Source organism: Faecalibacterium hominis (ex Afrizal et al. 2022), from assembly GCF_049545105.1.
Classification (GTDB): domain Bacteria; phylum Bacillota; class Clostridia; order Oscillospirales; family Ruminococcaceae; genus Faecalibacterium; species Faecalibacterium duncaniae.
Genome location: NZ_CP186860.1, coordinates 1998625 through 2056295 on the forward strand (window position 1 = coordinate 1998625; position 57671 = coordinate 2056295).

Consider the following 57671-nt stretch of genomic DNA (forward strand, 5'->3'; position numbering starts at 1 on the left):
AATGCGACAGAATATGCAGTCTGCATCTGCGGGAGAATATACGCAATGTATATCCATCTGGGCCGGGACTATGTCCTGAATGACCGTGATATCATCGGCATCTTCAATCTGGAGACCACCACCGTCTCCCCCCGGGGGCGGGAATTTCTCAACTATGCCCAGAAGAATGGGGCCGTGGTCAGCCTTTCGGATGACCTGCCCCAGTGTTATGTTCTGGCCGATGCCCCTGTGGACACCGTTTATCTTTCGGAGCTGTCCAGCGCGGCCATGAAGCGGCGCACCGAAATGTCGTTCTGAAAAAATCAACAACGATCCAATCGATTGAAAAAATATCAAGTAAAGGGAGAAAGGATATGGCAGAGGAAATCATCACCAGCACCAATGTGGAAACCGCGACCGACCATGAGTATAATGCCAGCGAGATCCAGGTCCTGAAGGGTCTGGAGGCCGTGCGCAAGCGTCCCGGCATGTATATCGGCTCCACCGGTGAGCGGGGCCTGCATCATCTGGTCTACGAGATCGTGGACAACGCCATTGATGAAGCGCTGGCCGGCTACTGCAACCACATTGAGGTCAAGATCTTAAAGGATAACATCATTCAGGTCACCGACAACGGCCGCGGTATCCCCGTGGATATCCAGGCCGATACCGGTCTGCCCGCCGTCACCGTCGTTTATACCATCCTCCACGCAGGCGGTAAGTTCGGCGGCGAGAACTCCGGCTACAAGGTGGCCGGCGGTCTGCACGGTGTCGGCGCATCCGTGGTCAACGCCTGCTCTGAGTGGCTGAGGGTCAATGTCCGCCGCGATGGCCATGAATACGAGCAGACCTTCCGCCGCGGCGACCCGGACGGCCCCCTGAAGTGTCTGGGCACAGTGGCCGAGGGGGTCACCGGCACCCGCGTTACCTTCAAGCCCGACCCTGAGATGTTCAAGGACACCACCGTCTATAACTTCGAGACGCTGGAAAAGCGCCTGCGCGAGGAGAGCTTCCTGAACGCCGGTGTCAAGATCACCCTGACCGATGAGCGGGAGCTCTACACCCCCGTTCTGGAGGATGGCCAGGAGGGCGACCCCTGCTACCGCACCGAGGTCATGTGCTATGAGGGCGGCATCAAGAGCTTTGTCACCTATCTGGGCGAAAAGCGCAATCTGGAGGTGCTCCACCCCAATGTCATCTACCTCAAGGGCCAGACCGAGCGGGGCATGGCCGAGATCGCGCTGCAGTATAATTCCAGCTACAACGAGCTGCTGCTGAGCTTTGCCAACAACGTCAACACCCCGGACGGCGGCACCCATGAAGAGGGCTTCCGCACCAGCCTGACCCGTGTGTTCAACGATTACGGCCGCAGTCACGGCCTGCTGAAGGATAAGGACGAGAACCTTTCCGGCTCCGATGTCCGCGAGGGCCTCATCTGTGTCATTTCCGTCAAGCTGCAGGAGGCAGAGTTCGAGGGCCAGACCAAGGCAAAGCTGGGCAATACCGAGATCCGCACCCTTGTTTCCAACATGGTGTACACCAAGCTGATGGAGTTCTTTGAGGAGAACCCCGGCGTGGCAAAGGCCATTTTTGAAAAGGCCACCCAGGCAGCCCGCGCCCGCGCCGCCGCCAAAAAGGCCCGGGAGCTGGTGCGCCGCAAGAGCGCGCTGGAGACCAGCCGGATGCCCGGCAAGCTGGCCGACTGCCGTGAAAAAGACCCCACCCGCACCGAGATCTTCATCGTCGAGGGTGACTCTGCAGGCGGCTCCGCCAAGATGGGCCGTGACTCCGCCATTCAGGCCATCCTCCCCCTGTGGGGCAAGATGCTGAACGTGGAAAAGGCCCGCGCGGACCGCATCTACGGCAACGATAAGCTGATGCCCGTGGTGCTGGCTCTGGGCTGCGGCATCGGCGAGGAATTCGATATCTCCAAGCTGCGGTATGATAAAGTGTTCATCATGGCCGATGCCGATGTTGATGGTTCTCACATCTGCACCCTGATGCTGACCTTCTTCTTCCGCTATATGCGCCCCCTCATCGAGCAGGGCCATGTCTATGTCGCCCAGCCGCCCCTGTTCAAGGTGCAGAAGGGCAACACCATCAAGTACGCCTACAACGATGCTGAAATGGCCATCCTCTCGCAGGAGATGCCCGGCGCAAAGGTCAACCGCTATAAGGGCCTTGGTGAGATGAACCCCGAACAGCTGTGGGAGACCACCATGAACCCCGATAACCGCGTCATCGTTCAGATCACCATTGAGGATGCCGAGAAGGCCGATGAAGCCTTTACCATCCTGATGGGCGACCAGGTGGAGCCCCGCCGCCGCTTTATCGAGACCAACGCCCAGTACGCGAAGCTGGATGTGTAATTGGAGGAAACAATGGAAGAAGATTATGTGATGATACCGGGCAGCGGTACCAAAAAGATCATCCGCGATGTCAAGAAGGAGATCGAGACCGCGTTCCTGGACTACTCCATGTCAGTCATCGTGTCACGCGCCCTGCCCGATGTGCGGGACGGCCTGAAGCCTGTCCACCGCCGTATCCTGTACACTATGCATGAGCGCGGCAACGACCCCAGCCATGCATACCGCAAATCCGCCGACACCGTTGGTGCGGTGCTGGGCTCCTACCACCCCCACGGCGACGCATCCGTTTACGATGCCATGGTCCGTCTGGCACAGGATTTCTCCCTGCGCTACCCGCTGGTGGATGGTCAGGGTAACTTTGGTTCTGTGGACGGCGACCCCCCGGCTGCTTACCGTTACACCGAGGCCCGCATGAGCCGTATGGCCGTGGAGATGCTGACCGATATCGACAAGGATACCATCGACTGGGACCCCAACTTTGATGAGACCAAGAAGGAGCCCAGCGTTCTGCCCTGCCGTTTCCCGAACCTGCTGGTCAACGGCAGTCAGGGCATTGCCGTTGGTATGGCCACCAACATTCCGCCCCACAACCTGAGTGAGGTCATTGACGGCTGTGTGGCCTATATCGAGGACCCGGACATCGACCTGCCCGGCCTGATGGAGCACATCAAGGGCCCCGATTTCCCCACCGCCGGCATCATCATGGGCCGCAGCGGCATCCGTGCTGCCTATGCCACCGGCCGCGGCAAGATCACCCTGCGCGGCCGCGCCACCATTGAGGAAAAGAAGAATGGCCGCGCCCAGATCATCGTGACCGAGATCCCCTACATGGTCAACAAGGCACGCCTCATTGAGAACATTGCCGATCTGGTCAAGGAAAAGCGGATCGAGGGCATCAGTGACCTGAACGATGAGACCAACCGCAAGGGAATGCGCATCGTCATTGACGTGCGCAAGGATGCCAACCCCCAGGTCGTCCTGAATCAGCTGTACCAGTACACCCAGCTGCAGGATACCGTGGGTGTCATCATGCTGGCCATCGACCACAAGGTGCCCAAGGTGATGACCCTGAAGCAGATGATCCAGAAGTATGTGGAGTTCCAGGACGAGGTGGTGCGCCGCCGCACCCAGTATGACCTGAAAAAGGCCCGGGAACGCGCCCACATTCTGGAAGGCCTGAAGAAGGCCACCGACATTGTGGATGAGCTGATCGCCACCATCCGTGCCTGCAAGGGAGGCATGAGCGAGGCCAAGGCTGCCATCATGGAGCAGTTCGGCTTTGATGACCCGCAGGCAGATGCCATCGTCAAACTGCAGCTGGGCCGTCTGGCTGGTCTGGAGATCCTGAAGATCGAGGAAGAGCTGGGCTCCCTGAACGCCAAGATCCGGGATTGGGAAGAGATCCTGGCCGATGATGCCCGCGTGCTCGAAATCGTCAAGAGCGAGCTGCTGGAAATGAAGCGCCGCTTCGGCGATGACCGCCGCACCGAGATCGAGACCGTGACCGGCGAGGTGGATATCGAGGATCTGATCGCTGAAGAGCAGTGCGTTTATACCCTGACCGAGGCCGGTTATATCAAGCGCCAGCTCAAGGCCACTTATCAGGCCCAGAAGCGCGGCGGCCGCGGCATTTCCGGCATGACCCGCAAGGAAGAGGACATCGTGCAGGAGATGTTCGTGGGCTCCACCCATGATTATGTCCTGTTCGTTACCGATAAGGGCCGCCTGTTCCGCATCAAGGGCTACACCATCGCCGAGGGCAGCCGCACCAGCAAGGGTACCAACATCGTGAACCTGCTGCAGCTGGCCGAGGGCGAAAAAGTCACCAATATGCTCTGCCAGAGCAAGGATACGGCCAATGAGGGCGGTTTTGTAACCATGGTCACAAAGCAGGGCCTCATCAAGCGTACTCCGCTGGAGCAGTACGCCAACATCCGCAAGAGCGGTCTGATCGGCATTGCCCTGAACGAGGGGGATGCGCTGGCCTGGACAAGACTGACCTCCGGCCACGATATGCTCATCGTTGCCACCCGCAACGGCCAGGCCATCCGCTTCAATGAGGAGGATGCCCGTCCCATGGGCCGCAGCGGCCACGGCGTGCGCGCCATCAAGCTGGCCGAGGGCGACGAGGTCGTGGGTGTCTGCATCTGCCGTGAGAACGCCACCATCCTGACCGTGACTGAGAACGGCAAGGGCCGCCGGTCCGACATCGACACCTACCGCATCACCGCCCGCGGCGGCAAGGGCATCCGCAACTACGATGCCTCCAAGGACAAGGTCGCCGCGGTCAAGATCGTGGACGATGTGGATGACGTGCTGCTGAGCAGCCAGGAGGGCATCATCATCCGCCTGCACGCCAATGAGATCCCGGTACAGAGCCGCTACGGCTCCGGTGTCCGCGTCATGCGTCTGGGCGAGAATGATAAGGTCATGGTCCTGGCCCGTACCGACCACGACGATGAAGCCCAGACCGAGACGGTAGAGGCTGAGGAGGGCGATGAGCCCACCGCAGAGCAGCTGGCCGCCATGGAAGCAGCCGATGAGGCATCTGCCTCCGAGGCACCGTCTGAGGATTGAGCCTCTCCTGCCAAAGAAAATGGAAAAGTTAGCCTAGACTTCTATCGGAAAATATGATAGACTAGCGAAACGATCACAAAATCCCATGGGGGAGTAGCAGGCGCTGTTTGCAGACGGCGCAGCAAGTCAACACAATGACAGCACTGCTGTCTGGCTTGCTTTCATTTGCGAGACTCATGTGTTATGGTGCGGAGTACCACGCCCAACACATGGAGTTCATTTGTAAAAAATGACCCGAGACCGGACGTGCACGCGCGCCGATCTCGGGTTTTGTTTTTGCCGCACCGTAATTTTGGTCAGATTCAGGAGGCATTCAGTTATGGAATGGAGTTTTTTGTTTTTTCTCAACAGTGCACTGCTGGGCGTGGGCCTTGCCATGGACGCGTTTTCGGTCTCGATGGCAAATGGTCTGCATGATCCCGGCATGTCCCGAAAGAGGATGTGCATCATTGCAGGCACCTTTGGCGTGTTTCAGGCCGTGATGCCCATGACAGGCTGGGTCTGCGTCCATACCATCGTGGAGATGTTCTCCTCCTTTGAAACATTCATCCCCTGGATCGCCCTTGCCCTGCTGGGCTATATCGGCGGCAAGATGCTGATCGAGGGCATCCGGGGCGAGGAAACCGAGGAAGCCGCCGCGCTGAGTGCCGGTGCCCTCTTCATGCAGGGCGTGGCCACCAGCATCGATGCCCTCTCGGTCGGCTTTACCATTGCGGAGTATGGCTGGCTGATGGCGCTGGCAGCTTCCGGCATCATTGCCGTCGTCACCTTCTTCCTCTGCATGGCGGGCCTGCGCATCGGCAAAAAGTTCGGCACCAGGCTCTCCGGCAAGGCCTCTGTTCTGGGCGGTATCATCCTCATCGGCATTGGGCTGGAGATCTTCATCTCCGGCGTGTTCTTCTGAAAAAGGGGCAAAGAAAACCGGCACAGCGTCAGGCAGGCGCTGTGCCGGTTTTGTTCCCCGTGGAACATTTTTTAAGGGTGAATTATTTTTCCGGCTCGAAGTAGTCGGCATATTCCCCGGTGAGCTTAGAGCCCAGCCGCCGGATGCCGCCGTAGAGGTGGCGCTCCACCAGCGGCTCAAAGGCGGCAAGATCACACCGCTCAATGGCGGCAATGATGTTCTGGTGGTCGGCGATCACCTCGTCCAGCCCGCCGCTGGTCATGGTGTCCAGCATCCGGAAGCGGCTGTAATCGGCGTGGGCGTTCTGTAAGGTGCGCCAGAGATACATTTTTCCCATGGAGGCAAACCATGTCTCGTGGAGCAGGCGGTCTGCCTCATAGAGCTTGTTGTAGTCGATCTCTTCGGCACGGGCCAGCGCGGCGTAGGCATCGGCCTGCCGCCGGATGAGTGCCCGCTGCTCCGGTGTGCACTTGGGCGAGAAGTCCCGCAGGACGCGGGCTTCCACAGCGGTGCGCTCGTAGATGAGCTCATCCACGATCTCCCGGTTCAGCCGGGTCACAGTGGTACCCTTGTAGGGCACGATCTTCACCAGCCCATTTTCCTGCAGCCGCTGCAGCACCACCCGGATCATGGAACGCGGTGCCCCAAAGCGGGCACAGAGCGGGTTCTCGCTCAGCGAACTGCCCGGCCGCAGGGTCAGGTCGATGATCTCCCGCTCCAGTACCGCGTAAATTTCAGCGTCGGTCTTGTATTGCTGTTCCATATCACTCACCTAGTTGAAATGATTATTCCTTTAGCGGGCTCGCCCTCTCAGTCATCGCTACGCGATGCCAGCTCCCCCAAAGTGGGAGCCCTTGGCAGTCCACGCAAACTTCATCTTTTTGCCAAGGCCTCTCCCTTTGGGAGAGGTGTCACCGCAGGTGACGGAGAGGGCGAGGATGTTGACCATGTGCAACAGCCTTATTCCAAAAACTCCTTCCACGGTGCGACGGCGGGCAGGGGCAGAGAAAAGGCCATGGGCTTGCCGGTCTCCGGGTGGACGAACTGCAGCCCTGCGCTCTGCAAGGCAATGTCCCCCTTGAACCGGCTGCCATATTTGCCGTCTCCGTAAAGCGGGTGCTTCCGGGAGGCAAACTGCACCCGGATCTGATGTGTCCGCCCGGTGTGGAGCGTGATCTCCGCAAGGCTCAGGGAACCGTCCGGTGCCGTCTCTACGATGCAGTATTCCAGCACGGCTTCCCGCACCCCCTTGCGGGGGCGCTTTACCGGAAAGACCCGGCCTTTCCGGCTGTCCTTGAACAGGTAGTCCCGCAGGATGCCCTCGGGCGGCAGCGCTTCGTCCGGCCCGCCTGCGATCACGGCCCGGTACGTTTTGCGAAAGCAGGGCTGTGCCGGTGCACCGGGGCCTGCCTCTGCCCTGCCATCCAGAATGGCATAAGCCTGCTGGCTCTCCGTCACCTGCTTTGTCAGAGCCGCTGCGGCTCCGGGTGTTCTGGCATAGACCATCAGCCCCGAAACACCGGTGTCCAGCCGGTGGATGACCCCAACGTATGCATCCGGCCTGCCCCACCGCTGGCGCAGGGCAGCGGGCACGCCCTCCTCGCTGGTCAGCCCAGCGGACTTGTCCAGCACCACAAGGGCAGTATCTTCGTAGAGAATGTTCACAGCTTGCCCTCGTCCAACAGGGCCTTGAGCTTGAGCACGCCTGCAATGGTCTTGCCGTCCTTGATCTCGCCGCGCATCACCATCTCATAGGCCTGGGTCAGCGGTACCCGGTCAGGGGTCAGGAACTCGTCCGCATCCAGATGCATCCGGGTCTCGTGCAGACCGGTGGCCACCCAGGTGTAGATGATCTCGGTATCATAGCCCACAGTGGGGTAGAACTCGCCCAGGGAGGTGTACTTGTCGGCGGTCAGGCCGCACTCCTCCTCCAGCTCCCGCTTGGCGGCTTCAAAGGGGTCCTCCCCTTTTTCCAGCTTGCCGGCGGGCAGCTCCCACAGCTCCTGCTGCATGGCGTAGCGGAACTGGCGCACCATGCAGATGGTGCCGTCCTCAAAGTAGGGCACGATGCAGGCCCCGCCGTGGTGGTGGACCACCTCGCGGGTGGCGGTCTTTCCATTTTCCAAAAGGGCGGTATCTTTGGTCAGGGTGACCACCCGGCCCTCGAACAGCACCTCACTTGTGAGCATCTTTTCAAAATGTGCAGCGTCCATCGTATTTGCGTCCTTTCCAGATGATAATGATGCTGGTTCAAGTTTACGGCAACAAAGCGCCGGTTGTCAATTCAAAATTGGGGATAAATTAAGAAAAATACAGCAAAAAAGCCGGATTCTTAATAATCTGTCAAGTTAGATGCAACAAAAAACACAAGCGTAAAAAAGCACCAAAAAATTTCTTGAAATTTTGTTGCGTTTTGCCAGTGGGTTTGCATTTACTTTGAAGGCGGAATTTGCTAATATAATATATGAGCAATAGTGCCTTTTGGGGTTCTCCGGCCCCAGCGGGGCGCGATTGCCCCGCGCAAAAGGTACCAAATTCTGAACAATGGAGGAAGAAAAATGCCTAGAGCAAAGCAAACCATGGATGGCAATACCGCTGCCGCTCATGTAGCATACGCCTACACGGACGTGGCTGCTATCTACCCCATTACCCCGTCTTCTCCGATGGCTGACTCTGTGGACCAGTGGTCCGCAGCTGGTCAGAAGAACATCTTCGGCAACCAGGTCAAGGTCGTCGAGATGGAGTCTGAGGCCGGCGCTGCCGGCGCTGTGCACGGCTCTCTGGGTGCAGGTGCTGTTACCACCACCTTCACCGCTTCTCAGGGCCTGCTGCTGATGATCCCCAACATGTACAAGATCGCTGCTGAGCAGCTGCCCTGCGTGTTCGATGTTTCTGCACGTACCGTTGCTACCCAGTCCCTGAACATCTTCGGTGATCACAGCGACGTTATGGCATGCCGCCAGACCGGCTTCGCAATGCTGGTCGAGAGCAGCGTGCAGGAAGTTATGGATCTGTCCCCTGTTGCCCATCTGGCAGCAATCGAGGGCCGGGTTCCCTTCCTGAACTTCTTCGATGGCTTCCGTACTTCTCACGAGTACCAGAAAATCGAGAAGTGGGACTACGCTGATCTGAAGGAAATGTGCAACATGAAGGCTGTTGAGGAGTTCCGTGCCAAGGCTCTGAACCCCGAGCACCCCAAGATGCGCGGTTCCCACGAGAACGGCGACGTGTTCTTCCAGCACCGTGAGGCCTGCAACTCCGCTTACGACGCACTGCCCGCAGTGGTCGAGAAGTACATGGCCAAGATCAACGAGAAGCTGGGCACCAACTACGATCTGTTCAACTACTACGGCGCACCCGATGCTGACCGTGTCATGATCGCTATGGGCTCTGTCTGCGACGTTGCTGACGAAGTCATCGACTACCTGAACGCCAAGGGCGAGAAGGTCGGTATCGTCAAGGTCCGCCTGTACCGTCCCTGGGTGTCCTCCGCTCTGCTGAAGGTCCTGCCCAAGACTGCCAAGAAGGTTGCAGTTCTGGATCGTACCAAGGAGCCCGGCTCCCTGGGCGAGCCCCTGTACCTGGATGTTGCTGCTACCCTGCGTGAGGCTGGCCTGAACGATGTCGTTCTGACCGGCGGCCGTTACGGCCTGGGCAGCAAGGACACTCCCCCGTCCTCCATCTTCGCTCTGTTCAAGGAGCTGGAGAAGGATCAGCCCAAGGAGCGCTTCACTCTGGGCATCACCGATGATGTCACCGGTCTGTCCCTGCCCGAGGTCAAGCCCGCTCCCATCACCGCAGCTGCTGGCACCAAGGAGTGCAAGTTCTGGGGTCTGGGCGGCGACGGTACTGTCGGCGCAAACAAGAACTCCGTCAAGATCATCGGCGACCACACTGATAAGTATGTTCAGGCATACTTCCAGTATGACTCCAAGAAGACCGGCGGCGTGACCATCAGCCACCTGCGTTTCGGCGACAAGCCCATCCGCAGCCCCTACTACATCAACCAGGCTGACTTCGTGGCCTGCCACAACCCCGCTTACATCCACATGGGCATGAAGATGGTCCAGGATGTCAAGCCCGGCGGCGTGTTCATGATCAACTGCCAGTGGACCGATGAGGAGCTGGGCCAGCACCTGAACGCTGAGGCCAAGAAGTACATTGCTGACAACAACATTCAGCTGTACACCATCAACGCCATCGATAAGGCTATCGAGATCGGTATGGGCAAGCGCACCAATACCATCCTGCAGTCCGCTTTCTTCAAGCTGGCTGACGTTATGCCCATCGAGGACGCTGTCAACTTCATGAAGCAGGCAGCTCAGAAGAGCTACGGCAAGAAGGGCCAGGACGTTGTTGAGATGAACTGGAAGGCCATCGATGCTGGTGTTGACGCGATCCACAAGGTCGACGTTCCCGCTTCCTGGTCCAACCCCGAGGCTGATCCCGCTCCCAAGGCTCTCACCGGCCGTCCGGAGCTGGTCAAGCAGATCCGTGATGTCATGGAGCCCATCGCTCGTATGGACGGCGACAGCCTGCCCGTTTCCGCTTTCGTTGCAAATGCAAACGGCGAGTGGGAGCAGGGCGCATCTGCATACGAGAAGCGCGGCACCGCTGTGAACGTTCCCGAGTGGGATGCTTCCAAGTGTGTCGGCTGCAACCAGTGTGCATTCGTCTGCTCTCATGCTACCATCCGTCCCTTCCAGCTGACCGCTGACGAGCTGGCAGCTGCTCCTGCTCAGACCAAGAGCCGTGACAACCGCCCCGCAAACGAGTACAAGTTTGTGATGGCTGTTTCTCCTCTGGACTGCATGGGCTGCGGCGAGTGCGTCACCGTCTGCCCCACCAAGGCAATTGCTATGGTTCCTCAGGAGAGCCAGGCCGATCAGCAGGCAGTCTTCGACTACTGCGTGGCCAACATCTCCAAGAAGCCCAGCAAGTTTGCTGATGACACCGTCATTGGTTCTCAGTTCAACCAGCCCCTGCTGGAGTTCTCTGGCTCCTGCGCAGGCTGTGCCGAGACCTCTTACGCTCGCCTGATCACTCAGCTGTTCGGCGAGAAGATGTACATCTCCAACGCTACCGGCTGCTCCTCTATCTGGGGCGGTACCGCTTCCATCTCTCCGTACACCGTCAACAAGGACAGCGGCCATGGTCCTGCATGGTGCAACTCCCTGTTCGAGGATAACGCTGAGCATGGTCTGGGCCTGTACCTCGGCCAGAAGACCGTCCGTGAGAACCTGATCAAGCGCATTGCTGAGGTTGCTGGTTCTGACAAGGCTTCCGCTGAGCTGAAGGCTGCCTTCGACAAGTTCATGGAGACCAAGAACAACACCAAGGCAAACGACGAACCCGCCAAGGCTCTGATCGCTGAGCTGGAGAAGGCTGCTGCCGCTGGCTGCACCGAGTCCGCTGAGATCCTGAAGAGCAAGGAGTTCATCGCCAAGAAGTCCGTCTGGATCTTCGGTGGTGACGGCTGGGCATACGACATCGGCTTCGGCGGCCTGGATCACGTCCTGGCTTCCGGCGAGGATGTCAACGTCATGGTCTTCGATACTGAGATGTACTCCAACACCGGTGGACAGGCATCCAAGGCTTCCAACATTGGTGAGGTCTGCCAGTTCGCTGCTGCTGGTAAGGAGATCAGCAAGAAGAGCCTGTCCGAGATTGCAATGACCTACGGTTATATCTATGTTGCTCAGATCGCTCTGGGCGCTAACATGAACCAGGCTGTCAAGGCAATCGCTGAGGCTGAGGCTTATCCCGGCCCCTCTCTGATCATCGGCTACGCTCCCTGCGAGCTGCACGGTGTGAAGGGCGGCATGACCAACTGCCAGAACGAGATGAAGAAGGCAGTTGAGGCTGGTTACTGGAACCTGTTCACCTTCAACCCCGCCAACAAGGCTCAGGGCAAGAACCCCTTCACCCTGACCTCCAAGGCTGTGGATGCCGAGAAGTATCAGGCACTGCTGGCAAACGAGACCCGTTACAGCCGCCTGACCCGTGCATTCCCCGAGCGTGCAAAGGCTCTGTTCGCACGCAACGAGCAGGTTGCAAACGATCGTTACGAGCACCTGACCCGTCTGGTCGAGCTGTACAAGTAATCCTGTTTTCTGAACAATGGCTGGCAATGGCCGCAGCGGCACCCTAGTCCGCAAGGCGGCTGCTCCGCACTGGCGATTACTGCGCAACGCAGCAGTGCGAAACTGCGGCCCCGCCGCCCTGAGCAGAGCATGATGAACGTGCAAACGAGCATTTGCGCAAACTTCTGATTTCATTCCCTCGCCCGCCGCAGCCCGCGAACCGCGCCGGGCAGGGTGTTTGAAATACCAAAGCGCCCGCGAGGGTCCTTGAAAGCACACCCCGCGTGTGTCAGGAGCATAAGGTCTGGCAACAGATACCTTGTTCCGCCTGCTGCATAAGACCTGCCCTGCAGGGATCTTGCCGCAGTCAAAAACGAATCCGTTTTTAGCGCCCCGCTCACTTTATAGTGAACGGGGCGTATTTTTGTGTAAGGAAACAGAAACCGCTGTACGGAATGTTCCATACAGCGGTTCTCTCATCCATATACTATTTTGCGGGAGCAGGAATGAATTCAATTTTGACCTGCATTCCCATACCGGCGGCAAGGCGTTGCAGCGTCCGCAGAGAAGGATTTGCGTTGCCGTTTTCCAGCTTGCTGATGTCTGCCTGAGCAATGCCGGTACGCTCCGAGAGCTCCTTCTGGGTCAGGCCGCTTACCTTCCGGGCATCGATCATTGCCTGTACCAGTGAAAGCTCTGGCTGAAGTGCCTCCCACTCCGCTTTGAATTCAGGGTCTTCCAGTTGTTTGTTGAGAAAATTCCGAAAGTCACTCACGATATCTTCTCCTTTCGTTCAAGATAGTCTGCACGATATTTTTTGGCCAGGGCAATTTCCTCTGGTGGTGTTTTTTGCGTTTTCTTGATAAAGCCGTTGGTCAGAACAATGCACTTTCCAATGTAAAAGAAATACAGAACACGTGTGATATTGCTGCTCTGCTTAGCACGGATCTCAAAAATCCCGTCCCCAATAAATTTGGAGTAGGGCTCCCGCAGCTGTGGTCCGTTGGCTTCCAGCAGTGCGACAGCACCCAATACCTTTGCACGCATTTTGGTGTCAAGGGATTCCAGAAAATCATCTACCGGACAGTCGCCATTCTCCTTATGATAGAAGTCTACATCGTAACATTCCAAGCGGCATCCCTCCTCTATGGGATATATCCTATTTCTATAATATATGATATATCCCATTTTGTCAAGGATGCGATAAAAATATCTTCTCGCTATTTTACAATTTCTTCATAGGATTTTCATGCAAACCCGTGCTTTTGGTGCTATACTACTGACATAAGGAACCGGGGCCGCAACCGATTCCTTGTACATGATTCCTCCTCACACCAAGGCAATATCCAAACAGAAAGCCCCTTTCAGTGGTCCGCAAGCACTGGAAGGGGCTTTCTGCGTGTTTTGGTGGAAATTCCCGCCTGATTCGGTGCATTTAGGGTTGACCGGCCTTTTGGCCGGCGCTATAATAAAAAGTGGAAAAGATCCTTAGGAGGTGAACGCAGGACAATGGACCCGGATCATAGTCGAAGATGCGGTTTTGGTGCGATAGGACGGGACATGGAGCAGGCTGCGTTCGCCTTTTTTGCCCGGTAAGAGGTGCTGTTCGGGCACTTCTCAGCGGGGAGAAAGGGCGCGGCTTTGTGCGCGTGGAAGCCTTGGCAAGGGGTGGATGCGGGCCGTTGGCGGCGCTTTTTGTTTTGCCCTGTACCAACCGCCGGAATACGGTAGGAGGTACGCAAAATGGAAATGGAAGAAAAGAAAAACGAACTGACCGAGGCCGCCCTGCCTGTGCAGGAGCTGCCCGCTGATATCCCGGACGAGGTGCGCCAGAAGCTGGTCAGAGATCTGAACGAGGAAGCCACAGAGGACCTGAAGCAGGACATCCGGGAGGCCGAGAAAGAGGAGGCCCGGGACGATGAGGTCAAGGCTGACCCCGAGATGCTGACCAAGAGCCGCCTGCTCAAGATGCTGGTAAAAAAGCAGTACGTCAAGCTGCGTGAGGTCACCGAGGAGGAGCAGCCCGCCGACCTGGCAGAGCTGCTGGAGGAGCTGGACGAGAACAACCGTCTGGTGGTGTTCCGCCTGCTGAAAAAGGAAGTGGCCACCGAGGCCTTCGCCTATATGTCAGATGAAGCCCGGGATGACCTGGTCAACGCCTTCTCCGACGTGGAGCTGGTCAGCGCCATTGAGGAGATGAGCCTGGACGATGCTGCCGACCTGCTGGAGGATATGCCCGCAGGCGTGGTCAAGCGGGTGCTGGAGAAATCCTCCAAGCAGACCCGTGAGAGCCTGAACAAGCTGCTGAACTACCCCGAGAGCTCGGCCGGTAGCTTGATGACCCCTGAATATGTCCGGCTGAAAAAAGAGATGAATGTCCGGCAGGCGCTGGATGCCATCCGGCGGCAGGGCGAGAACGCCGAGACCGTCTATATCAACTATGTTGTGGAGCGCAACCGCCTGAAGGGTGTTGTCTCTGCCCGTGACCTGCTGCTGGCAGACCCTGATACCCCGCTGGTCGATATTATGGACGACAACGTGGTCACCGTGAAGGTTACCGATGACCAGGAGTTCGTGGCCCGTGAGATGCAGCGCTACGACTTTACCGCAATGCCCGTTGTGGACAACGAGGGCATGTTTGTGGGCATTATCACCATCGACGATGCAATCGATGTTCTGACCGATGAGAGCACCGAGGATATGCAGAAGATGGCCGCCATTCTGCCCGCGGATGAGGCCACGACTTATTTTGGCACCAGTGTCTGGACCCACGCCAAGCAGCGCATCCCCTGGCTGCTGATCCTGATGCTGTCGGCCACCTTTACCGGCATGGTCACCACCCATTACGAGGAAGCCTTTGTCAGCCTGCCCCTGTTGGTCTCCTTTATGCCCATGCTGATGGATACCGCCGGCAACTGCGGCAACCAGATCAGCACCCTGATGGTGCGCGGTCTGGCGCTGGGTGAGGTGGAACCCGCCGATTTCCTCAAGGTGCTGGCCAAGGAACTCCGCGTTTCCGCGATCGTGGGTGCGGTGCTGGGCGTGGTGAACGGTCTGCGCATCTACCTGATGTACACCTTCATCTTTGCCGGTCAGTATGACAATGTGATGGGCTACGCCATCGTCGTCAGCGTGTCGCTGTTCTTCAGCGTCATCCTGGCAAAGCTGGTGGGCGGTATGCTGCCCCTTGCCGCCAAGAAGCTGGGTGCGGACCCGGCCATCATGGCGACCCCCTTCATCACCACCATCGTGGATGCCTGCAGCTTGATCCTGTACTTCCAGATCGCGCAGATCGTGTTCCGGAATATGATGTAACGTTTGATTTTATAGGAGCAACCCTCTCAGTCAAAGCCTGACGGCTTTGACTGAGAGGGCTGTTTCTTTTTGTTGAAAACTCAAGTTTTCCCGCTGTTTTCCACAGGTCGATTTTTGTAGAAAACGGGTGTGGAAAACTAGCGGTTCCTTCATTCCAACGGGGAGAAATTCAAGGAGCGGATTTTCTGCCTGCTGTAAAAAGTAAATTTTCGGGTTTGACTTTCTTTCAGAAAAAAGGTGCAAAGGCCCATAATTCCCCTGATTTTCGCAAAGATCCGCGCGGTACAATACACCATGTATAAACCACCTCACAGGAAAATGTGGAAAACTCAGTGGAAAAAGTGGAAAACATCGTGGGAAAACTGGTGCTTTTTTCACAATTCCGGTGGAAAACCCAGTGGAAAGAGTGGATAAGTCCATCTGAACACACCAAAAGTGGTTACAACCTGCTGTTTTAGCACTCGGATGAACAGACAGCCAGATCCCTTTGTTCACACCCTTCGCCTTGAATGGCCCTGCCAATCATGGTACAATGAAAAAAGAGAGCGTTCCCGGCCAATGGGGCGCAAATTTTACGAATAACGGAGGCTTCTGCCTATGAACTGGATCACCAAGCTGGAACGGAAATACGGCCGGTTCTGCATTCCCAACCTCATCAACATCCTCATCGGCGGCCAGATCCTGGTCTACGCCATTGAACTGTTCGTCAACCAGTATATTTCCTTTTATCTCTCCCTGAGCCGCAGTGCCCTGTTCGCCGGGCAGATCTGGCGGCTGTTCACCTTTGTGCTGGTGCCTTTTTCAGGCGGCGGGCCGCTCAGCGTGGTGCTGGGCATCTATTTTACCTGGTTCGTCGGCAGTGCGCTGGAACGGGAGTGGGGCGATTTCCGCTTCAACCTTTATGTCCTGCTGGGGATGGCAGGCGCGTGGCTGGCCTGCCTGCTGACAGGCTCTGCCGATACCTACTGTCTGTCCCTCTCTCTCCTGCTGGCCTTTGCCATGCTTTACCCGGAGCTGCAGGTGCTGCTCTTCTTCGTCATCCCCCTCAAGGTGAAATATTTCGGCATCTTTGCCGCCGCCCTGTGGGTGTTCAGCTTCCTGAGCATGGGGATGCTGGGCAAGCTGAACTATCTGCTCTGTATGCTGGGCTTCCTTCTGTTCTTCGGGCCGCAGGCCTGGCATAACATTCGCGCCTGGGTGCGCCGGGAGCAGTGGAAGAGGAAAAATCGGAGATGATGATTGATCGTCTGGAAGGCAATTCGGAATTAAAGACCAGCGTCCGGCTGATGCTGGGGGGCCGCCGCATGACCCACAGTGTTCTGCTGGTGGGCGAAGAGGGGCTGGGAACCGGGTTTGCGGCCCGCTGTGTGGCGGCGGATTACCTTTACCCCAACGGCGGCGCGCCCGCCGAAGCCCTGCTCCGGGGCGAGTGCTGCCGTGCCGTGGCAAAGGCCGGTAAGCGCGACAGCGGCCAGATCGAGACAGGCATCGTCCGGGAAGCCATCTCCGTGACCGGTATGGGCAGCGGCGGGCGGTATCTGGTCGGTCAGGTCACGGCCATGCGCAGCGAGATCTTCAACACCAGCCTTTCGGCAGAGGGGCGCGCTGTGCTGCTCTACCATGTGGAGCGGATGAACGAGGAATCGGCCAACGCTCTGCTGAAGGTCATGGAGGAGCCGCCCGAAGGCGTGCTTTTTCTGCTGACGGCGGATTCGCTGGCGGGCGTTCTGCCCACCATCCGGAGCCGCTGCATCAGCTTTGCAGTGGCTCCGGTCTCCCCCGCCGATTGCGCCCGCTACTGCACCGCACATGGGGTGGACAGCAAGGATGCCGCCCTGTACAGTGAGCTGTTCGATGGCCACATCGGCACAGTGCTGGATGTGGCCCGGGATGAGGCCCGCCGGGCGCAGGTGGACAAGGCGCTTGCCCTTGCCAAAGCAGCGGCCACGCAGGACAGCTATGCCGCCGCCGTTCTGCTGTCAGCTTACGAAAAGGATAAGGTGGGGGCCGCCGCTCTGCTGGCTGATTTCCGGGCCGTAGCGGCCGCAGGGCTGCGCGGCAGCCCCCGTGCCCCGGTGCAGGGCGATGCCGCCCGCAAGGCCCTTGCAGCCGCCGATGCGGCGATCCAGCGGCTGGGTGCGCAGGTGAACCCCAAGATCACCTTGAGTGTGCTGGCAATGAAGTTCCGGACATTCTGATAAAAAAGAGCAGCCTTTACCCTCTCCGTCATTGCTTGCGCAATGCCACCTCTCCCGAAGGGAGAGGCAAAACATCAAAGAGGGTAAATGCTGCTATATATGGAATAGCCCTTGGCTCCCCCTTCGGGGGAGCTGTCGAGCGTTAGCGAGACTGAGAGGGTGAGATCATCTTCTCCGTGCTTTTCTGCGCCGGCCCAGATTCAGTGAGCCGCCCCCGGCAACAAGGGTGAAGAAGCTGAGAACAGCCAGAAGAACGATGAGGGCCGCCATCAGGAGAAACGTGGTCTGAAGGTCGGTGCGAAAGTCGGAGACATACTCCTGATGGGTCACAAGGTCTACCGTGCCCACCTCATAGCCGTCCAGATAAACGGTGGCTGTGCCAAGGACAGCCCCATCCTTGACGGTGGCGGAGATATTCTCCTGAAGGTCGTAGGTGAAGGTCACCTTGTCGTCCGCATGGCCGTAGCCGCTGACCGGCGCGGCAGCGTAAAGCTCCACTTCCTCATAAGAGCGGCACTTCTTCAGGGGGGCGGTGGTCAGCGGGGTCTCGGTGTCCACCAGCTCCCGGTCAGAAAAGCTTGCAAAGGCCCAGTCCAGGATCTCGGAGGCCTCCCTGTAAATGTTGTCGAGGTCGGAGCCAAGCACCACCAGCCCGTAGGTGTGGCCGTCCTTCTGAGCAAAGGTCACATAGCACCGGCCCGCCAAGGTGGTAAAACCGGTCTTCATGCCCCGGATGTAATCCCGGTAGTAGGGGTACTCCGGGTTGAGCATCAGGTTGGTGGAGGTGATGGTGCGCTCGTTCTGGTGCAGGTTGGTGGCAGGCAGAGTATAGCTCAGGGTGTTTGCCACCTGCATATAGGTCTCGTTCTCGGCGCAGGCCTTGGCGATCAGGGCCAGATCGTGGGCCGAAGAGACGTTGCCGTAATCATACAGGCCGTGCACGCAGGTAAAACTGGTGCTGGTGCAGCCCAGCTCTTTGGCACGCTGGTTCATCCGGGCCACAAAGGCGGTCAGGTCGCCGTCCGAAACATCACTGGCGATCACGCTGGCCGCGTCGTTGGCGCTGGCCACCAGCAGGCCGTACAGCAGGTCGATGCGGCGCACCGTTTCGCCGATGCGCAGGTTGATGGTGCTGCCGTTGGCGTTCTGGATGTCCTTGAACTCCTGGGTCAGGCTGGCGGGGATGGTGATCTCCGCGTTCATGTCCTTACCGCTTTCCAGAAACAGCAGGGCTGTCATCATCTTGGTCAGGCTGGCAATGTAGCGCTGCTGGTCCGCGTTCTGTTCCAGAATGGGCTTGTCGATGTCCGCGTTGAACAGATAGATCGACTCGCCCTCGTTCACGGTCTGGATGGGCATTTCGTATGCGGCCAGACCGGGCAGGACAAGGGTCAGGGCCAGCGCTGCCGTCAGCAGCAGGGCCGCCGCCCGGCGGAAGAGAGTAGAGTTCTGCATAAGCGTATCCTCCAACGGAAGCTCCCGGCTTCCCTGAATCAAAAACTAAAACACTATATAAAAGAATACCATAAATGACGGAAAAGAGAAAGGTGGTTTTTCACAATGTTGTTGCCTTTTGGTGGAAAAGTTCCCCGAGACGAGGGTGCGGTGTTCGTGGCACCCAACGCCACGGTGCTGGGCGATGTGGTGCTGGAGCCGGGATCCTCGGTCTGGTATGGTGCGGTTCTGCGCGGGGACGACGGCACCCTGACCCTGGGCGAGAACACCAATGTGCAGGATAATGCGGTGCTCCACTGTGACCCGGGCGGGGCGGTCACGCTGGGCAAAAACGTGACCGTGGGCCACTGTGCCCTTGTCCACGGGTGCACCGTGGGAGACGGTTCCCTGATCGGGATGCACGCCACCCTGCTCAACCACTGTGTTGTGGGCAAAAACTGCATCATCGGGGCCGGTGCGCTTGTGCCGGAAGGCAAGATCATCCCGGACGATTCCCTTGTGGTGGGGGTTCCGGGGAAAATCATCAAGCAGGTCAGCCCCGAGCAGGCAGCCGCCAACCTTGCCAATGCCGCCCACTATGTGGGGGAAGGCCGCCGTCACGCCGCAGCCCTGCGGAAAGAGGAAAAAGGTGAAACTGAATGAGCGAAATAATTTCGTGCGAAGCTTAACAGAATTTTCACAAGATTTCACAAGAAAGTAATGACTTTTGCGCCGAAATCGGGTATACTATGAGCACAAGGGAGCGGGGCCGCAACCGTCTCCCTTGCACATGATTCCTCCTCACACCAAAGCAATACCCCAAAACAAAAGTCCCCTCCGGTGTACCGCAAGCGCCGGAGGGGACTTTTGTTTGTCTGAAACAGCACCCCCGGCGGAGCGATCCTCTGCCGGGGGTGCTGTGCTATATCAAGTTTCAAAGGGAACCGTAGATGCCGCGCACGGAGACCTCGCCGGTGAACACATGCTCCTCGCCGCTGTCGGTGCGGACAACAAGACGGCCTTCTTCGTCCACATCCACGGCCTCGCCTGCTCCCTGCCCGCCGTCCGGCAGGTCAAAGGTCACCCGCCGTCCGATGTTGACACAGGCGGCCTTGTACTCCTCCCGGAAAGGTGCAAAGCCATCCCGCGCAAAGGTGTACAGGGGCCGATCAAAGCCGAAATCCGTCAAAGCCTCGGCCAGCCAGCCGGGATCCTGCTCCAGATCGATTGTGGCACCCTGAAGGACCAGCGAGGTGCCGTGGGGCAGGTCAGCGGCATCAAAATAACTCTGCGGCTGGGCCAGGTTGATGCCAATGCCGCACAGGATGCCCCGGCCCTGCTGCTGGTAGCCGTAGCAGACGCTTTCGCACAGGATGCCCACGATCTTTTTGCCGTTCAGCAGCAGGTCGTTGGGCCACTTGATCTGGCAGTCCACGCCGTAGCGCAGGGCCAGCTGTCTGCGCACGGCAAGGCTGGCCAGCAGGGGCAGGGTGGCAGGCTGCGCCAGCGGCTCCCGGATGGCGACCGTGTAGTACAGCGCCTTGCCCTCGGCGTTGACCCAGGTGCGGCCAAGGCGGCCCCGCCCGGCGGTCTGGTTGGTGGTGTATACCGCGCCCACCGGGCCGAACTCTTCAAAATGCTCTTTCATATACGCGTTGGTGCTGCCGCATTCGGGCAGATAACGCACCTCATTGATGCTCATTGCTGCGGTACCTCTTTGTGTGCAAAGCTGGTGATCTTGCCCTTGTCCAACAGCATCACGCCGTAGGTGTTGGGGCCGGTGTAGCAGCGGCCGCAGGAGCCCGGGTTGAACAGGAACACGCCGTTTTTCTGGAGGGCGGTGGGTTTGTGGGTGTGGCCGAACAATGCCACCTCAGCGCCGCGGGCGGCGGCGGCATCTGCCAGCGTGTCCAGATCGTATTTTACACCGTACATGTGACCGTGGGTATAGAAAACGACCACCTGATCGAAGGCGGCCAGCCCATCCAGCGGCTCCAACGCACCAAAATCGCAGTTACCGGCTACGGCGTAGACCTTCATCTTGGGGTGCAGGGTCAGTGCATCTTCCAGGTCGCGCAGGCCATCTCCCAAAAAGACAACGGCATTTGCATCGCTTTCTGCGTGCAGGATGCGCTCCACTGCACTGGCGCTGTTGTGGCTGTCGCTCAGGATCAAAAGTTTCGTCACGGGACTACGTCCTCCTTATTTATACGTATTAAACCTCTCGGTCGCCTTTGGCGACAGCTCCCCTGATAGGGGGCAATGCGAAGCATGGACGGAGAGGTCAATCTGCCTGCAAGGCAAGCAGCTGCTTGTACACTTCACTCTTGGAATACGGCGTGCCCTGCGCGGCGGCCTTGGCGGCGGCAGAGGCTGCGTAGCCGTTTCGGGTCAGTTCCAGCGCCCGCTGGGCGGCCTGCTCCAGGGTCAGCTCTTCTTCGGCTTCGGCGGCGGGCGCACCGGCCATCACCAGAACATACTCGCCGCGGGGGTCGTTCTCGGAATAATGGGTCTGGGCCTCGCCCAGCGTCGTTTTCCAGATCTCCTCGTGGAGCTTGGTCAGCTCCCGGCAGAGGGTGATGCTCCGCTCGGGGCCGAAGGCGGCGGTCAGGTCGTCCAGCGTGGTGCGCAGCTTGTGGGGCGCTTCGTAGAAGATGACCGTCCGCTTTTCGCCCTGTAGCTCGGCCAGCCGCTCCCGCTTCTGCTTTTTGTTCACAGGCAGAAATCCCTCGAACACCCAGCGGGAGGTGTCCTGACCGGAGACGGCCAGCGCCGTCACACAGGCGGAAGCTGCCGGAACGGGCACCACCTTGATGCCCCGGGCCAGCGCGTCCCGCACGATCACTTCGCCCGGGTCAGAGACACAGGGCATACCGGCATCGCTGCACAGGGCGCAGTTCTCGCCTGCCTCAATGCGGCGCAGGATCCCCTCGCCCTTCTGCAGGGCGTGCTCGTAGTAGCTCACCATCGGCTTTTTCAGCCCCAGAAAGTTGAGCAGCTTCATGGTCACGCGGGTATCCTCTGCGGCAATGAAATCTGCCGCGCCAAAGGTGGCTGCCACACGGGGCGGCATGTCATCCAGGTTGCCGATGGGTGTGGCGACAATATAAAGAGTACCTGCCATAGTATCCTCCCATTTGATTTGTACAAAACCTCTCCGTTATCTCTACGGGATGCCGCATCCCCTGCCAGGAGCCGCAGCCCGCACCTGGCGCGCAGCACCTGAGAGGTTCAGCGGCCATACAGTGCCGCGCCTGCCGAGATGAGCACATCCGGCTCGACCCGCAGCCCTGTTTTTCGGTTCTTCTGTGCTTCCACCAGAAACAGCCAGGGGGCGGCATCTGGCCGGTTCTTCACAAAGGCCAGCCGCTTGGGCTCCAGCCGGTTGGCCCGCAGGACTGCCAGCACCTCGGCCAGCCGCTCGGGCCGGTGGCAGAGCGAGAGCCGCCCGCCATCCTTCAGCAGCCGGAACGCGCATTTGCAGACATTGTCCAGCGTGCAGTCCGTCTCGTGGCGGGCAGTGGCCCGGGCCCTGTCGGTGGCCTGCTCCCCTGCTGTGAAATAGGGTGGGTTGCAGGCGCACAGGTCGTAGCTGCCCTCGCCCTCCCGGAAGGAGCGCAGGTCGGCGCAGACGGGCGTGATGTGCTCAATGCCCTGTTCGGCGCAGGCGGCGGCCAGCAGCGCGCTGGCTTCGGGCTGCAGCTCCAGCCCCAGGCAGGGGCCGCGGTGGCCCCGGTCGTGCCATTCCAGGCTCACGATGCCGCAGCCGGAGCACAGGTCAGCGGCGCGCCAGGCCCGCTTTGGCTCCGAAAACCGGGCCAGCAGCAGCGCGTCTGAACCAAAGCGGTGCACGGCTGAACAATAGACTCTTGTTCTATTATACAAAATCTCGGTGGAATGTTCCATATACAGCACCTAAAATCCACTGCCAAAATATCGGGCGGAAAAATTGGGGAAAATTGTGCATGAAAGAAAAGCAGCAGACCCGCTTTTGACAGGTCTGCTGCTTTTGATGCGTTTTTTCAGTGTTCGCCGTGAAATTATTCAGCAGCGATAGCACCGGTGGGGCAAGCACCCTCGCAAGCGCCGCAATCGATGCAAGCGTCTGCATTCACAACTGCAACACCATTCTCAATGGTGACAGCACCAACGGGGCAAGCGCCCTCGCAAGCGCCGCAGCCAACACATGCGTCAGAAACCTTGTGTGCCATAATAAAACTCTCCTTTTATCACCCGTGCACTAGCTTTAAGAAGAAGTCTGCCCTCGCACGGTGCCAGCAGGCTTCCCCGGAATTCATCCTTGTCTGCATTCTAGCAAAGTGGAAAAGAAAAGGCAAGACTAACCGTGTGCCATAAAAGCCCAAAGTTTTATTTTTGTGGGGTTGCACAAAAACAAGGCCTAACTTTGCGGGAAAATTAAGAGAGTTTTTTGGCGAAAATCACGAAGAAAGGTTAGTTTTGTGATACTAACCACCGTGATATCCCACTATTTTTCTGGGAATTATTTCTCTTTTTTGGGGCATTTGCCGCAGCCCACATTGCCCTTTTCATCGGCGGCTGCCACCACCGGGGCGGGGTTGCGCACACCGGAATAATCGTCGTCCGGGTCGGGGCGGCGGGGTGCCCGTTTGCCGCCGCTGATATACTCACACACGCCCACCTTATAGTAGCGCGGGGTCAGGGCTTCGGTGCCGCAGCGCACCCGCAGGTAGCCGGAGATGGGGTTCACCTCCAGCACGGTGCCCAGACCGTCCGGGGTGCGCACGGTGCTGCCCACCATGGGCATGATGCTGTTCAGGTATTCATAGGCGTTTTCCTCGTAGGAAAGGCAGCACATCAACCGGCCGCAGGCACCGCTGATCTTGGTGGGATTCAGGGAAAGGCCCTGCTCCTTGGCCATCTTGATGGAAACGGGCTGGAAATCCTTGAGGAAGCGGCTGCAGCAGAAGGGCTGGCCGCAGATGCCCAGACCGCCGATCATCTTGCTCTCGTCGCGCACGCCGATCTGGCGCAGCTCGATGCGGGTGTGGAAGATGCCGGCCAGATCCTTGACCAGTTCGCGGAAGTCCACCCGGCCGTCGGCGGTGAAGTAGAACATGATCTTGGAGCGGTCAAGGGTGTACTCGGCCTCCACCAGCTTCATTTCCAGGCCGTGGCGGGCAATGCACTCCTGGCAGGTGTGGTAGGCGCGTTTCTCATCCTCGCGGTTCTGGCGCATCCGGCGCACATCCACGCTGTCGGCCATCCGGGTGATGGGCTTGAGCGCCTTGGAAACGGCGCTGTCGGCGATCTCTTTCACGCCCTGCACCACCTCGCCGCACTCAATGCCGCGGGCGGTCTCCACGATCACGTATTCGCCGGTTTTGATGTCGGCTCCGGCAGGGTCGAAATAATAGCTTTTGCCGTTTTCCTTGAAACGGACAGAGATGACTTTTTTCATACTGTTCCTCACAGGGGAAATTCCCCTATCTCGTAAAAAGGCCCACAGAAGAGCCTGAAGATCCATTCTGAGGATTATTATAGCATAAACGTTGAAAATTGAACAGCCCTCTCAGGCTCACTTCGTTCGCCAGCCCAGGTTGTGGCTCCCAGCAGCTGCTTCGTGCAATTGCACTCGCACCTTGCTGGCCACTGCCCCAACAACTCCTCCCTCAATCCGCCACTGGCGGCGGTCGTCGTCGTTGCCCCCAAAGGGGGAGCCGATAAAAAAATTTCATCCTCTGCAACATTCCGCCCCGCTCATTCGTATCCCACTTGAACTCCGTCTGAAATTTGATCTCCAAAACGTCAAAAAACTGAGGTATCACCCGGATTTCACAAAAGATTTTCAAGATTTGCTAAAGAATCTCCGGGCAAGCCTTGCAAGCCCCGGAACCGGGTGTATAATAGGGGTATCGCCTTTGGTCCGCTCTGAGAAAAAAGAGCAGCCGCGCAATGCGTGGGAAAACACAGAAACGGTAGGAAGAAATGGAAAAATTCAGCGTCAAAAAACCGTTCACCGTTCTGGTCGCAGTCATCATGGTCATCATGCTGGGCCTTGTGTCCGTGCAGAATATGCAGACCAACCTGCTGCCAAACGTGAACACACCGTACCTGATGGTGGTCACGGTCTATCCCGGTGCCAGCCCGGAGCGTGTGGAGAGCGAGGTCTCCGACGTGATGGAGAGCGCGCTGGGCACCATCTCGGGCGTGAAAAACGTCACCGCCACCTCGGCAGAAAACTACAGTCTGCTGCTGATGGAGTTTGAGGATGATACGGACATGAACAGTGCCGTAGTCAAGGTGTCCAACAAGGTGGATCAGACCACCGCCAGCCTGCCAAGCACCTGTATGACCCCCTCCATCATTGAATATACCCTGAACATGAATGCTTTTATGACCGTGGCCGTCAGCCGCGAGGGCAGCGATTCCTATGAGCTGGCCGATTTCGTCAACGACACCATGGTCCCCTATATCGAGCGTCAGGGCGGCGTTTCCAATATTTCCGCCAACGGCCTGGTCACCCGGATGGTGCAGGTGCAGCTCGATCAGGAAAAGATCGATGCCATCAACGAAAAGCTGCTGGAGGTCATTGACGTGCAGCTGGCCGATGCAAAGGCCCAGCTGGATGATGCCGAGGCCCAGATCGAGGCAGGCAGAAAGGAGTACGAGACCCAGCTGGCCAATTACGACAAGCTGGTCAGCGATACCATCAACAGCCAGTACTCCGGCGAGCTGCAGGATTCCTTCATGCTGGTCAAGAAGCAGGCACAGGCCCTTCTGGAGAGCGTCAACCAGCTCATTGCCGTGGTCAACGAGCCGGAGATCCAGCAGGCCCTGATCGATGTGCGGGACGGCCTGCAGCGGGTCGTGGACAAGTTCAACGAGACCGGAATGCAGGATATCGATTCTCTGATCGAGATCGTTGCGGAGCTGCGCGATATCACCGATAAGGTGACCACCGCTTTGCAGGAGCTGCAGCAGCGCCTGAACGCGCAGGGCGACACCGCCGGCACAACGGCCGGGGAGCTGGCCGATGACCTGCAGGTGCAGCAGAGCCTGAACAACATCTATAGCACGCTGGAGAGCACCATCAAGGCCATGGACGACGTGCCCGGCCTGATGGACCAGTTCACCCAGATCGTGGGCAGCTATTCCCAGCAGCAGCTGCAGGCCTATATCAAGTTCACCGAGGCCCGCGAGATGCTGAACGATTACGAGAAGCAGCTGGCCGATGCCAAGCAGCAGTATGAGGATGCCAAGCAGATGGCCATGGAGAACTCCGACGTGGCCAAGATGCTGGATATCGACACGCTGGCACAGCTGATCTATGCCCAGAACTTCTCCATGCCCGCCGGTTATGTCAAGGATTCCAGCAACAAGTCCTGGCTGCTGAAGGTCGGCGAGGAGTACGACAGCATCGAGGATATCTCCGGTGCCCTGCTGCTCCATGTGGACGGCTTTGGCGATGTCCGCCTGTCTGACGTGGCCGATGTGCAGATCATCGACAACGCGGAGGACAGCTTTACCCGCCTGAACGGCGAGCGCTCCGTGGTGCTGAAGATCTTCAAGAGCAATTCTTCCAGCGCCGGTGAAGTCTCCGGCAACTGCAAGGCTGCCTTCAAAGAGCTGGAACAGAAATACGACGGCCTGCATGTGGTCGTGCTGTCCAACCAGGGCAACTACATCAGCATCATCGTCAGTAGCATCCTGAGCAGTATGCTCATCGGTGCGGCCCTTGCCATCATCGTGCTGGCCATCTTCCTCAAGGATATCAAGCCCACGCTGGTGGTCGGCATCAGTATCCCGCTGTCGGTGCTGTTTGCCGTGGTGCTCATGTACTTCACCGGTCTGGATATGAATATTATGACGCTGGCGGGCCTGTCCCTCGGCATTGGTATGCTGGTGGATAACTCCATCGTCGTCATTGAGAACATCTACCGTCTGCGCAGCCGCGGCGTGCCCGCTGCCCGCGCGGCGGTCCAGGGCACCAAGCAGGTGGGCATGGCCATCATGGCTTCCACCCTCACCTCTGTCTGCGTGTTCCTGCCCGTCATCTTCACATCGGGTGTCATCAAGAGCCTGCTGCAGCCCATGTCCATGTGCATCGGCTACTGTCTGGCTGCTTCCCTCATCGTGGCCCTGACGGTTGCCCCGGCGGCCTCCTCTACCCTGCTGAAAAACTCCAAGCCCAAAGAGCTCAAGTGGTTCGACAAGGTGCAGGAAAAGTACGTCAAGAGCCTGGAATGGTGCTTCCAGCACCGCTGGGCACCGCTGGGCGCGGCAGTGGTGCTGCTGGTGTTCTGCGGCTGGCGCGTGATGTCCATGGGCGTTGAGATGCTGCCCACCATCACCAGCAACGAGGCCATCGTCACCCTCTCCACCGAGAAGGATCTGACCAAGGAAGAATCCTATGCTGTGGCCGAGAATGTCATTGATGCCCTGCTGGCTGTGGACAACGTGGAAGAGGTGGGCGTTACCACCGACAGCCGCGTGGCCGGAATGGATGTCGGCCAGCTGGGCCTGCCCCAGACCATCACCGACCTGCTGAAAGCCGCCAACAGCTACGGTACCTACCAGATCAACGTGATGCTGGACGAGAGCCTCTCCTCCCGGCAGATCGAACAGGCCCGTGAGGCGCTGGAGGAAGCTGTGAACGGCGTGGAGAACTGCACCGCCACCGTTGAGATCAGCGGAATGCAGGAGCTGACCAGTCAGCTGGATATGGGCCTGACTGTCCAGGTCTCCGGCAACGACATCGACACCATGACTGCCCTCTCCGAGAAGGTGGTGGATATGGTCAACGAGATGGACGGCTTCACCAATGCAACCAACGGTCTGGGCAGCGGCGATGCCACCATCAACCTGCAGATCGACCGGGATAAGGTCCGCTCCTACGGCCTGACCGTGGCGCAGGTCTACCAGCAGATCGCCGCCAAGCTGACCACCACCACCACGGCCCAGACCCCCGTTGCCATCGATGGCTCCACCATGAACGTCCAGATCAGCAACAATCTGGACCCCATGACCAAGGAAAACATGATGGATATGACCTTTACGACCTCCGTCATGGCCGCCGACGGCACCACCGAGACCGGCACCTGCACGCTGGGCGATATGGCTACCTGGGTCACCGGCTCCACCCCGGACTCCATCACCAGTAAGAACCAGACCCGCTATATCAGCGTGACGGCGGACGCGGTGGAGGGCACCAATACCACCACCGAGACCCGCGCGCTGGAAAAGAAGCTGAACGCCTTTGCCGCATCCGATGAGATGCCCGAGGGCTGCAGCTTCTATATGGGCGGCGGCTCTGAGATCAACGGCATGGTGGTGGATCAGATGGGCCAGTGGATGTTCCTGGCGCTGCCCTTCGTCTACCTTGTTATGGTGGCCCAGTTCCAGAGCCTGCTCTCCCCCTTCATCGTTCTGTTCACCATTCCGCTGGCCTTTACCGGCGGCCTGCTGGGCCTGCTGCTCACCGGCCAGCAGCTGACTATGATCTCCCTGATGGGCTTCATCGTCCTGATGGGCACGGTCGTCAACAACGGCATCGTGTTCGTGGATTACGCCAACCAGCTGCGCATCGGCGGCATGGAGCGCCGCGCGGCCCTGATCGCCACCGGCAAAACACGAATGCGCCCCATCCTGATGACCACCCTGACCACCGTTCTGGCCATGCTCCAGCTGGTGTTCAGCGGCGACATGGCCAGCCAGCTGATGAGCGGCATGGCCATCGTCATCATCTTTGGCCTGACTTACGCCACCCTGATGACCCTGTACGTTGTGCCCCTGATGTACGACATCCTCTTCAAGAAGCCGCCGCTGAACGTGGATATCGGCGATGAGAACCTTGACGACATCCCCGATGATGCCGCCGAGTATATCGCCCAGAACACCGCTCAGCCGGAGTAAGAAAACTTCCCCAAAGCACCCTTCACAGCCATGTGAGGGGTGCTTTTTGTCAACTTGCTAAAAAAATCGCCGCAGCTTTGGCACAGTCTCCAAAAATTGAGGAATTCAATAAAAAATATTGACAGGGGGGGGGGGGTAGATGTAAAATGAGTTCACAATACAGAAGGTGTAGGGGTATGCTTTCTGTGTGGTAAAATATCATTTTACATTGGAGGTTCTACAAATGAAAATGCTCAAGAAAATGGCCGCCCTTCTGCTGGCCGGCGTAATGGCTCTGGCACTGCTCACCGCTTGCGGCGATGACAGCGCACCTTCTTTCGCACAGAAGACTGAAGATGCAGCTTTTGGTGCTATGAAGCAGGCCACAGGTATTCAGGTAAATGATGCAGATTTGAAGAAACTCGCTGAGAGCAAGATTGATTTGATCGACACCGAGAAGGGCACTTTTGATTCTCGGAAATCCTACTCCGTTGAGGATTACAAAAAGTTCCAGCAAGATATTTCGACTGGTAAGGGTTCTATGACGATGGCATTGCCTCTGATGAAGGATGGCAAAATGCAGAATGGCATCTATGAAGTAATGGAAATTACTGCAGATAACATTGGAAGTCTGAATCAGGGTACGGATACTATGCAAGATTTGCTGGATGGAATGGCAAGTGCATATGGTGTGTCTGTCAAAATTACGAAAATTGGTGTTGCAGCTAAGACTGTAAATGGAAAGACTTACGCTGCAGTTGCAATGACTTATGAGGTTACTGCAAAGCCCCAGCAGTAATATCTAATCTGACATACAAGCCCCGGAGCGCCTACCCCTGGCCCTCCGGGGCTTTTTTGGGCTTATGGGGCAGAACTTACAAAAAATCTCTCGAAATATTGGATAGATTCCCTTAAAAAATGCCAACACAGAAGGGGAAAATTGTGATATAATCAAAACAATAAAGGATAAAACAGAGAGTGTGCTGTCCTGAAAAAATACAAAAGGAGGCGAGCCCTATGGCACAGTTTCTCTCCAAGCCCTTTGGCATGACTCCAAACGGCGAAAAGATCAATGAATACATCATCTCGAACCCCGGCGGGCTGGCGGTCAGTGTGCTGAACTACGGCTGTATCATCAAGAATATCTGGGTGCCCACCAAGCGCGGGCCGGTGGATGTGGTGCTGGGCCACGACACCTACGCCGATTACGTCAAGGACTTTGAATCGTCCGGCAGTACCTGCTGCGGCGCGTTCGTGGGCCGGTACGCCAACCGCATCGAGAATGCCGTGTTCAACGTGGGCGGCAAGACCTATCAGCTGGAAGCCAACAACGGGAAAAACCACCTGCACGGTACCTTTCCACGCAAGCTGTATGAGGTAAAGACCTTTGGCGATACCCTGCTTCTGGAGGCGGAAAGCCCCGATGGAGAGGATGGTTTCCCGGGAAATCTGAAGATCTCGGTGCGGTATATCCTCACTGAGGACAACGCCCTGCGGATGGACTACCGTGTCTCCTCCGATGCCGACACCATCATCAACCTGACCAACCACACCTACTTCAATCTGGATGGCGGCGGCGATGTGCTGGGCCAGAAGCTGCGCATTTATGCGTCCCGCTATCTGGAGGGCAACAACGAGACCTGCCCCACCGGCAATATCCTGCCCGTGGCGGGCACGCCGATGGATTTCCGGGCGGGCAAGCCCATTGGCCGGGACATCGACACCGGCTTTTCCCAGACCACCATGGTGGGCGGCGGCTATGACCACTGCTTTGTCATCGACAGGGGCCGCGGTGCCAGCCAGAGCCTGTGCGCCTGGGCTTCCAGCGATAAGACCGGCATCAGCATGAAGGTCTATACCACCCAGCCCGGCGTGCAGCTCTACACCGGCAATTTCCTGCAGGACTGCCCTGCCCCCGGCAAGGGCGGCGTGCCGATGCAGAAATACGGCGGCTTTGCGCTGGAGACCCAGCACTTCCCCTGCAGCCCCTCCCACCCGGAGTTCCCCTCCACCGCCCTGCGGGCCGGGAAAGTGTTCCGTGCCAACACCACCCTGCGGTTCTTCACCGGCAAACAGTGCGGAAAACTGTAAAATGCAGCCCTCTCATTCAAAGCCTGACAGCTTTGCCCGGGAGGGCCTTTTTCTCTGATTTGCACAAAGTGTTCCATCACTCCATGTGCAAAAAACAAAAAACGCTTGTAAATCAATGCGCGGAAAAATAAATGGAAACAAAAATCCATCCTTATAAAATTCCCGTTACTTGATTCTGCGGCCAAAACGTTGTATCCTTGTGGCAGAAGGCGGGCCTGCCCCGCGCAAGCAACTTTGGTGACGAGAAGAGAGGTACTTTTATGGCAATTTTGGTTTCCGGCGGTGCCGGTTATATCGGCAGCCACACCTGTATCGAACTGCTGAACGCTGGCTTTGACATCGTGGTGGCAGATAACTATTACAACGCTTCCCCCGTGGTGCTGGATCGGGTCAAGCAGATCACCGGCAAGGACTTTCGGTTCTATCAGGCTGATATGACAAAGCACGAGGACGTGGAGAAGATCTTCACCGAGTGCCCCGATATCGATGCCGTCATCCAGTTTGCCGCCTATAAGGCAGTGGGCGAGAGCGTTTCCAAGCCCATCGAGTACTACTACAACAACCTCAACTGCACGCTGGTCATTCTGGACGTGATGCGCCGCCACAACTGTCACAACTTCGTGTTCAGCTCCTCCGCCACTGTCTACGGTGACCCCGCCAGCGTGCCCATCACCGAGGACTTCCCCGTGGGTGCCACCACCAACCCCTACGGCACCACCAAGGCCTTTACTGAGCGCATCCTGACCGATGTCTGCAAGGCTGACCCCACCCTGAACGTGGCCCTGCTCCGTTACTTCAACCCCATCGGTGCCCACAAGTCCGGCCTGATCGGCGAGGACCCCAACGGCATCCCCAACAACCTGATGCCCTACATCGCCAAGGTGGCCGTGGGCAAGCTGGAAAAGGTGCACGTCTTTGGCAACGACTACCCCACCCCCGACGGCACCGGCGTGCGCGATTACATCCATGTGGTTGACCTGGCCCGGGGCCATGTCTGCGCCATCAAGAAGCTGCAGACCAACTGCGGCCTGTTCATCTGCAATCTGGGCACCGGCCACGGCTACAGCGTGCTGGATGTCATCCATGCCTTTGAGAAGGCCTGCGGCAAGCAGATCCCCTATGTGATCGATCCCCGCCGCCCCGGCGATATCGCCGAGTGCTATGCCGACCCCACCAAGGCCAAGAATGAGCTGGGCTGGGTGGCTGAGTACGGCATCGAGGAGATGTGTGCCGACAGCTGGAACTGGCAGAAGAACAACCCCGATGGCTACCACACCGTGAAGTAAACAGAATTGTTCTCAAAACGCACCTTTGAACGTGAAAATTCAGGGGTGCGTTTCCTTTTGTCCGGAAACCTGCCGGAACAGGAGAAAGAGTTCTACAAAAAACAGCGGGGACAGGCGAGAATTTTTGCCGCTTCCTGCCTTGACAATGCCTTTGAGTTAGCATATATTAAGACTGTTCACATACACTAACATTTTGTCGAAGGAAAGGCATCTGCCATGACATTAAAGGAACTGAAGATCGGCGAAAGTGCCGTGATCGATACAGTAGGTGGAACGGGAGAGCTCCGCCAGCATTTTCTGGATATGGGGCTGATTCCCGGCGAGAAGGTCACGCTGGTGAAATTTGCTCCCATGGGAGACCCCATGGAGCTGCAGATCCACGGCTATGAGCTGACCCTGCGGCTGGACGATGCGGCACGGATCGAGATCACCCCGGCGGAAGCACCCGCAGCGGCCCCGGCACGGAAGGCCGGCCGGATGGTGGAGCACCCGGGCCTGGGCGAGGGCGGCCGCTACCACACCAAAAAGGGTGAACACCCGCTGCCGGAGGGAACGGTGCTGACGTTTGCGCTGGCCGGAAATCAAAACTGCGGCAAAACGACCCTGTTCAACCAGCTCACCGGCTCCAACCAGCATGTGGGCAACTTTCCGGGCGTGACGGTGGACCGCAAGAGCGGTGCCATCCGGGAATATCCCGATACCGAAGTCACCGACCTGCCCGGTATTTACTCCATGTCGCCCTATTCCAGCGAGGAGATCGTGACCCGCCAGTTCATCATTGGCGAAAAGCCCACGGGCATCATCAACATCGTGGATGCCACCAACATCGAGCGCAATCTGTACTTAACGATGCAGCTGATGGAGCTGGACACCCCCATGGTGCTGGCACTGAATATGATGGATGAGGTGCGCGGCAACGGCGGCACCATCAACATCAACGAGATGGAAGCGATGCTGGGCATCCCGGTGGTCCCCATTTCCGCCGCCAAGAACGAGGGCGTGGATGAGCTGGTGGATCACGCCATCCATGTGGCAAAGTATCAGGAGCGTCCGGGCCGGATGGACTTCTGCGGCGAGGATGACCACGGCGGTGCGGTTCACCGCTGCATCCACGGCATCATCCACCTCATCGAGGACCACGCCCGGGCGGCGGGGATCCCGGTGCGCTTTGCCGCCACAAAGCTGGTGGAGGGCGACCCCCGCATTGAGGAGGCCCTGAAGCTGGATCAGAACGAAAAAGAGATGATCGAGCATATCATCCTGCAGATGGAGCAGGAGCGCGGCCTGGACCGCGCCGCCGCCATTGCAGATATGCGGTTCCACTTTATCCATCAGCTGGTGAATCAGACCGTGGTAAAGCCCCACCAGAGCAAGGAGCAGCTGCGCAGCGCAAGGATCGACCGCTTCCTCACCGGAAAGTACACGGCGATCCCGGCATTTGTGGGCATTATGGCGCTGGTGTTTTATCTGACCTTCGGCGTGATCGGCGCGGGGCTGCAAGGCCTGCTGGAACTGGGCATTGAGAATCTGACGATCCTTGTGGACAATGCCCTGACGGCGTGGAACGTCAACGATGCAGTGCATTCGCTGGTGATCGACGGCATCTTTACCGGTGTGGGCAGTGTGCTGAGTTTCCTGCCCATCATCGTGACCCTGTTCTTCTTCCTTTCCCTGCTGGAGGATACCGGCTATATGGCCCGCGTGGCCTTTGTGATGGACAAGCTGCTGCGGCGCATCGGTCTTTCGGGACGCAGCATCGTGCCCATGCTCATCGGCTTTGGCTGCACGGTCCCCGGCGTGATGGCAAGCCGCACGCTGCCCTCGGAGCGGGACCGGAAAATGACCATCCTGCTTACGCCCTTTATGAGCTGCTCGGCCAAGCTCCCGATCTACAGCCTGTTTGCGGTGACCTTCTTCCCGGAGTACGCCGCACTGGTCATGGTGGGCCTGTATTTCCTGGGCATCCTTGTGGGCATTGGTATGGCCTTTCTGCTCAAGGGAACGCTGTTCAAGGGCGAGGCCGTGCCCTTTGTTATGGAGCTGCCCAACTACCGTCTGCCCGGTCTGAAAAATGTGGCCCAGCTGCTCTGGGAAAAGGCCCGGGATTTCCTCGAGCGTGCCTTTACGGTCATCTTCCTGGCAACCATCATCATCTGGTTCCTGCAGAACTTTGATTTCCAGCTCAGTCTGACCGCAGACCCGCAGGAGAGCATCCTGGCCTGGATCGCCAGCGGCATCGCTCCGTTGTTTGCACCGCTGGGCTTTGGCGACTGGCGGGTGTCCACGGCGCTGATCACCGGCTTTATGGCAAAGGAGAGCGTTGTTTCCACCCTTACCATTCTGTATGGTTCCGCTGCCGCACTGGGCGCGGCGCTCAGCCCGGCGGCAGCGGCTCCCCTGCTGGTGTTCTGCCTGCTCTACACCCCCTGCATCGCCGCTGTGGCATCGGTCAAGCGGGAGATGGGCGGCCGTTGGGCCACCGTTATGGTCGTGAACCAGTGTGTTGTGGCATGGCTTGCCGCGCTCGTTGTGCGGATCCTTGCCGTGGCGGTGCTGTGACCCTGCCCTGAAGCATATCAAAAGCCCGTACCGTGAAAATCTTCATGGTGCGGGCTTTTTGCGTTGGACAAAATATATGGATCAGTTGATTTTACGCTGTCTGCCCTTGACAACAGAGATTCCCTGTGCTAAAATACTTCAAAAATGAACAATACAAAAAAAGAGAAAGAAGGGCGCGCAATGCGTGAGCTGAACCCCAGTGTGGAATTTGCCAACAAGACGGGCCTTGCGTACAGCGCCGTCTGCAAGCCGCTGTGCCAGAAGCTGCACCTGCCGCAGACAGCGTTTGATATCCTGATGTTCCTTGCCAACAACCCCAACTACACGACTGCCCGCGATATCGTGGAGGTGCGCCACATCAAGGCGAACCTTGTCTCGGTGAATGTGGACAAGCTGGTGCAGGAGGGCTTTCTGGAGCGCCGTCCGGTGTTGGGCGACCGCCGCAAAACGGAGCTTGCCTGCACCGAAAAGGCGCAGTCCATCATCGAACAGGGCCGCAGGATGCAGGATGATTTCATCCGCCGCCTGATGGCAGGGCTGGAGGAAGAAAAACTCGAGATATTTTTTGAAGTCATCGATACGATGAGCGAAAATCTGGATGCGATCCTAGAAGGAGAAGAATAAGATGAATCTGCTGTTTACCATCGTCGTTACCTTTTTTGCCGGAATGGGCGCGGGCCTGGGCACCGGCTTTGCGGGCATGAGCGCTGCCGCGGTCATCAGCCCGATGCTCATCACTTTCCTGGGGATGGACCCCTATATGGCAGTCGGCATTGCCCTTTCCTCGGATGTGCTGGCCAGTGCGGTGTCTGCCTACACCTACCACAAAAACAAAAACCTGGATATCAAAAACGGCCTGATCATGATGGCCAGCGTGCTGCTGTTCACCGTGGTGGGCAGCTGGGTGGCAAGCCTGGTGCCTTCCACCACCATGGGCAGCTTTTCGGTGTTTATGACGTTCCTGCTGGGCATTAAATTCATCGTCAAGCCCGTTATGACCACCAAAGAAGCCATGCAGGGGGTCTCTGCTAAGAAGCGTGCCCTCCAGTCTATCGTCTGCGGCGTGGTCATCGGGATGATCTGCGGCTTCATTGGTGCCGGCGGCGGCATGATGATGCTGCTCATCCTGACCAGCGTGCTGGGTTACGAGCTCAAGACTGCCGTGGGCACCAGCGTGTTTATTATGACTTTCACCGCCCTGACCGGTGCGGCCTCCCACTTTGCCATCGGCGGCGCACCGGACTGGACCGTGTTCATCCTCTGCGTCCTGTTCACCCTGCTGTGGGCCCGCATCGCTGCTGTCTTTGCCAATAAGGCCGATGCCAAGACCCTGAACCGTGCAACCGGCATCGTTCTGGTCGTGCTGGGCATCGTGGTCATGGGCTTCAATCTGCTGACAAAATAAACTGCAAAAGAAAAGGGCCTGTCTCCCGAAATTCCTTGGAGACAGGCCATTTGAGAAGGGCGAGTAAGCACAAGGCCCCCGAAGAGCGGACATCTCTTCGGGGGCCATTTTGCGTGGATAGCTTAGAACCTCATGAATTCCTTGCAACCTTAGTATATGCGATTTTTGAAAAAAGTCAAGTGGTACGCAAAAAGTTTACTTTTCTTCGATGGTGGAGTGCTCGATCACCCAGTCGGCGGCACGGCGGATGGCCTCGCTGCGCTGCATGGCGGGGATGTTGGCATTGGCCTTGACCTCTTCCAGCGTTTTCTTGGTGCGGTCAGCGCGCTCCTGCAGGTTCTTGGTGATCTCCTCATCGGTGGGCACCAGACCCTCGTTCTGGGCGACCTGCAGCAGAGCCATCCGGGCGCGGGTGTTCTTCTCGGCGGCGGCGTGAACGTTGGCCGTGAAGTTCTCGCGGGTCTGGTGGATCTGGCTCAGGTAGCGGTCCAGGCTCATGCGCTGCATCTGGAGCTGCTGCTGAATGTTCTGCATCTCCTGCTGGTAGGTGCTCTCCACCAGAACGCTGGGGAGCTCGCCCTCAGCGGCAGAGGCCAGCTGGGTCAGCACCTGATCCTTGGCGCGGTTCAGGGCGCTGGCGTGCTTGCCGTCGTGCAGCTGCTTGCGCACCTGCTCCCGGAACGCTTCCATGGTGTCCACCTTGCCCACCTTCTTGGCAAAATCGCTGTTCAGGGCGGGCAGCTGGCGGACGCAGACATCGATCAGCTTGATCTTAAAGACAACGGGCTTTCCGGCCAGGTCCTTGACGTGATAGCGTACCGGGAAGGTGACGTTGATCTCGAATTCCTCGCCGCCCTTGTGGCCCAGAATGCCGTCCTCAAAGCCGGGGATCATCCGGCCGCTGCCCAGCTGCAGGGTCTGGTTCTGTGCGGAACCGCCCTGGAAGGGCTTGCCGTCCAGCAGGCCCTCGTAATCGATGTGAACGATGTTGCCCTTGACGGCCGGGCCCTTGTGGGGCACCAGCTCGGCGGCAGCATTGCGGCGGCGCTCCAGCACGGCATCGATCTCTTTGTCGGTGACGGCGGGGGTCACGCACTCCACATGGAAGCCGGTGGTCTGGGTCAGGTTCAGCTCCGGCTGCAGCGGGGTGGTGGCGGTGGCTACAAAGCCCTCGTCCTTTTTGACGCTGACCAGGTCGTAGCTGGGATCATCCACTGCCTTGAAGCCGTGTTCGGCCATGGCGGCCTCGTACAGGGCAGGAACATCGCGATCCATCAGGTCGTTGATGGCATCATACCAGAATGTGTGCTCGCCGCGGTCGGCCTCGATCTGAGCACGGTCGGCCTCGCCCTTGGCAAAGCCCTTGATGGTGTAGCTGGCGCGGGTGCGCTCATACACCGCATTGGATGCGGTCTCCAGCTCCTCAGCCGTTGCGCTGAAGGTCATCTTGCAGACACTCTTTTCGGGAGTTTCCACGCTTACCAGTTTCATAGGAATCCAACCTCCGTGTTGCCCCAAAAGGAGCGATTTCAAACATTAATAAAGTTATTATAGCACAAGTGGGGCAAAAGCGGTATAATAAAAGAGAGAAAAAAGTGCGAAGCGGGCGATTTTTGCCCGGCGGAGCACGAAAGGATGTGCATCGGATGCGCTTGTTTGACGTTCTCGGGCCGGTTATGATCGGCCCCTCTTCCAGCCATACAGCGGGTGCCGCCCGGATCGGCTACACGGCCCAGAAGCTTTTGGGCGAGATCCCGGCGCAGGCGGATATCGGCCTGTACGGCAGTTTTGCCACCACCGGAAAGGGACATGGCACAGATAAAGCCCTGGTCGCCGGCCTGCTTGGCCTGCGACCCGATGACCCCCGCCTGCCCGACAGCTTTGCACTGGCCGCAGAGCAGGGCATGGCATTTCGGATCCATCCTGTGGAATTGCGCTCTGCGCACCCCAATACCGCTGTTCTCACCCTGACGGGCCGGGAAGGGCGGGTGCTTTCCATGAAAGCCGCTTCGGTGGGCGGCGGGCGTATCCGCGTGACCGAGATCGACGGCGTGCCCGCCGATTTCGGCGGCGACAGCAACACCCTGATCATTCACAATGAGGACACCCCCGGCTGCATCGCCGAGGTGACCACCTGCCTTGCCGTGCGCAGGATCAACGTTGCATCGATGCAGGTGTTCCGCGCAGGGACCGGCGGCTATGCCGTTATGGTGCTGGAGTGCGATTCCCACATCCCCCACCCGCTGGAACAGAAGCTGGCGACCCTGCCCGGCATCCTGAAGGTGACCTGCCTGAACATCGACGAGCCCGAAGAAGACGCGGAGGAATGACCATGTCCTTTTTATCCTGTGAAGAAATGTTGGCCGCTGCCCGCAGCCAGAACCTCTCCCTTGCCGAGGCCATCCTGCGCAGTGATCTGGCCGAGAGCCGCCTGACCGAAGAGGCCAGCCGCCATGCCATGCATCACCTGTGGCATGTGATGGAGGCCACCAGCCGGGAGTATGACCCTGCCCAGCGCAGCCGCAGCGGCCTGTCCGGCGGCGATGCCGCCAAGGTGGAACAGGCCCATCAGGCGGGCAGGAGCTATGGCGGGGATTACCTTGCTGAGGTGACCGCCGAAGCCCTCAAGACCGCTGAGTGCAACGCCTGCATGAAACGGATCGTTGCTGCCCCCACGGCGGGCAGCTGCGGTGTGCTACCGGCGGTGCTGCTTCCCCTTGCCCGTGCAGGCGAGGCCGATGAAGAAGCCATCTGCGAAGCCCTCTATGTGGCCGCAGGCTTCGGGCAGGTCATCGCCGCCCGGGCCACTCTGGCCGGTGCCGAGGGTGGCTGTCAGGCTGAGGTGGGAGCCGCCAGCGCCATGGCCGCTGCCGCCCTCTGCCACCTGAAGGGCGGTACCCCGGAGCAGTGCGCCGCCGCTGCCGCTATGGCACTGGGCAACCTGCTGGGCCTGGTCTGCGACCCTGTGGCCGGTCTGGTGGAGGTGCCCTGCATCAAGCGCAATGTTGTTGGTGCCGTGAACGCCGTTTCCTGCGCCAATATGGCGCTTGCGGGGGTGGATTACGCCATCCCCTGCGATGAAGTCATCGATGCCATGGGCCGCGTGGGCAGTCTGCTCTCCCCTGATCTGCGGGAGACCGGCCAGGGCGGCCTTGCCGCAACGCCGACCGGTGTCCGCATCGCCGAGCGTCTGGCAGAGGAAGCCTGAGGTTTGCACGGAAAAAGTTGAAAAGACGTACTTTTCTGTGCGCAAAAATAAAAAACGAAAATAAAATCAAAAAATCCGCAAAAAACTGTTGACAAACCCCGCCCTGCGTGATAAAATACATCTTGTTCCGACCGGAACGTATGCGTTGGTAGCTCAGCTGGATAGAGTGACTGACTACGAATCAGTAGGCCGGGGGTTCGAGTCCCTTCCATCGCACCAGAAAATGCCGTGAAATCGAAAGATTTCATGGCTTTTTTGTTTTGTAAGCCATGACTGCACGGTTTCTGCACGGTTTTTGCACGGTCGGTGTTATCCATGTCCGATGATGTAGGGCGCTGTATTGCATTGCAATCAGTGCCCTTTTTTGCATCAGGTGAGCAGGGCCAAGCGGAGCTTTGCCTTCATTTCCGGGTCGGCATCCTTGAGCAATTCCAAAAGAGCCGTCATGGAGATGGTGGGTTCGCCTGCGGCGGGTACAGCCTGCGGGCTGGAGGTGTCGGGCTTGGCATAGAAGCCGCTTTCAAACTTCTTGCCCAGTTCCACACGGGAGGACTGCTGGATATGAGCGTAGGTGTTCACCAGTATATCCGCACTGGCGTGTCCTGTGGTCCCCTGCACTGCCTTAATGTCACCGCCGGAGATCATCAACTGATAGGTGGCACTGGAGTGACGCAGCCCATGAAAGACGATGCGCGGGAACTCCGGGTGTGCATCCTGCCATTTGAGGAACTTCTTGCGGATGAGCACCGGCTCCACCGCCAGACCGTTGGGGAGCCGCAGCAGCATCCCGCTGTTGCGGTACCGCTCCGGGTCGAGGGCTTCTTCCCTTTTCAGCCGTTCCAGCCACTGCTTCAGCTCCTCCCGCAGGGCGGCGGTCATAAAGATGGTGCGGCAGGAGGCTTCGGTCTTGGTGTCCTTCAGGATGAGGGAGGTCTTGCTGCCCTCCAGCTTGTCCGGGAAGATGCGGAGGATGCAGCCCTTGTCCACCTGCGCCAGCGTGTCCTTCTGCACTCGCTGCATGGAACGGTTGACGGTGAAGGTGCCCATGCCGTTGGCAGCATCGAAGTCGATGTCCTCCGGGGTCAGACCTGCCACCTCCCCTTCTCGCAGCGCGCCCACCAGCGTCAGGTGCACCGCCAGATGGAGGATGGGGTCCTCCATGCTGTCCAGTGCTGCCCGCATCTCGTCCACCTCCCAGATGCTGCGCTCTTGGGTGGTCTTTTTGGGCGCTTCCACCGGGACGGGGCTTTTGATGAGGATGCCCCACTCCACCGCCAGCAGAAAGGAATTGTGCAGCAGTTGGTGGACCTCATGGAGGGTAGTGCCGGAGAGGGTGCGCTTTTGCTGCTTGGGCGAGAGGTCTCGCCGCTTGCCGCCCACATACTGACCGCAGGGGGTCTTGCTCAGGGTGTCGTACAGGGCTTCGATGTGGTAGGGACGCAGCTTCTGCATCTGCATCTCCCCGATATAAGGGATGATGAGGTTCTGGATGAGGGCCAGATTGGACTGGTAAGTCTTGGGTGCCCACTTGTGCTTGCTGCACTGCTTGGGCAGCCAGTCCATCAGGAACTCTGCCACCGTCACCGTGGACGGGATCAGGAAATTACCGGTCGCCAGCTCATGCTCGATCTGTTTCTGGCGTTTTACCGCCTCCTCCTTGGTGGGAAAGCTCTCCCATTTGTCGCAGCTCTTGCCGTGCTCGTCCTGATAGGTGTAGCGGACGCTGTAAGAGCTGCCGCGTTTCGTGATATATGCCATAGATTTGCCTCCTTATCAAGCTGCCCGGTAGAGCCACGCATCGAAGCTGTCTTTCGGGATGCGGATGCTTCCGCCTGCCCGCAGGACACGGAACTCGGTGGTACTGTTGCACAGGTTGTAGGCGGCACGCTGGCTGATGGCCAGCATCTGCGCGACCTCCTTTACCGTGTACACCAGCTTTGTGGTCTCAGGGCTGTTGGTCGGAGACTTGACGGCATTGGTTCGAGTGACCACCTCCATTGTAGCCGGATCCGAGTCCGACTGCAAGGACTTTTTCGTATAATCCAAAGATTTCACATTCTCGTACATTTTATTACACATAGGCGTTGCTCCTTACTTATCGTGGCGCACCACAGATTCCTGCGTGCGGTTCTCATAGAATCGAATGACCTCCGGCGGGATGCTGTCCAGCGTTTTCAGGGCGGCTTCATAGTCCTGTCGCAGCTTGGCATCCTCCAGACGCTTCAAGACGCTCCCTTCCTTCGCTTTGTCCAGCGAGGCAGAGAGCGTCCTGTTTTTCTCTTTCAGCTTTTCATTTTCGACGGCGGTCTTGGTGAAGGCTACGTTGTACTTTCGCAGCTGGTCCTTCATCCGTGCCACGTTGGGGATATAGCTGTCCAGCACCTTGCTGATCTCCGCCGCACGGCTCTTGCCGTTGAAGGGGGTAATGCCCACCAACAGGGCATCCAACTGCTCCTTCTGCTTGGTCAACTGGGTCATCTCCTTGAAGATGCGGGGCGGGATGTGCTCCCGCCCGGTCTGGCTGGCGCTTTCACCCCGTTCCAGCTCCGGGTACTGCTTGACCATGTGCTGCCAGAACTCGTCCTGCCACCTCACAAGGTTCTTGCGGTTGCCGATGATCTCCTTGGCGCTCAGCCGTCCGTCAGGGGTCAGGGGCACGAAGCAGAGGTGCAGGTGGGGCGTTTTCTCGTCCATGTGGACAACGGCAGAGAGAAAGGTATCCGGGCGCTGTCTGCCCTCCAAAAATTTCAGGGCGTACGCAAAGTACGCCCTGATCTCCCGGTTGGTCTTGTCCTTGAAAAACTCCGGGCTGGCGGTGATAAGCGCCTCCACCACCCGCACGCTGTCCTTGCGGACACGGCAGTGGGCGGCGGCTATCATGCGGTCAGCCTCTTCCCGGTACCTGCCCTGCGGCTGCACCAGATGGAGGTTGTAGCGGCTCCGGTTCGTGTCGATATCCGGGTTGCTGGCGTACTGCTCCTTGGTGCGCTCGTTGTGGGCTTCGATGGGGCTGATGGCAGGCCCCTTGTACTTTTTGAATCTTAAAATGCCGTATTGGGCTTTCATAGATCACGCTCCTTCTTGGGGGTACAAAAAATCTGTACGGACTTCAAATAACCTGTACGGTTCGTACGGCGTACGGATAAGCAAAATATAAACGATAACACGTTTTAATTTGTTTCAATTCGCTGTACAGGTGCGTACAAGTACAGACCGTACAGGTTGTACGAACTTCTTCCGTGAAAAAATGCACTTTTTACGGGCAGGGGTGGACAAGCGGCTCGATGCCTACAAAACCCCGCACCCTGCGGCCACCGGGCAGGTAGATGTTGTTGGTGGCTTCAAGGTTGTAGCGGCGGTCATTCTGGCGCAGTTCTGCGCTGAAACGGATGGCCGATACGCTGTGACAAGCGTTATCCGCACACCACTGCTTGTAAATGTCGTAGAACTCCTTGGAACTGATGGAGTAGTCCGCCTTGAAACGGAAGTAGCCCTCGGACTCCATGAAGTCGATGACATTGTTGCTGCTGCGCTTGATGGTGTCCACGTTGGCGGCGGCTCGTTCGCTGACCGTGAAGCGGAAGTTGTTCTGCACCAACCGGTGCAGCCCTTCCAGACACCAGAGCAGGATGCCTTCCAACTCGGCGTACATCTTCTCCACAAGGAAAGGGTCGTCCGTACGGTCGGCAGGCTTGTCCTTGGTGGTCAGGATGAGCTGACGGCGAAAGAAGCCGTCCGAATGGTCATACAGCGAGGTCAGCGCACCGTTGCCGAAGCAGAGGAATCGGGCGTAGATGTCCCGCTGGTAGCTCTGGACACCTTTGCGCTCCAAGTCCAACTTGGCTTCGGCAGTTACGATGGTCTTGATATAATTCGTCTTGGGCAGGGCGTTCATGTCCATATCGTCGTCGATCATCAGCAGGCGGCGTTCCAAATCGGCGCGGGCAAAGCGGTTGGTCTCCACTTTCTGGACACTGCCGTTGCTGGCAGCATCCCCCATGAGCCGTTTCAGCACCAGCCCGATGCGGGACTTACCCTCGCCGCCTTTGCCAACGATGAGCATCATCTTCTGTCCCTTGGTGCTGGGAATCAGGCAGTAGCCCAGATACTCCTGCAAGGTGGGAATGTCGGCATCGTCCAGCAGTTCATGCAGGAAGGTCAGCCAGCGATCAGGACTGGCGGCTTTGGGGTTATACTTCACAGGCAGGCGGTTCTGACAGAACAGGCGACTCTCCTGAAAAGAGCCGTCCGGCAGATGGTACACGCCGTTCTGGAGGTGGATGCAGTCCTGTTCGATGGGAAACGGGTCGGAAAAGGCCAGCAGCTTGATGGTCTCCAGAATGTTGGTGACCTTTTTGGACAGGCCGGAGGTGACATATTCCTCGATGTTCTCCAAGATGCGCTGCTTGATCTCGCTCTCGTCCTCCACCGGACCGTCCAGCGTGTACAGCGTTCCGTTGACGCATTTCAGCGGCCACTGCTCCAGAAAGGCGCGGCCAAACTGGACTTCATCGATCTTCTTGCCGTTGTACCAGTCCGGCCATAAGGGATTGCGGGAAATGTTTTTCTTCATGTGGTGGTTCTCCTTTAGAAAAGTGAAGTGGTGGGTCTCACCGTGAGACCCACCACTTCAGGTGAATAAATTGTCAGGCGCACTTCGCCAGAGCAAGGCGGTCGGTGCGCTCTTCTAACATCAGCAGGTACGACCCGGACAGCAGCTGTGCGGCGGCATCGGCCTTCTGTTGGGGCGTCCCAAATGCAACGCAGTCCGTCAGGTGCTCGATGGTCTCGGTCGTGTGGAGGGCTTCCACGAACCGCTCGTCCAGCGGTTCTTCCGGGCTGGCGGGCTTGTAACGCTCTCGCCAGTCGTGCAGCAGGTCAAGATAATCGGTCAGTACCCGCAGGCAGTAGGCGATGTCTGCCCACTGCTCGTCTGTCAGGCCACGCTTGGGCGGTAGCAGGGCGATGGCATTGGCGGGCGGCTTGTCCGGGTCAAGCCCGAAGTCGTGTATCAGCTTCTCGGCGGCTTGCCGGGGGTTTAGGTCGAACAGCTTGTCGGTGAGGTCGATGGCATCTCCGTTGGCTCCGCAGCCAAAGCAATAATAATAGTTGTCGTTCAGCTTCATACTGGGGTGATTGTCGGAATGGAACGGACAGCACACCATGCCATGGCGGTCGGGCTCCATGCCGTACATCTCTCCCACCTGCCGAACGGTGATGGCGGACTTGATCTTTTGATATAAACTCAAAATTTCTCCTTTGGTCAAAGGTTTTGGCACGGACCATTTTGATCCCTGCCACGTTCAAGGTCACCGGTGTTCCCCAAATGGGAACTTCGGTGAAGCCGGTCTCCCTTGCTGCCTCCCGACAGGAAATCTTTTTGGACTCTGTGTCGGCCCTATGCAGGGCGCTCGCTCCCCCGATGGGAGGTCTTGGCGGTCTGGGCAGTTCGGACGGTCATTCTGTTCTCAAGGTCCAGTTATGAAAGATATTTCAGAGGGCTTTCGCGGGAAGCCCTTAATATGTTCGCTGCTGGGGAGTTAATATGTTTTCTTTCTGTCTATAGGATAGCACCGCAATGGCCGCTGTGCCGTATATCCATAATGTCGGAAAACAGGTGCAGAAACTGCAAAATTCCACGCTTATGGACAGGAACCGCTGGAAGTGGTATACTGTGCAAAAAACATCGGAGGTGCGACCATGAACATCAAGCTGACACTGGGAGAACGGCTCAAAGACCTGCGTGTGGAGCGGAATCTGAAGCTGGAAACGCTGGCAGAACAGACGGGTCTGTCCAAATCGGCACTGTCGAAATACGAGAGCGACGATGTGACCGACCTCAGCATTTATGCGGTGACAACGCTGGCTGAGTTCTATGGTGTGACCACGGACTATCTGCTGGGTGTGACGGAAAACAAAAAACGCCCAGATGCAGTCCTTTCGGACTTGCATCTGAGCGACGGCGCAGTGGACATATTAAGGAATGGAAAATTCAATCATCGGCTGCTGTGTGAACTGATCGTGCATGAGAATTTCCGGCGGTTCATGACCGATCTGGAAATCTATGTGGATGGATATGTCAGCGCAAACATTCAAAACCTCAATGCTGGTCTGGAAGCGACCCGGCAAATGCTGAAAAAGAAGTATGCAGCAGATGAAAACGATCTATACATGAGCACCTTGAAGCTGGGGCAGATCGATGAAGATGAGTACTTTGGTCGGGTCTTGTATGACGAGTTGGTGGCTATCCTGAAGAACATCAAGACGGAACACCGCAAGGACAAGACCACTTCGGATGGTGCAATGGTCGATAACTTGATGAAGGAACTGGAGGATGCACAGAAACTTGAAGGGTCTGCGGATGAAAAGAAGATCCGAACAGCATTGAAGGCAATCGGCATCAACTACGATAAGCTGACAGAGGATGAAAGAAAGTTGATAAAGAAGATTCTTTATAAAACGGCAATGCTGAAACCGGGGACACTTGCAGGCAACCGGGGCAAGCACAGACGTTGATCATTTGCCCTGCGCCTTATAGGAGAAACGCTGCTGCGGCAGGACGGGAGAACGTACACCATTGGTTCCTCTGCAAGCCTGCGCTGGGCGGGCGGAGACCGTCAATAGCAACGCCCATCCACGCATCCTTCTGCCGCAGAACAGGTGCTTGCCGGAGCCGCTCGCAGCCCCTTTTCCGTGTCAGCCGGAACCAAGGTGTAACACACTAGACTTTGCAGGCAAAGTCGTGTGCCAAAGGGGTGCTGCGGCCCCTTTGGAAACCCAAGAGAAACGCCCATCAACTGCGCTGCTCGTCCTCGGCCAGTGCGCTGATCCGCTTGCCCATGGCCTTGACCAGAGGAACGACAAGCGCATTTCCCATGGTGAAATAGCGCAGTCGTTCCGGCATCCCGGCTGTCCAATCATCCGGGAAGCCGTTGAGCCGTTCGCATTCGATGGGCGTTAGCGTACGCAGACGTTGGGTCTGTGGGTCTGCGACTACATGGGTGCTGCGGGAAACGGAGCCTTCGCTGGTGAGCATCGTGCGGGCAGGAAGGTCGGAACGATCGGGGAATGCCATAGAGCCTTCCGAAAAGAAATAAGTAGAACCGTTCCTGCGGTGGCGGGTCTCCTGCTTTGCGCCCTTGAGATACCGCCAGTGATCGATGTCGGCAGCAGAAAGGAAATATCGCTCTGCAAGTGGGGCGGTCTCCAGCACGGAGCAGAGCGGCTTATATGGGAATTGAAGAGGGATACTCTCGACGGAATAGAAGCGGCCGTTGACCATAAGCCCGGAGGCATAGAAGTGGCAGGATTGTGCGGCAGACAGATCCTTCAGATCGAGGTAGCGAAACTCATCGAGCCATCCCTCGCTGTATTTCCGTTCAAAGCCATACAAGGGAAAGATGGGGGCAAAGAAGCCGTCCTGCAGGAGCAACTGATGGGCACCCTTCAGACCCTCCACACAGATGAGCTCCGCCGCTTTTCGGAACAGGGCGGTATCGTTTCGGAAGGCAAAGAGAAAGGTGCGCCGCCTGCGCTGTGCTTCGCCATAGTCGGCGGCATTTATCACCCGCCATTCAACGGCATAGCCTGCTTCATAGAAGCACCGCAGGATGATGGAAAAATCACGCCCTTTTTGCCATGCCGGAGATTTGATGAGCCGGTCTACGTTTTCCAAAAGGACATAGCGAGGCTTGTGTGCCCGTAGGATAGCGTTGATCTCCCACCAAAGAACGCCCTTCTTCCCTTCTATCCCTCGTGCGCCCTTTTTGGCGATGGAGTAATCCTGACAGGGAAAGCCACCGACCAAAAGGTCGTGTGGAGGGATGTTTTCTTTGGCGGTCACGATGTTCTGACAAACGTGTTCTGGGCGATGCCCGAAATGCCGTTCGTAGCACTCGAAAGCAAATTGGGAACGCATGGATGGTTCCCACTGATTCGCCCAGACAGTTTGAAAGCAGGAGGAAGCCTGCTCCAGCCCAAGGCGAAAGCCGCCGACCCCGGCGAAAAGCTCAACAACACGGATCTGCTCCATGATAGGGCACCTCTTGATTGTGGCGAAAAAGCATAAAAACCAAGGCCGACTGTGCAGCCTTGGTTTTTCGTTATAAGATGTCCAGTAATTGCTTGCCCATCTGAGTGATGAGCGGAACGACAAGGGCGTTACCCATGATGAAGTAACGCTGACGCTTCGGCATCCCAGTGTCGGTCCAGCCCGTCGGGAAACCGTTCATGCGTTCGCACTCCTCCGGCAGCAGGATACGCAACTTCCCTGTTTTAGGGTCGGTAATCGCATGGGAGCTGCGGTTCTTGGTGCCCTCACTGGTGAGCATCGTACGACCGGGACGGTCGAGAGGGTCTGGGAACGCAATGGGACCTTCGGAAAAGGTGTAGGAGTAGCCGGTCTTGGAAGTGCGCTCGATGGTCTTGGCACCCTTCATGTACTTCCACTTTTCCAGATCCTCATCCTCGATGAAGAAGCTTTTGTCGATATCGCCGTTGACAATGATATCGCCGAGCAGCATCGGTTCCTTACCGTTCGGGACGGCTTCCAGAGAGAAGATTTTACCGTTGCACAGCACACCGCTGTTGTAGAAAGCGGCTCTGAAACGGTTCGTTACGTCAACGGTGTCGGTATATTTATTGAAATCGACGGTGGTCACTTTCTTAGGGTCTGCGACCTCAGAATGCACCGGGAATGCATGGGCAAAGAAGCCCTCCTGCATCAGCCAGACACGACCGTCCTTTGTGTCCGCAGAGAAACACGAGGTCATACGCTCATACTGCTTGGTGGTGTTCTTGAATGCAAAGATGAAGGTACGCCGTCTGCGCTGGACGCAGCCATAGTCTGCGGCATTGATCACACGCCATTCGATGCCATAGCCTTCTTCCTGCAGGCACTTCAGGATGATGCCGAAATCACGGCCACGCTGGGATGCGGGTGATTTAAGCAGGCGGTCTACATTCTCCAGCAGAACGTAGTTGGGATGGTTCTTCTGAATGATCTGATAGATGGACCACCAGAGGACGCCCTTCTTGCCCTCGATGCCCTTAGCACCGGTGCTGGCAACAGAGTAGTCCTGACAGGGAAAGCCACCCACCAGAAGGTCGTGCGGCGGCACTTGATCGATTACGGTGGCGATATCTGCATTCACACAGTGGGAATCCTCGCCAAAATTTTTGTCGTAGCACTTATAAGCCCATTGACCAGCTTGGCCGGGTTCCCATTGGTTTGCCCAAATCGTCTTAAATCTTTCGGAACAACGCTCTAATCCAACGCGGAAACCGCCGACGCCGGCAAATAGCTCCACAACACGAATATCGCTATTTGCTGACACTTTCATAACACCCCATTCTGTGATATACTTAAATCTAAGTATACACTTTTTTGAGAAAAAGATCAACCACTTTTTGTGATTTTGACCGTTTTCTCACCATTATTATAGCAAAAACCTACCGAGGGATCAACCCCTAAAATTGGAGGGTAAGTCATGGAGCAGCGGAAGTACAAAACGAAGGCGGAAGTCCTCGCCCGTGGACAGGAAGCAGTCGGCAAAACGTTGGGCGAGATCGACAAAACTGGGCGCATCGCAACAGGCAAGGGTGCCATCGGTACCGTTGTGGAGGAAAGCTGGTTTGGATATAAGCCCAACAGCAACCCGGCTCCCGATTTTGAGGAAGCGGGCGTTGAATTGAAGGTGACGCCCTATCGGCAGACCCCTCGTGGCATTCAGGCCAAGGAGCGGTTGGTCTGCGATATGCTGAACTATGATGAGGAATACTACAAGACCTTCGAGACCAGTGCATTCTGGGTGAAGTGTGCTTGTATGCTGCTGATGTCCTATGAGCACCGGGATGGGGTGCCCAAGGTCGACTTTACAATCGACAAGGCAGTGCTGTTCCAGTTCCCGGACGAGGATCTGGAGGTCATCCGCAATGACTGGAAGATCCTGATGGACAAGATCAAGGCAGGACAGGCACACCTGATCAGTGAGGGTGATACCATGTATCTGGCAGCGTGTCCGAAAGGCCGCAACTCGCAGGATACCCGGTCGCAGCCATTCAGCCCTATCCCGGCTATGAAGCGGGCGTACTCGCTGAAGTCCAGCTACATGACGCAGATCCTACGGCGGTACATCTTCGGGGACGAACCCTGCGAGAAAATCATCAAAGACCCGGCAGCGTTAAGAACGACCAGCTTTGAGGACTGGTTCAGCGCAAAAGTCCGGCCTTATGTGGGGATGAGCAGGACGGAACTTAAGGCACGGCTGGGCGTAGAAACGAATGCCAAGAACCTCAACGAGCTTTTAGTGGCAGCGATGCTTGGCGTGAAAGGGCATCTGTCGAACACAGAGGAATTCCAAAAGGCAGGCATCCAACTCAAGACCATCGCCATTGAACCGAATGGCAGTATAAAAGAGAGTATGTCCTTCCCTGTGATGAACTTCTGTGCAATGATGAACGAAACATGGGAAGAGTCTGCGCTCTATGACCTTCTTGCACCGACCAAATTCCTGTTCATCATCTTCCAAAAGTCGAAGGACGGCGAGTGCTACTTCCAGAGGGTGAAATTCTGGAATATCCCGGCAGAGGATCTGGAAGAGGTACATCGTGTATGGCAGCGTACGGTCGATACCTTGCGGGAGGGCGTTCACATCTGGAAGGATGCCAGTGGGCGGAATCGCAATAACTTGCCCAAGGCATCAGAAAGCCGTGTGGCTCACGTTCGCCCCCATGGGCGGGATAGTACGGATACTGCTCCCCTGCCTACGGGTGGTTCTATGACGAAGCAGTGCTTCTGGCTGAACAATTCGTATGTAGCAAAACAAATTGGAAAGGAATAAAATATGCCGCCGATTTTAAACCAAGATATTCGAGAAAGAGTACGTACTACCATTTCTAAAAGAGCACCACAAAATACAACAAAACAGATAAAATTAGAAAATATTGAGAACTTCAATAATCTTTCAAGAGAAGGACTCGAAAACGGGAATATTGAAAGGCGAATACTATTATATGAAACGCATTCTCATGAAAAAGTATATATGCAATATCCCGGAATTGAGAGTAAAAGAAATGGGCAACGTAATTTTATGTTAGACGCACGTCCGATTATACAAAAGTCTGACGGTGAGATTGTGCCAGATATGAATTTTGGTCGGATTTGGGATATCATCGACAGAATCGGACAAGGGCATCAAGCAAATCTCGATGTATTAGCTGTTCTTTTTTTAAGAATAGCATATATGATTGGATATCAACATAACGATACAGAATATTTGAGCGAAACCATAAATGTTATAACAGGCGAAGTAATCGAATCGAGCATGACACGCTTTTGTTGGAATTCACTTATTCTTGACCCGGATGTTGTAGAAACCCTTGGTGATAGTTTTGGATTGTTGGGAGGTGTTTCACTAGAAGGATTTTTGTATTATAATGATTTGCTTGCCCAAAATGAGGATTGCAAATATTCATATTTGAAAGGACAGCAGTGGGATTTTAAGTCCGGAAGAATCAATAATTGTCTTTCGCATTTGACGGTTATAGCGCATATGCAGGGACATATGGGAATTTCAGAACTGATCAATAAGTTTCAACACGGAGGTGTAGCACCACTGGCTCAAAATAAATTTAATGAAGTATGCGGTGATTTGGTGATACAAGAATAATGAAACATCCGAAATCATATGACACGACCCCGGAAACATCCAAGCGGATGTCTCGTGTCCACCTGAAGCAAGGCAAGGCGGAAGTGCTTTTGGCGAAGCGTCTGTGGCATCTGGGGTTTCGGTATAGGCTAAACGATAAGCGTCTCCCCGGCTCTCCCGACATTGCCGTCCTGAGATATAATATCGCTATCTTCGTGGATGGTGAGTTTTGGCATGGGCAGAACTGGGAAGAACGCAAGCCGAGGCTGAAACGTAACCGGGAGTACTGGATAGCCAAAATCGAGGAGAATATCTCACGAGATATTCGGGATGATAAGGCTTTGCGAGCGCAAGACTGGTATGTTATCCACTTCTGGGAGAAAGAAGTGTTGAAAGATACGGATGGGTGCATTAATGCGATTCAGGAGTTGGTAGAACAAAGGATTGAGGAGAGGATGGATGAAGTAAAGGAGGAGTATCATGAGTGAAATAAAAACATCGGCGAAGGGAGTCGATTATGCGGATTCGTGTACATTGCAGATAAAGAAAAGAGTATATTCACAGGCATTGCTTATGCGGATTCCACATGACCATACTGATGTGCAGGATATTTCATTGAAAATCGGACGGTATAATATTCCTTACGGCCTAGAAAGTAAAAAGCCTAAAAGCGAATTGACGCTGAATAATGAAGAACTTGATGCGTTGATTCGTTATATTTCTGAGAATTATAAACCACTGATGCTAGGGCAGGGAGAATATATAAATGTTTCAGAGGAAAGCGCAACCTTGGTCGAGAATTTTAAGCGGCTAATAGAAGGTCAAAGTGATACCGCGCGTATGCTGATTGAAAATGGGATTTTGTCGGATAATGTTTTTCTTGCGGCCAGTGTTATAAAAAAGCGCGACGCACTTATTGAACTTCGGGAAAAACTTCAGGAAGAACAGCCGGAAAGATACTGGCAAGAGTGGTTTACAAGGAATAAGTGGGTCCTAGGATCTGATTTTGCACAAATCATTGATGAGCGCGTGATTGATACAGAGAATATTGCGGATTACATTATGAAGTCATATGATGGCTTTGTTGATTTAGTAGAGATAAAGAAACCAAATGGGTTGCCGTTTTGGGCGAGTACAAAAGATCATGGCAATTATGTTCCATCGGCCGATTTGACTAAAGCTATAACGCAATGTCTCAATTATATTTATGCGATTGAATTAGAAGCGAACAGCACGAAATTTACGAGACGTATAGGAAGTAGAGTAATCAAACCACGTTGTATTTTGATTTTTGGACGGTCGTATGACTGGAATGATGAGCAACGAGAAGCGTATAGAATTCTGAATGCGGCGTATAATCAAGTGTCGATTTTGACGTATGACCACATTTCAGAGCGGGCGCAAAATGTGCTGGGAGCGGAGGCAATAGAAAGTGTAGGCGATGATTGGATGCAAGAATAAACTGCAAGCAAAAGACCTTTAGGCGCAAGGAAATGAGATATGCAAATAGAGGAAAATATATATGCGAAACATTGAGATGACATACCATGATGTCTATTATTACTGCAATATTATAGACAATCTGCTCTATTGCTTTACTTCTTCGATAGATTGGATTAGTACTGGTGCTCAATATACCGAGCCATTTTATGAAGAGAACAACGAAGATTTTTCCAAGTGGACTTCACTTCATGGCTTTTGTGATTTCGTAATACGCAGACTGCTATTTAAAGATGAACATGAGCAATTGGAAAAAATACAGGAAAGATATGATGAACTTGAAATTGCAAATAAAGAGGAACGGCTAAAAAGAGCGTTTAATGACAGTGGGAGCAAGGACTATAATTTGGAAGTAGATAATATCTTTAAGATATATAGGATACCACATGAACCATTCTTTTCATATTTGATAACACATGAAGTTGAATCTTTTGTAGACGCATACGACGATTTTACAATGTATGATGACGAATTAGACGATGCGATAGAACATTTATCAAGGGAACTTTTCTATATTCTTTTTCAGAATCGGATGTTTCTGTATAGATTTAATTCGTATATGGCAAACGCAAATCCAACGACTAGAAAACGGTGCTATATACCTAAATGGGTGAAAAATGCGGTAAGATATAGAGACCGAAATAGGTGCGTATGCTGCGGAAAAGATTTATCAGGCGGATGGGATTGTGAAGATGAAGAATCTGTACACTTTGACCATATGGTTTCGCTTTGTGCCGGTGGATTGAATGATTTATGTAATATTCAGCTTCTTTGTAGTAGCTGTAACATAAAAAAGTCTGATGGCTCGTATACAAGGCAGATATACAAAGACTGGTATGATTTTGAAGGATGAAAGCATAGAACTTAATTCTTATATGCTGACACTCTTGGATTTGCGCTGACTTTTACGCTGACATTTCGGGATTTACGCTGAAAATACGCTGACTTGGCATGGTTTACGCTGAATTTACGCTGAAAACGCGTAATCGCGCGAACAAAGCGCGAATAAATCCAGCTGACCGCGAATAAACTGCGAACCAAAATCGCACGGGCGTGCATTTTTCATGCGTGGGAAGGTGCGACGTGAAAGTGAGAATTTGCAAAAATAAACTGTAATACGATTGAATTTCGGAAAAGTGGAATCGCACGCTGGAATGCACGCGTGCAATGTTGCCTGAATAAAAGTCAGCGATAAAAACGCGCGCCGCGCGATTAGCGGTTTTGCCGCGCGTTTTCTAAGGCTCAATCTTCCAGCCTGCCGTGGTCGCAGCCGAGAGAAAGATAACACTCCATCTCCCCTTTCAGCACCATCTGTGCATACTCCAAGGGCTTATTGTAGAGCAGCCTGTCCAGCTCTGCCCGCTGTGCCGGGGAGTTGCCGTATTCGTCCTCCACGGCGATGCAGTCGATGGCAACAGCAGAGCCATCTGCGAACCGGGCTTCCACCCGATTGGTGTCCATGTTGTAGCGGCAGGAAAACAGTTTCGTCATAGTCGTATCCTCCAAGACTTGATTTTTGGTGTGCGGTCACTCGAACCAATGCCGTCAAGCCGTTGTCGGATAAGTCGATTTTTCATTTGTCTGAGAGTAAGTGCACGGTTTCTGCACGGTTTTTGCACGGTTTCAAAACGTGCAAAGGGTGCAAATCGTTGCAAAATCGGACAAAGGGTGCAGAAACTCGAAGTTCAAAACCTGCGATGTATCGCATAGAAATGACGTTAAAACGTAACTTCCAAAAATTGAGGGAATCGCCCGGTGTGCGCTACGAATCAGTAGGCCGGGGGTTCGAGTCCCTTCCATCGCACCAAACAATGAAAATCCGAACCTTTTCTCGATAGGAGAAGGGTTCGGATTTTTTGTTTTCTTTGGAAATGACAATTCCGGCTCCTTCCCGACGACTGTGTGTCCAAAACCTTATCAGAAAAAAGACCATATCACAAAGGTCACAACTGTAAAGGTGCCGTAAGGCAGAAAGGACACAAACATGAAGTACGATGAAAGAATCTGCAAATTCAACATGGACACCGGCTGTGTGGAGCTGCTGCTCCGGGATGGGAGAATGATCTCTATCAACTGTACCGGGGTCGAGGATACGCTGGATGTCACTATGGCGCAGCGGTCGGAGTTGGATTACCTCATCTACAATGATCCGCTGAGCTACGCGGATTTGATTCTGAATGGTAACCCGGAGGAATATTTGAAGAATGTGGCCGGAGGTCATGGATCAGAGGATTTATCGTTTAGAGATTAACTCGATATAAGGAACAAGCCCACAGTTCTGCCGTATTTTATATGCGGTCTATCCTGTGGGCTTGTTTGCTATTATCGACTCATGATTGAATTTGAAATTTCAAGCACGACCGTATCATATTTGCAGGTGGCAACGATCATCGGCAGACTTTCCAGCCTTCAAAACCTATGCACACGTCTGATTTTCGTACCGTTTGAGCCAGAGGAAAAAGCAGATGTTTAATAAGATGCCTACTGCGGTGGAGGTGGGTGCGGACAGACCGATCATCGTCAGGCTGGCGTTGGGCTGGATACTCATAATATATGCCATGGGGAGACGCACCAGCAGAGTCTGCACCAGCCCCTGTACCATGACCCAGAGCGTTTTGTCGTTGCCGTTGAAGTAACCTACCATGCTGAACAGGATGGCAGTGGCGATGGTCTCGGGCGCAAAGCCCTTGAGGTAGGCATAGCTGTTGGCAATAACAGCGGCATCTGCCGTAAACAGACCGGAGAGAATGTCACCCTTGCACCACACCAGTGCAAATACGGCGCAGCCGAACACCAGACCGATGCCAATGCCGGTGAACATGGACTGCTCGGCGCGTTTTTTATTGCCAGCACCCACGTTCTGGGACACAAAGGATGCCATGGACTGCATCAGAGAACTGGGGATCAGCATGGCAAAATTAACGATCTTGCACGCCACACCGTAGCCGGAAGATGCCTCCAGCCCCAACCGGTTGACGAAGGCGCAGAGCGCCAGAAAGGAAAGCTGGGTCAAAAACTCCTGCAAAGCCAGCGGCAGACCGATGCCCAGAAATTTTTTGCACTGGGGGTTCAGCTTGAAATCAGAGCGATGGATTTTGAAGGGCAGCTCCTTCTTCAGCAGCATTGCGATTGCACAGATTACGCTGACGGCTTGCGCTGCTACCGTAGCAATGGCGGCACCGGCAGCATCCAGATGAAAACCAGCCACCAGCACCAGATCGCCAATAACATTCACAATGCACGCCACCAGCACAAAGATCAGCGGAGAGCGGCTGTCGCCCAGACCGCGGAAAAGAGCCGAGAGCATATTATAGGCTACAATAAAGAAGATGCCGCTGCCGCAAATGCGCACATAGCTGGCGGTCAGGTCTAGGGCTTCGGCAGGAGCCTGCATCAGGCTGGAAATAAGCTGTGCAAAAAACACCAGCACCACAAACAGTGCAGCTGCCAGAAGGGTGAACACAATAGCTGCCCCGCCAATGACTTGCCCGATGTGCTGCGGTCGTTTTTCGCCCAGATAGCGGGCAATGAGCACTGTGACGCCCATGGCAAGCTGGGTGACAACAAAGGTGACGAGGTTGAGTACCTGACTACCAGTGGAAACCGCAGACAAGCCTGAAGTGGAGCCAAAGCGCCCCACTACCAGAAGGTCTACTGCGCCGTAGGCAGCCTGCAGCACCAGCGCACCCAGAATGGGCAGCATGAAAAAGGCGAGCTTTGGCAAAATGCGGCCTTGGGTAAAATCGGTCTTATCGTTTTTCAAGAGAATCTTTCCTTTCGCGCATAATAGCATGGAATTTTTTCAGCGTTTGGATGGTGCACGCTGCATCCTCCTCGGAAATGCCGTCCAGATACGGGAGCAGTTGCGAGAAGTAGTCCGTATTGTACTTCTGGGAAAGCGCTTGCCCGCTCTCGGTGAGGAACAGATAGGTCACGCGGCCATCTTCAGCGGATACCTGTTTCCTCAGATACCCTTTGTGCTCCATCTCTTTTACGGTACGGGTCACACCGGGGCGGGGCAGATTCAGCGCATCGCTGAGATCAGAGATCTTCGGCTGGATGCCACGGGTCTGCAATTTCTGAATAACATCCAGACACTGGATATAGGAGGATGTCACACCCTCCGGCAGGGCAGGCAGCATCTCCCGTGCCCGCTTTGCCAGATAGCATGCATCCAGCAGCTGCTTGATCAGTTCGATGGTCATAATGAAATTCCTCTCCAAACGATTATCAAATATAATTAACATTGATAATTATATAGAACTGCCCGGGAATGTCAAGTCTTTTTGAAAAATCGGAGTTGTCGGCAGCTTTGAGGCATCTGCTTCCGGCATACCATTCTAGAGTGTTTGAGCGAATACAGTCTGAACCATGGATTAGAAGATCAAATACAAAACAAAAACAGGGTGCGCCCCTGAATAGGACGCACCCTGCCAAAGACCACAGGCGATAGCGATATGTACAACAGGGAGTTCCCCAGTGGGAACTTCCTGTTTTTCGTTGTTTGCATGATGAGCCTGTTCCGCCTGCCATGCGGCAAACTCCCGCTGCCCTTCCTCGCTGTTCCAGCAGGCAAGGATGGCCGGGTAGAATGCCCGTGCCAGACGGTCAATGACTTCATCGGGGTAAGGGGAAGTGTTTGTGGACTTTTTCTTTTTGTTCAAACGCACGCTCCTTTGGACATCGGTGAACAGCATACCATGTGCCTGTTGTTATGCTGTCTGGTCTTTAACATCTGCGAGTGCGGCTTCCAGAGAAGTAAGATAGTCCTTATGCTTGTGAATGATCTCCAGAATCACATCACGCTGCGCATTATCGGGCATCTTCTCCAACTGGTAGTTGAACGAAATGCGGAAACGAGTAGTGAGTTCTTCCAATGCCACATACTCGTACCGTACATCCTCCGGGTAGGCCTCACTGTCGTAAACCGATTCGAACTTTCGGAATGGCATGACAGGCGCTTTGCCCGGAACGCGGATCACACCGTCAGCGTCAGGTGTCGGTTCTGCCTTCAACTCCGGGTGCAGAATATCCTGCAAAGTTTGTGCACGGTCATTGTAGGCAGCCTTGGCGAGGCGGTGCATATCCGCTTTGGACACTTTCGTCTGTCCGGACAGGATGCTCTGCTTTAAGCCCGGTATCAGTTCTTCCGCAATCTCCACGCCTCTCATATACCTCGAAGCGCGGATAACGGTGTCCTTGCTCACACCGTTTTCTTCTGCGATTCGGTCGCAGGTTTTGG

51 protein-coding genes and 1 tRNA gene (1 of these 52 running past the window's edge) are annotated in these 57671 nt (G+C 56.1%); 26 read left to right on the forward strand and 26 right to left on the reverse strand.

What is annotated here, in order from left to right:
- Window positions 1-45 precede the first annotated feature (45 nt).
- The 4 genes from remB to ACKXGA_RS09745 all read left to right on the forward strand — a co-directional run bounded on the left by remB (window position 46) and on the right by ACKXGA_RS09745 (window position 5829).
- Window positions 46-297 carry an extracellular matrix regulator RemB gene (gene remB, locus ACKXGA_RS09730; protein ID WP_005929118.1) on the forward strand — a complete coding sequence of 84 codons (252 nt, stop codon included), beginning with the start codon at window positions 46-48 and terminating at the stop codon, window positions 295-297.
- A gap of 56 nt (window positions 298-353) precedes the next feature.
- Window positions 354-2348 carry a DNA topoisomerase (ATP-hydrolyzing) subunit B gene (gene gyrB / locus ACKXGA_RS09735; protein WP_117476648.1) on the forward strand — a complete coding sequence of 665 codons (1995 nt, stop codon included), beginning with the start codon at window positions 354-356 and terminating at the stop codon, window positions 2346-2348.
- Window positions 2349-2360: 12 nt separating this feature from the next.
- Window positions 2361-4925 carry a DNA gyrase subunit A gene (gene gyrA / locus ACKXGA_RS09740; RefSeq protein ID WP_097769893.1) on the forward strand — a complete coding sequence of 855 codons (2565 nt, stop codon included), beginning with the start codon at window positions 2361-2363 and terminating at the stop codon, window positions 4923-4925.
- Between the two features lie 319 nt (window positions 4926-5244).
- The gene (locus tag ACKXGA_RS09745; RefSeq protein WP_423729391.1) at window positions 5245-5829 is read left to right on the forward strand and encodes a manganese efflux pump MntP family protein; all 585 of its coding nucleotides are present in this window, start codon (window positions 5245-5247) and stop codon (window positions 5827-5829) included.
- Between the two features lie 82 nt (window positions 5830-5911).
- Here the strand turns inward: ACKXGA_RS09745 and ACKXGA_RS09750 are convergent, their stop codons facing one another.
- From ACKXGA_RS09750 to ACKXGA_RS09760, 3 genes are all read right to left on the reverse strand, one after another.
- Entirely contained in the window at window positions 5912-6592 is a 681-nt protein-coding gene (locus ACKXGA_RS09750; protein ID WP_423729392.1) for a GntR family transcriptional regulator, read from the reverse strand.
- Between the two features lie 197 nt (window positions 6593-6789).
- The gene (locus ACKXGA_RS09755; RefSeq protein ID WP_423729393.1) at window positions 6790-7494 is read right to left on the reverse strand and encodes an RluA family pseudouridine synthase; all 705 of its coding nucleotides are present in this window, start codon (window positions 7492-7494) and stop codon (window positions 6790-6792) included.
- Window positions 7491-8042 (reverse strand): NUDIX domain-containing protein, encoded by a 552-nt coding sequence (locus ACKXGA_RS09760; protein ID WP_117505979.1) that lies wholly within the window; start codon window positions 8040-8042, stop codon window positions 7491-7493. Before ACKXGA_RS09760 ends, ACKXGA_RS09755 begins: the two co-directional genes overlap by 4 nt.
- A gap of 345 nt (window positions 8043-8387) precedes the next feature.
- Between ACKXGA_RS09760 and nifJ the strand changes: the two genes are divergently transcribed.
- On the forward strand, window positions 8388-11933 hold the full coding sequence (gene nifJ, locus ACKXGA_RS09765; protein ID WP_005929090.1) for a pyruvate:ferredoxin (flavodoxin) oxidoreductase: 3546 nt from the start codon (window positions 8388-8390) through the stop codon (window positions 11931-11933).
- Window positions 11934-12399: 466 nt separating this feature from the next.
- Here the strand turns inward: nifJ and ACKXGA_RS09770 are convergent, their stop codons facing one another.
- Both ACKXGA_RS09770 and ACKXGA_RS09775 read right to left on the reverse strand, forming a co-directional pair.
- Complete coding sequence (locus ACKXGA_RS09770; protein ID WP_097769886.1) at window positions 12400-12687, reverse strand: helix-turn-helix domain-containing protein; 288 nt, start codon at window positions 12685-12687, stop codon at window positions 12400-12402.
- Window positions 12684-13043 (reverse strand): type II toxin-antitoxin system RelE/ParE family toxin, encoded by a 360-nt coding sequence (locus tag ACKXGA_RS09775; protein WP_423729394.1) that lies wholly within the window; start codon window positions 13041-13043, stop codon window positions 12684-12686. The genes ACKXGA_RS09770 and ACKXGA_RS09775 overlap by 4 nt, the downstream gene beginning before the upstream one ends.
- 612 nt (window positions 13044-13655) lie before the next feature.
- On the opposite strand from ACKXGA_RS09775, the gene mgtE reads away from it, so the two are divergent.
- A complete protein-coding gene (gene mgtE / locus ACKXGA_RS09780; protein ID WP_423729395.1) occupies window positions 13656-15227 on the forward strand; it encodes a magnesium transporter in 1572 nt (523 codons plus the stop codon).
- 30 nt (window positions 15228-15257) lie between these two features.
- On the opposite strand, the gene ACKXGA_RS09785 is transcribed toward mgtE, so the two are convergent.
- Window positions 15258-15722, reverse strand: a complete 465-nt coding sequence (locus tag ACKXGA_RS09785; protein WP_423729396.1) for a hypothetical protein — start codon at window positions 15720-15722, stop codon at window positions 15258-15260.
- A gap of 102 nt (window positions 15723-15824) precedes the next feature.
- Here ACKXGA_RS09785 and ACKXGA_RS09790 point away from each other — a divergent pair, with 102 nt between their 5' ends.
- Window positions 15825-16463 (forward strand): rhomboid family intramembrane serine protease, encoded by a 639-nt coding sequence (locus tag ACKXGA_RS09790; RefSeq protein WP_097769884.1) that lies wholly within the window; start codon window positions 15825-15827, stop codon window positions 16461-16463.
- Window positions 16460-17425: a hypothetical protein gene (locus ACKXGA_RS09795; RefSeq protein ID WP_423729397.1), complete on the forward strand. Its 966-nt coding sequence runs from the start codon at window positions 16460-16462 to the stop codon at window positions 17423-17425. Before ACKXGA_RS09790 ends, ACKXGA_RS09795 begins: the two co-directional genes overlap by 4 nt.
- A 165-nt stretch (window positions 17426-17590) precedes the next feature.
- On the opposite strand, the gene ACKXGA_RS09800 is transcribed toward ACKXGA_RS09795, so the two are convergent.
- The gene (locus ACKXGA_RS09800) at window positions 17591-18880 is read right to left on the reverse strand and encodes a D-alanyl-D-alanine carboxypeptidase family protein (protein WP_423729398.1); all 1290 of its coding nucleotides are present in this window, start codon (window positions 18878-18880) and stop codon (window positions 17591-17593) included.
- A gap of 105 nt (window positions 18881-18985) precedes the next feature.
- Between ACKXGA_RS09800 and ACKXGA_RS09805 the strand changes: the two genes are divergently transcribed.
- On the forward strand, window positions 18986-19522 hold the full coding sequence (locus ACKXGA_RS09805) for a gamma carbonic anhydrase family protein (protein WP_423729399.1): 537 nt from the start codon (window positions 18986-18988) through the stop codon (window positions 19520-19522).
- Window positions 19523-19793: 271 nt separating this feature from the next.
- Here ACKXGA_RS09805 and ACKXGA_RS09810 read toward each other — a convergent pair whose 3' ends face one another.
- The 6 genes from ACKXGA_RS09810 to ACKXGA_RS09835 form a co-directional block, all read right to left on the reverse strand.
- Window positions 19794-20561, reverse strand: coding sequence for a biotin--[acetyl-CoA-carboxylase] ligase (locus ACKXGA_RS09810; protein WP_423729400.1), 768 nt, complete (start codon window positions 20559-20561; stop codon window positions 19794-19796).
- Window positions 20558-21046 carry a YfcE family phosphodiesterase gene (locus tag ACKXGA_RS09815; protein ID WP_117534302.1) on the reverse strand — a complete coding sequence of 163 codons (489 nt, stop codon included), beginning with the start codon at window positions 21044-21046 and terminating at the stop codon, window positions 20558-20560. The genes ACKXGA_RS09810 and ACKXGA_RS09815 overlap by 4 nt, the downstream gene beginning before the upstream one ends.
- 97 nt (window positions 21047-21143) lie before the next feature.
- Entirely contained in the window at window positions 21144-21983 is an 840-nt protein-coding gene (gene rsmI / locus ACKXGA_RS09820; protein ID WP_156074220.1) for a 16S rRNA (cytidine(1402)-2'-O)-methyltransferase, read from the reverse strand.
- A gap of 107 nt (window positions 21984-22090) precedes the next feature.
- Entirely contained in the window at window positions 22091-22765 is a 675-nt protein-coding gene (locus ACKXGA_RS09825; protein WP_423729401.1) for a tRNA1(Val) (adenine(37)-N6)-methyltransferase, read from the reverse strand.
- Window positions 22766-22899: 134 nt separating this feature from the next.
- Entirely contained in the window at window positions 22900-23070 is a 171-nt protein-coding gene (locus ACKXGA_RS09830; protein WP_005929040.1) for a DUF362 domain-containing protein, read from the reverse strand.
- A gap of 290 nt (window positions 23071-23360) precedes the next feature.
- Window positions 23361-24299: a PSP1 domain-containing protein gene (locus ACKXGA_RS09835; RefSeq protein ID WP_035393233.1), complete on the reverse strand. Its 939-nt coding sequence runs from the start codon at window positions 24297-24299 to the stop codon at window positions 23361-23363.
- A gap of 527 nt (window positions 24300-24826) precedes the next feature.
- Between ACKXGA_RS09835 and ACKXGA_RS09840 the strand changes: the two genes are divergently transcribed.
- From ACKXGA_RS09840 to ACKXGA_RS09870, 7 genes are all read left to right on the forward strand, one after another.
- Window positions 24827-28753 (forward strand): efflux RND transporter permease subunit, encoded by a 3927-nt coding sequence (locus ACKXGA_RS09840; RefSeq protein ID WP_423729402.1) that lies wholly within the window; start codon window positions 24827-24829, stop codon window positions 28751-28753.
- 223 nt (window positions 28754-28976) lie between these two features.
- Complete coding sequence (locus tag ACKXGA_RS09845) at window positions 28977-29531, forward strand: hypothetical protein (RefSeq protein WP_207697474.1); 555 nt, start codon at window positions 28977-28979, stop codon at window positions 29529-29531.
- A 218-nt stretch (window positions 29532-29749) separates the two neighbouring features.
- Complete coding sequence (locus ACKXGA_RS09850; protein WP_097769869.1) at window positions 29750-30823, forward strand: aldose epimerase family protein; 1074 nt, start codon at window positions 29750-29752, stop codon at window positions 30821-30823.
- Between the two features lie 260 nt (window positions 30824-31083).
- The gene (gene galE / locus ACKXGA_RS09855; RefSeq protein ID WP_423729403.1) at window positions 31084-32109 is read left to right on the forward strand and encodes a UDP-glucose 4-epimerase GalE; all 1026 of its coding nucleotides are present in this window, start codon (window positions 31084-31086) and stop codon (window positions 32107-32109) included.
- Between the two features lie 216 nt (window positions 32110-32325).
- Window positions 32326-34668 carry a ferrous iron transport protein B gene (feoB, locus tag ACKXGA_RS09860; protein WP_423729404.1) on the forward strand — a complete coding sequence of 781 codons (2343 nt, stop codon included), beginning with the start codon at window positions 32326-32328 and terminating at the stop codon, window positions 34666-34668.
- 180 nt (window positions 34669-34848) lie between these two features.
- Entirely contained in the window at window positions 34849-35292 is a 444-nt protein-coding gene (locus ACKXGA_RS09865; RefSeq protein WP_223385348.1) for a MarR family winged helix-turn-helix transcriptional regulator, read from the forward strand.
- Window position 35293: 1 nt separating this feature from the next.
- Window positions 35294-36073: a sulfite exporter TauE/SafE family protein gene (locus ACKXGA_RS09870; RefSeq protein WP_186851113.1), complete on the forward strand. Its 780-nt coding sequence runs from the start codon at window positions 35294-35296 to the stop codon at window positions 36071-36073.
- Between the two features lie 195 nt (window positions 36074-36268).
- Here the strand turns inward: ACKXGA_RS09870 and tig are convergent, their stop codons facing one another.
- Complete coding sequence (gene tig / locus ACKXGA_RS09875; protein WP_156068539.1) at window positions 36269-37564, reverse strand: trigger factor; 1296 nt, start codon at window positions 37562-37564, stop codon at window positions 36269-36271.
- 155 nt (window positions 37565-37719) lie between these two features.
- Here tig and sdaAB point away from each other — a divergent pair, with 155 nt between their 5' ends.
- The 3 genes from sdaAB to ACKXGA_RS09890 all read left to right on the forward strand — a co-directional run bounded on the left by sdaAB (window position 37720) and on the right by ACKXGA_RS09890 (window position 39500).
- Window positions 37720-38403 (forward strand): L-serine ammonia-lyase, iron-sulfur-dependent subunit beta, encoded by a 684-nt coding sequence (gene sdaAB / locus ACKXGA_RS09880; RefSeq protein WP_154277636.1) that lies wholly within the window; start codon window positions 37720-37722, stop codon window positions 38401-38403.
- Between the two features lie 2 nt (window positions 38404-38405).
- Window positions 38406-39281 (forward strand): L-serine ammonia-lyase, iron-sulfur-dependent, subunit alpha, encoded by an 876-nt coding sequence (sdaAA, locus tag ACKXGA_RS09885; protein WP_117505992.1) that lies wholly within the window; start codon window positions 38406-38408, stop codon window positions 39279-39281.
- A 142-nt stretch (window positions 39282-39423) separates the two neighbouring features.
- Window positions 39424-39500 (forward strand) — tRNA-Arg (locus ACKXGA_RS09890).
- Window positions 39501-39650: 150 nt separating this feature from the next.
- Here ACKXGA_RS09890 and ACKXGA_RS09895 read toward each other — a convergent pair.
- The 5 genes from ACKXGA_RS09895 to ACKXGA_RS09915 form a co-directional block, all read right to left on the reverse strand.
- Complete coding sequence (locus ACKXGA_RS09895) at window positions 39651-41039, reverse strand: site-specific integrase (RefSeq protein ID WP_117529925.1); 1389 nt, start codon at window positions 41037-41039, stop codon at window positions 39651-39653.
- 15 nt (window positions 41040-41054) lie between these two features.
- Complete coding sequence (locus ACKXGA_RS09900) at window positions 41055-41348, reverse strand: helix-turn-helix domain-containing protein (protein ID WP_097777000.1); 294 nt, start codon at window positions 41346-41348, stop codon at window positions 41055-41057.
- Window positions 41349-41372: 24 nt separating this feature from the next.
- Window positions 41373-42347 carry a MobV family relaxase gene (gene mobV, locus ACKXGA_RS09905; protein ID WP_423729405.1) on the reverse strand — a complete coding sequence of 325 codons (975 nt, stop codon included), beginning with the start codon at window positions 42345-42347 and terminating at the stop codon, window positions 41373-41375.
- Window positions 42348-42537: 190 nt separating this feature from the next.
- The gene (locus tag ACKXGA_RS09910) at window positions 42538-43854 is read right to left on the reverse strand and encodes a DNA primase family protein (RefSeq protein WP_423729406.1); all 1317 of its coding nucleotides are present in this window, start codon (window positions 43852-43854) and stop codon (window positions 42538-42540) included.
- A 73-nt stretch (window positions 43855-43927) separates the two neighbouring features.
- The gene (locus ACKXGA_RS09915) at window positions 43928-44530 is read right to left on the reverse strand and encodes a CHC2 zinc finger domain-containing protein (protein WP_243140605.1); all 603 of its coding nucleotides are present in this window, start codon (window positions 44528-44530) and stop codon (window positions 43928-43930) included.
- Window positions 44531-44981: 451 nt separating this feature from the next.
- Between ACKXGA_RS09915 and ACKXGA_RS09920 the strand changes: the two genes are divergently transcribed.
- Entirely contained in the window at window positions 44982-45797 is an 816-nt protein-coding gene (locus tag ACKXGA_RS09920) for a helix-turn-helix domain-containing protein (RefSeq protein ID WP_117529922.1), read from the forward strand.
- 277 nt (window positions 45798-46074) lie between these two features.
- On the opposite strand, the gene dcm (ACKXGA_RS09925) is transcribed toward ACKXGA_RS09920, so the two are convergent.
- Together dcm (ACKXGA_RS09925) and dcm (ACKXGA_RS09930) are read right to left on the reverse strand one after the other, a co-directional pair.
- The gene (gene dcm / locus ACKXGA_RS09925) at window positions 46075-47313 is read right to left on the reverse strand and encodes a DNA (cytosine-5-)-methyltransferase (RefSeq protein WP_117529921.1); all 1239 of its coding nucleotides are present in this window, start codon (window positions 47311-47313) and stop codon (window positions 46075-46077) included.
- A 70-nt stretch (window positions 47314-47383) separates the two neighbouring features.
- Window positions 47384-48622 (reverse strand): DNA (cytosine-5-)-methyltransferase, encoded by a 1239-nt coding sequence (gene dcm, locus ACKXGA_RS09930; protein ID WP_117529920.1) that lies wholly within the window; start codon window positions 48620-48622, stop codon window positions 47384-47386.
- Window positions 48623-48769: 147 nt separating this feature from the next.
- Between dcm (ACKXGA_RS09930) and ACKXGA_RS09935 the strand changes: the two genes are divergently transcribed.
- From ACKXGA_RS09935 to ACKXGA_RS09955, 5 genes are all read left to right on the forward strand, one after another.
- Complete coding sequence (locus tag ACKXGA_RS09935; protein WP_117529919.1) at window positions 48770-50122, forward strand: Sau3AI family type II restriction endonuclease; 1353 nt, start codon at window positions 48770-48772, stop codon at window positions 50120-50122.
- Window positions 50123-50125: 3 nt separating this feature from the next.
- On the forward strand, window positions 50126-50950 hold the full coding sequence (locus ACKXGA_RS09940; RefSeq protein WP_097782803.1) for a hypothetical protein: 825 nt from the start codon (window positions 50126-50128) through the stop codon (window positions 50948-50950).
- Window positions 50950-51417: a very short patch repair endonuclease gene (locus tag ACKXGA_RS09945; RefSeq protein ID WP_015537121.1), complete on the forward strand. Its 468-nt coding sequence runs from the start codon at window positions 50950-50952 to the stop codon at window positions 51415-51417. Before ACKXGA_RS09940 ends, ACKXGA_RS09945 begins: the two co-directional genes overlap by 1 nt.
- The gene (locus ACKXGA_RS09950; RefSeq protein WP_117529917.1) at window positions 51410-52390 is read left to right on the forward strand and encodes a Shedu immune nuclease family protein; all 981 of its coding nucleotides are present in this window, start codon (window positions 51410-51412) and stop codon (window positions 52388-52390) included. Before ACKXGA_RS09945 ends, ACKXGA_RS09950 begins: the two co-directional genes overlap by 8 nt.
- A 61-nt stretch (window positions 52391-52451) precedes the next feature.
- Window positions 52452-53282 (forward strand): HNH endonuclease, encoded by an 831-nt coding sequence (locus ACKXGA_RS09955; RefSeq protein WP_015537123.1) that lies wholly within the window; start codon window positions 52452-52454, stop codon window positions 53280-53282.
- A gap of 389 nt (window positions 53283-53671) precedes the next feature.
- On the opposite strand, the gene ACKXGA_RS09960 is transcribed toward ACKXGA_RS09955, so the two are convergent.
- The gene (locus ACKXGA_RS09960) at window positions 53672-53920 is read right to left on the reverse strand and encodes a DUF6061 family protein (protein ID WP_117529916.1); all 249 of its coding nucleotides are present in this window, start codon (window positions 53918-53920) and stop codon (window positions 53672-53674) included.
- A 493-nt stretch (window positions 53921-54413) separates the two neighbouring features.
- Here ACKXGA_RS09960 and ACKXGA_RS09965 point away from each other — a divergent pair, with 493 nt between their 5' ends.
- Complete coding sequence (locus ACKXGA_RS09965; RefSeq protein ID WP_423729407.1) at window positions 54414-54680, forward strand: DUF6061 family protein; 267 nt, start codon at window positions 54414-54416, stop codon at window positions 54678-54680.
- Window positions 54681-54845: 165 nt separating this feature from the next.
- Here ACKXGA_RS09965 and ACKXGA_RS09970 read toward each other — a convergent pair whose 3' ends face one another.
- The 4 genes from ACKXGA_RS09970 to ACKXGA_RS09985 all read right to left on the reverse strand — a co-directional run.
- The gene (locus ACKXGA_RS09970; protein ID WP_423729408.1) at window positions 54846-56192 is read right to left on the reverse strand and encodes an MATE family efflux transporter; all 1347 of its coding nucleotides are present in this window, start codon (window positions 56190-56192) and stop codon (window positions 54846-54848) included.
- Entirely contained in the window at window positions 56179-56634 is a 456-nt protein-coding gene (locus ACKXGA_RS09975) for a MarR family winged helix-turn-helix transcriptional regulator (protein WP_423729409.1), read from the reverse strand. Before ACKXGA_RS09975 ends, ACKXGA_RS09970 begins: the two co-directional genes overlap by 14 nt.
- Window positions 56635-56805: 171 nt before the next feature.
- The gene (locus ACKXGA_RS09980) at window positions 56806-57099 is read right to left on the reverse strand and encodes a transposase (protein WP_423730400.1); all 294 of its coding nucleotides are present in this window, start codon (window positions 57097-57099) and stop codon (window positions 56806-56808) included.
- Window positions 57100-57141: 42 nt separating this feature from the next.
- A protein-coding gene (locus ACKXGA_RS09985; RefSeq protein ID WP_423729410.1) for a hypothetical protein crosses the window boundary here: on the reverse strand, window positions 57142-57671 show its 3' portion. 397 nt of this gene lie beyond the right edge of the window; the window shows 530 of its 927 coding nt (coding positions 398-927); its start codon lies beyond the right edge, outside the window; its stop codon occupies window positions 57142-57144.

Coding starts and splice junctions, on each gene's coding strand:
- ACKXGA_RS09830 (WP_005929040.1), bottom strand. CDS start 23,070: ATGGCACACAAGGTTTCTGACGCATGTGTTGGCTGCGGCGCTTGCGAG.
- ACKXGA_RS09790 (WP_097769884.1), top strand. CDS start 15,825: ATGAACTGGATCACCAAGCTGGAACGGAAATACGGCCGGTTCTGCATT.
- ACKXGA_RS09760 (WP_117505979.1), bottom strand. CDS start 8,042: ATGGACGCTGCACATTTTGAAAAGATGCTCACAAGTGAGGTGCTGTTC.
- ACKXGA_RS09745 (WP_423729391.1), top strand. CDS start 5,245: ATGGAATGGAGTTTTTTGTTTTTTCTCAACAGTGCACTGCTGGGCGTG.
- ACKXGA_RS09850 (WP_097769869.1), top strand. CDS start 29,750: ATGGCACAGTTTCTCTCCAAGCCCTTTGGCATGACTCCAAACGGCGAA.
- ACKXGA_RS09935 (WP_117529919.1), top strand. CDS start 48,770: ATGGAGCAGCGGAAGTACAAAACGAAGGCGGAAGTCCTCGCCCGTGGA.
- rsmI (WP_156074220.1), bottom strand. CDS start 21,983: ATGGCAGGTACTCTTTATATTGTCGCCACACCCATCGGCAACCTGGAT.
- ACKXGA_RS09955 (WP_015537123.1), top strand. CDS start 52,452: ATGCGAAACATTGAGATGACATACCATGATGTCTATTATTACTGCAAT.
- dcm (WP_117529920.1), bottom strand. CDS start 48,622: ATGAAAGTGTCAGCAAATAGCGATATTCGTGTTGTGGAGCTATTTGCC.
- ACKXGA_RS09825 (WP_423729401.1), bottom strand. CDS start 22,765: ATGGAACATTCCACCGAGATTTTGTATAATAGAACAAGAGTCTATTGT.
- ACKXGA_RS09975 (WP_423729409.1), bottom strand. CDS start 56,634: ATGACCATCGAACTGATCAAGCAGCTGCTGGATGCATGCTATCTGGCA.
- mobV (WP_423729405.1), bottom strand. CDS start 42,347: ATGAAAGCCCAATACGGCATTTTAAGATTCAAAAAGTACAAGGGGCCT.
- ACKXGA_RS09940 (WP_097782803.1), top strand. CDS start 50,126: ATGCCGCCGATTTTAAACCAAGATATTCGAGAAAGAGTACGTACTACC.
- gyrB (WP_117476648.1), top strand. CDS start 354: ATGGCAGAGGAAATCATCACCAGCACCAATGTGGAAACCGCGACCGAC.
- sdaAA (WP_117505992.1), top strand. CDS start 38,406: ATGTCCTTTTTATCCTGTGAAGAAATGTTGGCCGCTGCCCGCAGCCAG.
- ACKXGA_RS09845 (WP_207697474.1), top strand. CDS start 28,977: ATGAAAATGCTCAAGAAAATGGCCGCCCTTCTGCTGGCCGGCGTAATG.
- nifJ (WP_005929090.1), top strand. CDS start 8,388: ATGCCTAGAGCAAAGCAAACCATGGATGGCAATACCGCTGCCGCTCAT.
- ACKXGA_RS09945 (WP_015537121.1), top strand. CDS start 50,950: ATGAAACATCCGAAATCATATGACACGACCCCGGAAACATCCAAGCGG.
- ACKXGA_RS09965 (WP_423729407.1), top strand. CDS start 54,414: ATGAAGTACGATGAAAGAATCTGCAAATTCAACATGGACACCGGCTGT.
- ACKXGA_RS09910 (WP_423729406.1), bottom strand. CDS start 43,854: ATGAAGAAAAACATTTCCCGCAATCCCTTATGGCCGGACTGGTACAAC.
- ACKXGA_RS09865 (WP_223385348.1), top strand. CDS start 34,849: ATGCGTGAGCTGAACCCCAGTGTGGAATTTGCCAACAAGACGGGCCTT.
- ACKXGA_RS09805 (WP_423729399.1), top strand. CDS start 18,986: ATGTTGTTGCCTTTTGGTGGAAAAGTTCCCCGAGACGAGGGTGCGGTG.
- dcm (WP_117529921.1), bottom strand. CDS start 47,313: ATGGAGCAGATCCGTGTTGTTGAGCTTTTCGCCGGGGTCGGCGGCTTT.
- ACKXGA_RS09950 (WP_117529917.1), top strand. CDS start 51,410: ATGAGTGAAATAAAAACATCGGCGAAGGGAGTCGATTATGCGGATTCG.
- galE (WP_423729403.1), top strand. CDS start 31,084: ATGGCAATTTTGGTTTCCGGCGGTGCCGGTTATATCGGCAGCCACACC.
- ACKXGA_RS09835 (WP_035393233.1), bottom strand. CDS start 24,299: ATGAAAAAAGTCATCTCTGTCCGTTTCAAGGAAAACGGCAAAAGCTAT.
- ACKXGA_RS09750 (WP_423729392.1), bottom strand. CDS start 6,592: ATGGAACAGCAATACAAGACCGACGCTGAAATTTACGCGGTACTGGAG.
- ACKXGA_RS09920 (WP_117529922.1), top strand. CDS start 44,982: ATGAACATCAAGCTGACACTGGGAGAACGGCTCAAAGACCTGCGTGTG.
- ACKXGA_RS09900 (WP_097777000.1), bottom strand. CDS start 41,348: ATGTACGAGAATGTGAAATCTTTGGATTATACGAAAAAGTCCTTGCAG.
- ACKXGA_RS09895 (WP_117529925.1), bottom strand. CDS start 41,039: ATGGCATATATCACGAAACGCGGCAGCTCTTACAGCGTCCGCTACACC.
- ACKXGA_RS09810 (WP_423729400.1), bottom strand. CDS start 20,561: ATGAGCATCAATGAGGTGCGTTATCTGCCCGAATGCGGCAGCACCAAC.
- gyrA (WP_097769893.1), top strand. CDS start 2,361: ATGGAAGAAGATTATGTGATGATACCGGGCAGCGGTACCAAAAAGATC.
- sdaAB (WP_154277636.1), top strand. CDS start 37,720: ATGCGCTTGTTTGACGTTCTCGGGCCGGTTATGATCGGCCCCTCTTCC.
- remB (WP_005929118.1), top strand. CDS start 46: ATGTATATCCATCTGGGCCGGGACTATGTCCTGAATGACCGTGATATC.
- feoB (WP_423729404.1), top strand. CDS start 32,326: ATGACATTAAAGGAACTGAAGATCGGCGAAAGTGCCGTGATCGATACA.
- ACKXGA_RS09800 (WP_423729398.1), bottom strand. CDS start 18,880: ATGCAGAACTCTACTCTCTTCCGCCGGGCGGCGGCCCTGCTGCTGACG.
- ACKXGA_RS09840 (WP_423729402.1), top strand. CDS start 24,827: ATGGAAAAATTCAGCGTCAAAAAACCGTTCACCGTTCTGGTCGCAGTC.
- mgtE (WP_423729395.1), top strand. CDS start 13,656: ATGGAAATGGAAGAAAAGAAAAACGAACTGACCGAGGCCGCCCTGCCT.
- tig (WP_156068539.1), bottom strand. CDS start 37,564: ATGAAACTGGTAAGCGTGGAAACTCCCGAAAAGAGTGTCTGCAAGATG.
- ACKXGA_RS09870 (WP_186851113.1), top strand. CDS start 35,294: ATGAATCTGCTGTTTACCATCGTCGTTACCTTTTTTGCCGGAATGGGC.
- ACKXGA_RS09795 (WP_423729397.1), top strand. CDS start 16,460: ATGATGATTGATCGTCTGGAAGGCAATTCGGAATTAAAGACCAGCGTC.
- ACKXGA_RS09960 (WP_117529916.1), bottom strand. CDS start 53,920: ATGACGAAACTGTTTTCCTGCCGCTACAACATGGACACCAATCGGGTG.